The sequence below is a fragment of the Paracoccus sanguinis genome, from assembly GCF_012689545.1.
In the GTDB taxonomy this organism is placed as follows: domain Bacteria; phylum Pseudomonadota; class Alphaproteobacteria; order Rhodobacterales; family Rhodobacteraceae; genus Paracoccus; species Paracoccus panacisoli.
This window is the reverse complement of sequence record NZ_CP051542.1, coordinates 955,812-1,011,934: the sequence shown is the minus strand read 5'-3', so window position 1 is coordinate 1,011,934 and position 56,123 is coordinate 955,812. Positions and strand designations below refer to the sequence as shown.

Below are 56,123 nucleotides of genomic sequence, written 5' to 3'. Positions count from 1 at the left end.
CACGCCGAAATCGGCGCCGAGCTTCTCGACCTGGTTGCGGTCGATCACCGTCGCAAAGCTCTGGGTGAGCTGATAGAGCAGCTCCGAGAAGGGCGACTTCAGCTTGTAGACCAGCGTCACCGGGTCGGTCGCAGTGATGCTCTCGACCTCGCCCGCGCGCCACTTCACCGGCGACTTCGTTTCGGGGTTGATCCAACGGTTGAGCGACCAGGCCACGTCCTCGGCGGTCATGGCGCGACCGTCGCAGAACTTCACGTCGTCGCGCAGATGGAAGGTGTAGGTCAGCCCGTCCGGCGACACCTCCCAGCTTTTCGCCAGCCCCGGGGTCAGGGTCTTCATGTCCGGCTCGATCGACACCAGCGTGTCGCCCAGCATGAAAAGGATCTCGGCCGCGGCGAGCGCGGTGGTCTTGTGCGGGTCGTAGTTGTTGGCGTCGATCTCGCGCAGCAGCGTGATCTCGGCCGCCTGCGCGAGCGGCGCGGCAAGGACAAGCGCGGCGAGCGCCGCCGCGGTCACGCGGGTGGGGGTCGTCATTCGGTGGTCCTCCTGCTGGTTATGGTTGGTCGTTATGGTTGGTCTGTGCGGTCGTTCGTCAGCTTCGCAGCCTCGGGTCCAGCACGTCGCGCAGCGCGTCGCCCACGACATTGGCGGTCAGCACGATCACGAAGATCAGCACCGAGGGGATGATCGCGATATGCGGCGCAAACAGCATGAAGTCGCGCCCCTGCGAGGCCATCATGCCCAGCTCCGCCGCCGGCGGCCGGGCGCCGAGCCCCAGGAACGACAGCGCCGCCCCGAGCAGGATCACCTGCCCGAACCTGAGCGACATGAAGATCATGATCGACGAGATGCAGTTCTTGAGCAGATAGCGGGTGAAGAGCGCCGCATCCGACAGGCCCACGGCGCGCCCCGCCTCGATGAACTCCTGCTTCATCACGCCGACGCCGACCGAGCGGGCGATGCGCGCGGTGTCGGGAACGGTGGCGATGGCCAGGGCGAGGATCACCGGCCCCAGCCCCGCCCCCATCACCGCGACGAGCGCGAGGCCCAGCAGGATCGCCGGAAACGACAGCATCACGTCCACGCCGCGCATCACCCACGGGTCAAGCCGCGGATAGAACGCCGCGAGCAGGCCCAGCAGCGCGCCGACCCCGCCGCCGAGGATCACCGCGGCAAGGCCCATGAGCAGCGTGAGCCGCGTCCCCCACAGAAGTCGGCTCAGGATGTCGCGGCCCTGCCCGTCGGTGCCGAGCCAGAACTCGGTCGTGCCGCGCTCGGCCCAGACGGGGGGCTGCATGATGCTGCGGCTGCTCTCGGCCGGGTCATGGGGCGCGATCCACGGCGCGAGCACCGCGGCGAGCGCGATGGCCAGGAACACCGCGATGGCGATCGCCGCCGCCGGGTCGCGCAGAAGCTGCGCATACCACGCGCGGCGCTGCGGGGCTGCGGCCTCGGCGGTCGGGGCGGTGGCGGTGGGTGCGGGGGCGGGTGCGGGTGCGGCGCTCATGACTTCTGCGCCCGCGGGTCGAGCACGGCGTAGAGCATGTCCACGATCATGTTGATGACGATGAAGCCGAGCGCGAGGACGAGGATCGTCCCCTGCGCCAGCGGGAAATCCGACGACAGGATCGCGCCGACGGCCAGTCGCCCGATGCCGGGATAGGAGAAGATCGTCTCGGTCACCACCGCGCCCCCCAGCAGATAGCCGGCCTGCAGCCCGATCAGCGTCACCACCGGGATCAGCGCGTTTCTGAGCGCGTGGCGCAGGATCACCCGCGTCTCGCGCAGCCCCTTGGCGCGCGCGGTCCGCACATGGTCGAGCCGCAGCACCTCGAGCACGCTCGAGCGCGTCATCCGCGCCACCGGCCCGACGAAGATCAGACCCAGCGACAGCGCCGGGATGACGATGTGGCGCAAGCCGTCCAGCGTCCACAGCGGCCCGCCCCGGCCCATGAACGGGAACCACTGCAGTGTGACGCCCAGGAACTGCATCAGCACCAGCGCGATGAAGAAGATCGGCAGCGACACGCCCGCCACCGACAGCGCCATGATGATCCGGTCGATCACCGAGCCGCGCTTGACCGCCGCCAGCGTGCCCATCCCGATCCCCAAGGGCACCGCCCAGATCAGCGAGGCGACCATCAGCTCGACCGTCGGCACGATGGCCGCGCCGAGCTCGCTCACCACCGTCTTGTTGGAAATCAGCGACCGCCCGAGGTCGCCCTGCACCAGCCGCCCCGCATAGGCGCCGAGCTGCGCGATCAGCGAGCGGTCGAGCCCCATCTCTTCGCGGATCTGGGCGACGATCTCGGGCGTCGCGGCAGGGCCGGCCATGATCTGCGCCGGATCGCCGGGAGCGAGCTTGATGAGCAGGAACCCGAAGATCACCACCCCGATCAGCACCGGGATCGACAACAGCAGGCGGTTGAGCAGCGCGTTGATCATGCGGGCGCCTCGCGCTCATGGACCACCTTGCCGCCGAGCAGCGTCATCTCGCACACCGCGCCGAGGATTTCTTCGGGGTCGATGCGCCGCAGGTCGCGGTCGAAGACGGCGATGTCGGCCAGCTGGCCCGGGACCAGCCGGCCCTTCTCGGCCTCGTCGTGCGAGGCATGGGCCGAGCCCACGGTATAGGCGTGCAGCGTCTCCTCGACGCTCAACCGCTGCTCGGGACCGAAGACCGTGCCGCCCTGCGTCTTGCGCGTCACCATGTTGTAGATCACCGGGCGCGGGTCGATCTCGGTCACCGGGCAGTCGGTCGAGGCCGAGGGATTCACCCCCCGATCCACCCAGTCCCGGAACGGGTGCGAGGCCGCGATCCGGTCGGCCTCGGCCACGGTCGCGTAGTTGTCCCCGAACCAGTAGAGGAACGAGGCCTGCGCCACCGGCAGCACGCCCAGCCGCACCAGCCGGTCCATCTGGTCGGGCCGCAGCCAGCCGCAATGCTCGATCCGGTGCCGCCGGTCGGGCGCGGGCGTGGCCTGAAGCGCCGCCTCGATGGCGTTCAGCACCTCCTCGATCGCCGCGTCGCCGATGGCGTGGATGCCCATCTGCCAGCCCGCGTCATGGGCGGTGCGCACCATCGCGTCGAGTTCTGCCTGATCAGGGATGCAGAGCAGCCCCTTGTTGCCGGGATCGCCCTTGTAGTCCCAGGTCATCGCCGCGGTCTTCGACCCAGCGCTGCCATCGGTGAAGATCTTGACCGGCCCGATGCGGAACATCGCATCGCCCTTGCCCGTGACCAGTCCCTCGGCCATCGCCTGATCGAGGATCGAGCGGGTCTTGTCGCCCATCACGCAGCCGTAGGTGCGCACCGGCAGACGCCCCTCGGCGTGGGCGCGGCGATAGGCGAGCATGTCGTTCCACCCGTCGAGCAGCCCGATCGCCGCCTCCATGCACGAGGTGATGCCGTGGCTGAGCAGCACCCGCCCGGCGCGCTCGATCCCGTCCACGAGTTCGTCGATGGAATATTCGGGCAGCACCGCCAGCAGCGGCTCGCGCCCCGTCTCGGCCAGCATCCCGGTCAGCCGCCCGGCGTCGTCGCGCTCGATCAGCCCGCCCTCGGGCGACGGCGTGGCCTCGCTGATCCCGGCCAGCGCCAGCGCCCGGCTGTTGGCCACGCCCGAGTGGCCGTCGGTGCGCACGATATAGACCGGGTGATCGGGGCAGGCGGCGTCGAGTTCGTCGCGGTGCGGAAAGCGCTTCACGTCGAGCAGGAAGTGGTTGAAGCCGCGCCCCAGCACCCAACCGCCCTCAGGCGTCACCGCCGCCCGGTCGCGCAGCGCCGCCAGCAGCCCGTCGAGCGTGCCGACGACCGACGGCCGCAGATCGACGTGCGACATCCACACCCCCAAGGGCAGCAGATGCATATGCGCGTCGTAAAGCCCCGGCATGGCGAACCGGCCCCTCAGGTCGATGCGCCGCGTCGTCGGCCCGGCGAGCGCGCGCATCTCCTCGGCGGTGCCGGTGGCCAGCACACGGTCGCCCGCCACGGCCAGCGCCTCGACCGCCGGCAGCCCGGCGCCGCACCAGATCGTCCCGCCCTCAAGCACCAGATCGGCCTGCGCCATCTCTGTCCCCTCCCGCGAACTGGAATGCGTCGATTTGGCGCGGCGGCCGGGCCGCGAGTCAATGCAACAAACCGGCCGGCATCACCTGAGGCAATGACGACATTCAACCACCCTATGGATCTAGGCGCCCCCGCGTCGGGCTGGCGCCGCCCCCGGTTTCGCCGTAAGCGAGCCGCACCACCGCAAGAGGGGATGCGCCCGGATGTACACCGTCAGCCTCATGGCCGCGCCGGCGCGCGCCGACCTCGACGACGACACCATCGTCGCGCTGCAGCGCCGCTGGGGCGGGGGCAGCGCCCTCTGGCTCGACCAGGGCACCGCGGTCGAGTTCGCCATCCCCGCCTGGCCCGAGGACTTCGACGCCGCCTGGGCCGAGGCCGACGCGCAGGGCTTCGACCTCGCCGTGCAGCCCACCGCCAACCGGCGCAAGGCGGTGCTGCTGGCCGACATGGATTCGACCATGATCGAGCAGGAGTGCCTGGACGAGCTGGCCGACATGGCCGGCGTCGGCCCCCGCGTCGCGGCCATCACCGCCCGGGCGATGAACGGCGAGCTGAACTTCCACGAGGCGCTGATCGAGCGCGTCGGTCTCCTCGCCGGCCTGCCCGTCTCGGTCATCGCGGAGGTGCTGGCCGAGCGCATCACCCTCGCCCCCGGCGGTCGCACGCTGGTCGCGACGATGAAGGCGAACGGCGCCTGGACGGCGCTCGCCTCGGGCGGCTTCACCGATTTCACCGGCCCGGTCGCCGATCAGCTCGGCTTCGACGAGCAGCGCGCCAACGTGCTGCTGGACGACGGGGCGGGACGGCTGAGCGGCCGCGTCGGCCTGCCGATCCTCGGGCGCGAGGCCAAGGTCGACGCGCTGGTCGAGATCACCGCCACCCGCGGCCTCACCCCCGCCGACGCGATGGCGGTGGGCGACGGCGCCAACGACCTCGGGATGCTGCAGCTGGCGGGAACCGGGGTGGCGATGCACGCCAAACCGGTGGTGGCCGCGCAGGCGCGGGTGCGCGTAAACCACGGCGACCTGACCGCGCTGCTCTATCTGCAGGGCTACGGGCGGGACGAATTCGTGGTGTGAGCCAGGTGGGGCGGGGCGAGGTGGCCCGGCCCGCCTTGAGGCGCGGAAGCTGGGTGTGAGGCCAGGCGCAGGCACAGGCGGTGCACGGTTCAAGCCGCCGCAGCGCGCAAAATCTGGCCAACCCGAAAAGCAGGCGTCGGCACGGGCGCGGGTAGGGCGCAAGCGTTCCCGAGGTATCAACGCGCGCCAGTGCTCACGCCGCGATGCGTGCCCGAAGGGGCGGCACCGCCCAAGGCCCGGTGCTGATCACCTCCGGCAATCCGACAACCCGGCTCATTCTGCAAGGTGACGGGCAACGCTGACTCCGTTGGAAGCGCATATTGAGGATGCTCCAGGTGGCCGCACTGCGCCGGTGCGGGGTTCCGCGCAGCGTGCGAATGGCGCGGATGGACCCCGTGGCTCACGAGGCGCCTGTATGCGCCAGCAGCCACGGCACATCTAGTTCAGCATCGAGACAACCGCAATCGAACTCCCGGCGCCTTCGGGCCGCTTCGCTTCGGTGCGGGTGCGGCGGAAACCGCTCCGCTGCACGGACCCAGCCTCAACGCCCGACGCGTCGTTTTGGTCGGTCGGCACCTGGCTGACCTACCGATCGTGCTTGCTGACCGGAGGGCCTCATCGGGCGATGGCTGACGGACTGGCCACGACTGCACATTCCGCTCCGCCGCACAGCAAACTCGCCGAAGCCGCTCCCCCATTGCGTCACCAGTGCCGCAGACGCAGCGCGCTTCCGCCGGCTTGTTCTGCCTTCCTGATCCTGTGGTCGAGCAGGAGCGGTAACCATACCAGCGTGTCGCAGCACAATGCACCCAATTCAGGGAAGTGGTCGCCATTTGCCTAGTCGTGCGCGGAGCGGCGCCCTCCTCAATCGCCTTTGCAAAGGACTTTCTGGGAGCTTGCTCCTCCTCGGTCGGCACCTCTTAAGCCAAATTCCTTGACCGGGAATTGCTCCGGTGACTGAAGCGGCTTCGAAGCGCGTCACAAGAGCAATGAAACCCCGCATTTGTCAGCCCGTATGCCGCGCTCTTTCAGACCAATCACCACCGCCCAGGCTACTCCCGACGCGAGCCCCGCGAGCCCTGATCCGCTGCCGCACCCCCACCCCTCACGGCGCCAGCGCCGCCAGCGTCTCCGCCGCGGGCCGCGCGACGGTTCGCGCGCAGCCGGTGCCCGCCCACTGGGCGCCGTACCCCGTCTCCCCCGCCGCCAGCGCCGCAGCATTGAGCGCCTTGCCCGCGTCGTAAGTCATCGGATAGCCGGGCGTCGCGTCGTCCGGGATCGCGGTGAACCGGTTCGCGCAACACCGCGCCGGACGGCCCGAGATCGCCGCCGTCATCACCGTCGCGCCCCCGGACAGCGCCGCGCGGTGGGCCGCAGGCGTGGCGGCCTCGGGCGCGGCGAGGAACGCCGTCCCGCACTGCACCGCGACGGCCCCTGCGGCCAGCGCCGCCCGACTGTCCCGCCGGTCCATGATCCCGCCCGCAGCGATCACCGGCAGCCCCAGCGGCACCAGCGCCGCGACCAGATCGAGCGTGCCGAGACGCGCGTCCGGCCCGGACGGGTCGAAGATCCCGCGGTGGCCCCCGGCCTCCCACCCCTGGGCGATCACCGCGTCCAGCCCGGCCTTGTGGATCGCCTCTGCCTCGGCCGGCGACGTGGCCGTCGCCGCGAGCACCGCCCCGGTCGCCCTGAGCGCCGCGATCTGATCGGGGCGGGGCAGGCCGAAGTGAAAGCTGACCAGCGCCGGCCCGGCGGCGACGACAGCTGCAAGCAGCGCGTCGTTCCGGGTGAAACTGGGATAGATGTCGCGCAGCGTCGCGGGCGGCGTGGCGCCGAACTGGTCAAAATGCGGCGCGAGCCGGGCAAGCCATGCGGCCTGGCGCGCGGGGTCGCTGGACTCCGGCCTGTGGCAGAACAGGTTGACACCGAAGGGCCGCGCGGTGAGGGCGCGCGTCTCGGCCATCGCGGCGGCCGCCTCCTCCGCCCGCATCGCGCCGAGCCCGAGGCAGCCAAGGCCCCCCGCCTCGGACACCGCGGCGGAGAGCGCCGGGGTCGAGGTCCCCGCCATCGGCGCCTGGATCACCGCAACCCGCATCCCGAGACGGTCGATCAGCGACATGGCAACGGTCCTCTCGAGCGGCGGCTTCGGCGAAGCTAAAGGCGGTGCGGTGGCCTGTCCATGCTGTCTACGGGCGGGCGCGCGGCGGGGTCGCAGGGGGCTCTGGACAGTTCAATCGAGCGCTGAGAGCCGGGTCGGTACCCGCGGCCTAGAAGCCGATTCACCGCTCCGGACCGCTTAATACGTCAGTGCGGATCGATCGGCAGGTAACCCAAGTTGGCGGTCTTTAAGTTCAGGGTCGTCAAGTCGGTGTCCGACAGAGCCATCCGGGCACCGTGGGTCGAGTGGAATTACTTGAGCAAGATCGGACCCTACTTAAGGTTCGAAATTATCGGAGACGCATCGCCCGCGGCCCTGACCCCTTTTGAGTGGAGTCACCGAGCCCCCGCCAATGAGTTGAGCCACCGCGTCCCACGCTCATGCGTGGAACGCCAGCGACCCCGCTGATGCGTGGAGCCGCGCGATCCCCTACCAATGCCGCAGCCGCTCGACAACGTGTCGGCGCAGGTCGAGGTCTCATGCCGCGGCTGCCCGCCACGCCGAACCCCTGCGCCATACCGGGCACGGACCAACTCCAGCGACACTGCCTCACCCCGCCCAAACCCTTCACACCCCGCCAGCCCTACAACAACCCCGTCCCCCGAAAGCTCAGCTCGCGGCTCTTGCCGACGATGATGTGGTCGTGGACCGTGATGCCCATCGTCTCGGCAGCGGCGACGATCTGGCGGGTCATGGTGATGTCGGACGCGCTGGGCGTCGGGTCGCCCGAGGGGTGGTTGTGGACGAGGATCATCGCGCTCGCATTCAACTCGAGCGCCCGGCGGACGACCTCGCGCGGATAGACCGGGACGTGATCGACGGTGCCCCGGGCCTGCTCGTCGTCGGCGATCAGCACGTTCTTGCGGTCGAGATAGAGCACCCGGAACTGCTCGATCGGGGCGTGCGCCATCGCCGTGTGGCAATAGTCGATCAGCGCCGCCCAGCTGGTCAGCACCGGCCGGTTCATCACCTTCGAGCGCGCCAGCCGCTGGGCCGACGCCTCGACGATCTTCAGCTCGGCGATGATCGCCGGACCCACGCCCTCGACCTGCCCGAGCTGGGCGGGCTCGGCCGAGATCACCCGGTTGAAGTCCCCGAACCGCTCGAGCAACCGGCGCGCCAGCGGCTTCATGTCCTGCCGCGGCACGGCGCGGAACAGGATCAGCTCGAGCAGTTCGTAATCCGGCATCGCCGCCGCGCCGCCCGCGAGAAAACGCTCGCGCAGCCGCGCGCGGTGGTCGGCGAGGTAGCTCGGAGGCCGTGCGACCGTGCGCGCGGCCATCCGTCCCGCCGAGGCGGTGGGCAGGGCAATGCACTCATCCTCGGCGCCGATCAGGCCGAAGAGCGGGGCGGGGGCTTCGTGAAAGGCGTGATTCGTGCTCATGCGCCGACGCTGGCACAGGACTCCTTAAGCCCCCGTTAACGCCGGCACGCCCCCCCTCGGGCTGGACGCAAATATCCTCGGGGGAAGCACGCGGCACGCGTGCGTGGGGGCAGACAGCCCCCACGACACCCGCGACGCCAGCCCGACGTCTCCGGTCAGGCCGACAGCCCGTCCCAGAAGCTCTTGATCTTCGAGAAGAAACTTTCCGTCTGCGGATGGTTGTCGGCGGCGATCTCGTCGAACTCGCGCATCAGCTCGCGCTGCCGCGCGGTCAAGTTGACGGGGGTCTCGACGACCAGCTCGATCACCATGTCGCCGGGCTCGCCGCCCATCCCCGCGCCGTGGCGCAAGGGCGGCATCCCCTTGCCGCGCAGCCGCATCTGCCGGCCGGTCTGGCTGCCGGCGGGCACCTTGACCCGGCTGCGGCCGCCGTCGATCGTCGGCACCTCGACCTCGCCGCCAAGCGCGGCCTTGGCCATCCCCACCGGCACCTGGCAGGCGAGCGTCCGGCCGTCGCGCACGAAGATCGGGTGCTCGCGCACCTCGACGAAGATATAGAGGTCGCCCGCCGGCCCGCCGCGCATCCCGGCCTCGCCCTCGCCGGCCAGCCGGATGCGGGTGCCCGTCTCGACCCCCGCGGGGATCGTCACCGACAGCGTCCGGTCCTCGGCCACGCGGCCGGCGCCGGCGCAGGACTTGCACGGGTTCTTCACGATCTGGCCGTTGCCGTTGCAGGTCGGGCAGCTGCGCTCGACGGTGAAGAACCCCTGGCTCGCGCGCACCTTGCCCATGCCGGCGCAGGTCGGGCAGGTCGCGGGCTCGACGGCCCCCTCGGCCCCGGTGCCGTTGCAGGCCGAACACGCCACCGCGCCCGGTACGGTGATGGTCTTGTCGAGGCCGCGATACGCCTCTTCCAGCGTCACGCGCAGGTTGTAGCGCAGGTCCGCGCCGCGCGCCGCCCGCGCCCGCCCGCCACCGCCCTGACGGGCGTTGACGAACTCGCCGAAGAGATCCTCGAACACGTCGGCGAAGGCCGCGCCGAAGTCGCCCTGCGGGCCGCGCCCGCCGAAGCCGCCGAAACCGCCGCCGCCGTTCTCGAACGCGGCATGGCCGAAGCGGTCATAGGCCGCCTTGCGCTGCGGGTCCTTGAGGCAGTCATAGGCCTCGTTCACGGCCTTGAAGTCGGCCTCGGAAACCTTGCAGTCGGGGTTGAGGTCCGGGTGCAGCGCCTTGGCCTTGTTGCGGTAGGCCCGCTTGATCTCGTCGCCGCTCGCGCTGCGCGAGACCCCCAGAACGTCGTAAAAGTCGCGCTTTGCCATCTCTGTCCGTGCCATTGCGGCCTGCCAAAGGCCGCCCCTTCACGAAAAGACCGGCCCGCGTGTGGTGCGCGGGCCGGTCCGGTCATCCCTCGCGCTTACTTGCGCTTGTTCTCGCCCAGATCCTCGAAGTCGGCGTCCACGATGTCGTCATCGACATCGCGCGGCCCGTCCTCGCGCTCGCCCGAGTCCTCGCTGGTCTGGCCGGCCTTGTAGATGGCCTCGCCCAGCTTCATCGACGCATCCATCAGGTTCTGGATGCCGCCCTTGATCTTGCCGGCATCCTCGGACTTCAGCGCCTCTTCCAGCGCGCCCGAGGCCAGTTCGATCGCCTCGACGGTCGAGCTGTCGACCTTGTCGCCATGCTCATCGAGCGATTTCTTGGTCGAGTGCAGCAGGCTTTCGGCCTGGTTGCGGGTTTCGACCAGCTCGCGGCGGCCCTTGTCGGCCTCGGCATTGGCCTCGGCGTCCTTGACCATCTTCTCGATGTCCTCGTCGCTGAGGCCACCCGACGCCTGGATGGTGATGTTCTGCGACTTGCCGGTGCCCTTGTCCTTGGCCGAGACCGAGACGATGCCGTTGGCGTCGATGTCGAAGGTCACCTCGATCTGCGGCATCCCGCGCGGGGCCGGCGGAATGTCCTCGAGGTTGAACTGGCCCAGCATCTTGTTGTCGGCCGCCATCTCGCGCTCGCCCTGGAAGACGCGGATGGTCACCGCGTTCTGGTTGTCCTCGGCGGTCGAGAAGGTCTGCGACTTCTTGGTCGGGATGGTGGTGTTGCGGTCGATCAGCCGGGTGAACACGCCGCCCAGCGTCTCGATCCCCAGCGACAGCGGGGTCACGTCCAAGAGCACCACGTCCTTGACGTCGCCCTGCAGCACGCCGCCCTGGATCGCCGCGCCCAGCGCCACGACCTCGTCGGGGTTGACGCCCTTGTGGGGCTCTTTCCCGAAGAACGCGGTCACTTCCTCGACCACCTTCGGCATCCGGGTCTGGCCGCCGACGAGGATCACCTCGTCGATGTCGCCCTTCGACAGGCCGGCATCCTTCAGCGCCGCCTTGCAGGGGTCCATGGTCTTCTTGATCAGGTCGCCGACCAGGCTTTCCAGCTTGGCGCGGGTCAGCTTGACGACCATGTGCAGCGGCACGCCGCTCTGCTTGTCCATCGAGATGAACGGCTGGTTGATCTCGGTCTGGCTCGAGGAGCTGAGCTCGATCTTGGCCTTCTCGGCGGCTTCCTTGAGCCGCTGCAGCGCCATCTTGTCCTTGGTCAGGTCGACGCCGTGCTCTTTCTTGAACTCGTCGGCCAGGAACTGGACGATCCGCATGTCGAAGTCCTCGCCGCCGAGGAACGTGTCCCCGTTGGTCGATTTCACCTCGAACAGGCCGTCGTCGATTTCCAGGATGGTGATGTCGAAGGTGCCGCCGCCGAGGTCATAGACCGCGATCGTCTTGCTGTCCTTCTTGTCGAGGCCGTAGGCCAGCGCCGCCGCCGTCGGCTCATTGATGATGCGCAGCACGTCGAGGCCGGCGATCTTGCCGGCGTCCTTGGTCGCCTGCCGCTGGGCGTCGTTGAAGTAGGCCGGGACGGTGATGACCGCCTGCTCGACCTTCTCGCCGAGGTAGCTCTCGGCGGTTTCCTTCATCTTCTGCAGGATCATGGCGCTGATCTGCGCGGGCGAGTATTTCTCGCCGCGGGATTCAACCCACGCATCGCCGTTGCCGCCGTCGACGATCGAATAGGGGACCAGCTTGCGGTCCTTCTCGACGGCCGGGTCGTTCACGCGACGGCCGATCAGGCGCTTGACGGCGAAGATGGTATTTTCCGGGTTGGTGACGGCCTGGCGCTTGGCCGGCTGGCCGACGAGCCGCTCGCTCTCGGTGAAGGCGACGATGGACGGCGTGGTGCGCGCGCCCTCTGCGTTCTCGATGACGCGGGGCTGGCTGCCGTCCATGATGGCGACGCAGCTGTTGGTGGTCCCGAGGTCGATGCCGATGACTTTGGTCATGCGATATACCTTTCTTGCGGCGATGGTGCGGGATGCGGGTCCGTCCGCGGCCCCCGCGCCCCAATCCCGAGTGTCATGCTTGGCCGCGGGGCTGCCCCCGCAGGCTTCGCAACGCTATATAGGAGGCGGTTTCGGCCGTGCAAGCCGCGCAGCCCCCCCTTGCCGAGAGGATTTTACCCGTGAAATCCGCTGCTCCGCAGCCCCCCTCCGCCCCGGCCGCGCGCCCTGCGGCCCCGCTCGATCTGGGCGGGGTGGGGGTCTGGCCTGGGCGGCTCGACGCGGGTGAGCAGGCGGCGCTGATGGGCGAGGTCGCGGCGATCTGGGACGCGGCACCCCCGGTGCGGCCGATGACGCGGTGGGGCAAGCCGCTGAGCGTGGCGATGACCTCGGCCGGCGCGCTCGGCTGGACCAGCGACCGGCGCGGCTACCGCTACGAGCCGCGCCAGCCGGACGGGCGGGCGTGGCCGCCGATCCCGGCGCGGCTGCTGGCGCTGTGGGCCAAGGTGACGGGGGCGGCGGTGGCGCCCGACTCGTGCCTCGTGAACCTCTACCGCGAAGGCGCGCGGATGGGGCTGCACCAGGACCGCGACGAGGCCGAGCTTGGCTGGCCGGTGGTCTCGGTCAGCCTCGGCGACTCGGCGCTGTTCCGGGTCGGCGGGGTCGAGCGTGGCGGCCCGACGCAGAGCCTGTGGCTCAACTCGGGCGACCTGGTGGTGCTGGCCGGGGCAGGGCGGCTCGTCCACCACGGCATCGACCGCATCCGCGCGGGCAGCTCGGACCTCGTGCCGGGCGGCGGGCGGGTGAACCTCACGCTGCGGGTGGCGGGGCCGACCGGCGGCGCATGAGGTTTCGCATGATCGTTCGCATGAACTGTGCATGAACGCTGCATGAACGCTGCGCGAACATCGGACACTTCGTGCATCGCCCCACGCCGCCCGAGGGCGCGCCTGCTCAACGCCCCGCCGACCAGCTCAACGAGACGGAATTGCGCGTCACGAATTCCGCCATCAATCCGATCATCAGCATCGCCAGGGTGAAATAGAACGGATATTCCAGATTGGAATTGCGCGGCACGTAATTGATGAAAACGAAACCGCGGGTCTGGTCGATGATATGGAACAACGGATTCCAGTCGAACATCGACAACAGGAATGTCGGCATCGTGTTGGCCACGAACATCTTGCCCGAGGCGATCATGTTCACCCGCCGCGCCAGCTGGGTGATGATCTTCCCGGCGGTCGGAAACCAGGTGTTGATCGACAGGAAGATCAGCCCGAGGCTGCACCCCGAGAACCACGAAAAGATCAGCATCCCCAGCGTCGCCGGGATGTTCTCGATCGGCTCGGGGTTCATGAAGTTGTGGTAGAGCCCGTAGATCAGCGTGGCCGACAGCACGTTCGTGTAAAGCGCCGACAGCGCCGCCCCGCTCATGGCGATGGCGGTGTTCATCGGCCCGTGCTTGAGCATCGCGCTCTGCGAGTTGCCGGCACCCGCGACCTTCCCCATGGCCTGGTTGAAGGCCATGAACATGAAGATCCCCGACATGATGAACATCAGGAAATCGCCGCGGATCGGCGAGCGCCGGACGCCGAAGATCCAGTACATCGCCAGGAAGCCGATGATCATCACCAGCGATTGCAGCACCGTCATGGCGATGCTCATCAGCGCGTTGGAGTGACCCTGGCGCAGGTTGTGCACCGTCTGGTGATAGATCAGCGCGCCGGTGGTGAACACGGCCTCGAACAGGTTGCGGGTGCGGCGCTGGACGAACATGGCGGGCGGGTCTCGGGGCTGGATGAAGGACGCCGGAACGGTCGGGGAATCGGGCCGGACGCGGGGGCGCGCTTGCTCATCGGCCCGGGGACGATCATATGTGAGGGCAGGGGATCATTCAATCTCGCCCACCCGGCCAAGGCCGCTCCGGGGGCGCTGCCGGCAGGGGATTATCCATGCAATTCGATACACTCGCCTCCGAGATGCGCCGTCTCGCGCTCGCCGCCGGGGCGCGGATCATGCAGGTCTATGACAGCCCCGAGTTCGAGGTCCGCGCCAAGTCCGACGCCTCGCCCGTGACCGAGGCCGACGAGGCCGCCGACGCGCTGATCTCGGAGGGGCTGCGCGCCGCGTTCCCGCACATCCCGCTGGTGACCGAGGAACAGGCCGCGACCCACGCCCAGACCCACGCGAGTTTCCTGATCGTCGACCCGCTCGACGGCACCAAGGAGTTCGTGCAGCGCCGCGGCGACTTCACCGTGAACATCGCCTATGTGCAGGACGGCGTCCCGGTCCGCGGCGTGGTCTATGCCCCGGCCAAGGGGAGGCTCTTCTACACCACCGCCGACGGCCGCTCGGTCGAGGAGACCGGCCCCTTCGGCCCCGAGATCGGCGCGATCCACGCGATCGGCGTCAACCCGATGCCAGACAACCGCGGGCTGATGGTCGTCGCCTCCAAGTCGCACCGCGACCAGGCGACCGACGACTACATCGGCCGCTACGGGGTGCGCGACATGACCTCGGCGGGCTCCTCGCTCAAGTTCTGCCTCGTGGCGACGGGCGAGGCGGACCTCTACCCCCGCCTCGGCCGGACGATGGAGTGGGACACGGCGGCCGGCGACGCGATCCTGCGCGGCGCGGGGGGCGAGGTGGTGCGCTTCGACGACCACACACCGCTGACCTATGGCAAGCCGGGGTTCGAGAACCCGTTCTTCATCGCCTACGCCCCCGGCGTGCTGCTGCACCCGCAGGGCTGAGGCGATGTCGGTCGTCATCGTCATCCCGGCGCGGTTCGCCTCGACCCGCTACCCCGGCAAGCCGCTGGTCGAGCTACGCGGCGCGGGGGGCGAGGCCCGCAGCCTGATCCGCCGCAGCTGGGACGCCGCCCGCGAGGTCGCCGGGGTCGAGCGCGTGATCGTCGCCACCGACGACGCCCGCATCGCCGATCATGCGGCGGGCTTCGGCGCCGAGGTCGCCATGACCAGCCCCGACTGCCGCAACGGCACGGAGCGATGTGCCGAGGTGCTGGGCCAGCTCTCCACGCGGCCCGAGATCGTCGTGAACCTGCAGGGCGACGCGCCGCTGACCCCCGCCTGGTTCGTCGAGGAGCTGGTCGCCGGCCTGCGCGCCGCCCCGGGGGCCGAGGTTGCCACGCCGGTGCTGAACGCCACCGGCGCGATGCGCGCCGACCTGCTCGCCGACCGCGCCGCGGGGCGGGTGGGCGGCACCACGGCGGTCTTTGGCGCCGACCGCTCGGCGCTCTATTTCTCGAAGGAAGTCATCCCCTACGTGGGACACGAGCTGGCGCCCGACGCCGCGAGCCCGGTCTATCACCACGTCGGCGTCTACGCCTATCGCCCGGACGCGCTCGCCGCCTATCCCGGCTGGCCCGAGGGGGTGCTGGAACGGCTCGAGGGGCTCGAGCAGCTGCGCTTCCTCGAGCAGGGGCGGCGGGTGCTCTGCGTCGAGGTCGAGGCCCGCGGCCGCGCCTTCTGGGAGCTGAACAATCCTTCGGACGTCTCCCGCATCGAATCGATGCTGGCCGAGATGGGAGTGGCCTGACCGCCACCGGTTGGTCGGCCTCAGGACCGGACAAAAGGTCGCGGCAGGCCCTGCCCGCCCCGTCTCAGCCAGATCGTTTTATGGGGCTGGTCAGCGGTTTGCCTGCCCGCTGACCGATTTAATGCTGCTTTGCGGCATTAATTTGATGACCTCCGCTGCGTCCGCCTTGCCGGTGGGAACGGAGAGGCCGATAATGTGTTCACCGGCACGGCTCGCATGCGGAGGTTCGTTGATGCAGCGCAAGGTTACCAAGGCAATCTTTCCCGTGGCCGGTCTCGGAACCCGCTTCCTGCCCGCCACCAAGTCCATTCCCAAGGAAATCATGACGCTCGTGGACCGTCCGTTGATCCAGTATGCGATCGACGAGGCGCGCGCGGCCGGCATCAAGGAATTCATCTTCGTCACCTCGCGCGGCAAGGGCGCGCTCGAGGATTACTTCGACCACGCGCATGAGCTGGAAAACACCCTGCGCAAGGCGGGCAAGGACGACCTGCTGGAACTGCTGCGGCAGACCAACATGGAATCGGGCGCCATCGCCTATATCCGCCAGCACAAGGCGATGGGCCTGGGCCACGCGGTGTGGTGCGCCCGCCGCCTGATCGGGGACGAGCCCTTCGCGGTGCTGCTGACCGACGACGTGATCGCCGGCGACCCGCCCTGCCTGCAGCAGATGATCGAGGCGCACCGCGAAACCGGCGGCAGCATGGTCGCAACGATGGAAGTCCCGCGCGAGAAGACCAAGTCCTACGGCGTGCTCGACGTGGCCGAAGACATGGGCGCCATCGTCCGGGCCCGGGGCATGGTCGAAAAGCCCAAGGATAACCCGCCCTCGAACCTCGCGGTGATCGGGCGCTACATCCTGGCGCCGACGGTCATGGACAACCTCAACAAGCTCAAGCAGGGCGCGGGTGGAGAGATCCAGCTGACCGACGCCATCGCCGACGAGATCGAGGAAGGCCGCCCCGTGTTCGGCCTGCGCTTCCGCGGCCAGCGCTACGACTGCGGCTCGAAGGCCGGGTTCCTGCAGGCGACGGTGGCCTTTGGCCTCGCCCGCGAAGAGCTGCGCGACGAGTTCGCCGACTACCTCGCCGACGTCATGGCGATGCGCAAGGCTGCCGAGTAAGGCATGGCCGACCGGGTTCTCGTGACCGGCGGCGCCGGCTACATCGGCTCGCACGCCTGCAAGGCGCTCGCGGCGGCGGGGTTCATCCCCGTCACCTACGACAACTTCTGCACCGGCTGGCGCGAGGCGGTGAAGTTCGGCCCCTGCGTCGAGGGCGACCTCGCCGACCGCGAGCGGCTCGATGCGGCGTTCCGTGAGCATTCGCCGGTGGCGGTGATGCACTTCGCCGCGCTGAGCCAGGTCGGCGAGGCGATGCGCGAGCCGGGCAAATACTGGCGCGGCAACGTCGCCGCCTCGTTGACCCTGATCGAGGCGACCGTCGCCGCGGGCGTGCGGGACTTCGTCTTCAGCTCGACCTGCGCCACCTACGGCGACCACGACGGGGTGGTTCTGGACGAGGACACGCCGCAGTACCCGCTCAACGCCTATGGCGCGAGCAAGCGGGCGATCGAGGACATGCTCGCCGACTTCGGCGCCTCGGACGGGCTGCGCTCGGTGATCTTCCGCTACTTCAACGTGGCGGGCGCCGATCCCGACGCCGAGGTGGGCGAGTTCCACCAGCCCGAGACCCATCTCGTGCCGCTGATCCTCGACGCCATCGACGGCAAGCGTCCGGCGCTGACCATCCACGGCACCGACTATCCGACCCCGGACGGCACCTGCATCCGCGACTACGTGCACGTGGTCGATCTGGTGGCGGCGCATGTGCTGGGGCTCGACTGGCTGCGCCGCTCCGATGCCTTCCCGCAGGGCGGGACCGAGGTCTTCTGCCTCGGCACCGGCAACGGGTTTTCGGTGCGCGAGGTGGTCGACCAGTCGCGCTGCGTGACCAACCGCGAGGTGCCGATGGTGGATGGTCCGCGGCGCGCGGGCGATGCGGTCAAGCTCGTCTCGGGCAGCGAAAAGGCAGGGCGGGTGCTCGGCTGGCGGCCGGAACGCTCGACCCTGCCGCTGATGATCGCCGACGCGTGGCGCTGGCACCAGACGGGGCACTACGCGGCCTGAGATGGGGGCCGCGCCGTCCGCTCCGCCCACCGCTGATCCCGGCAGACGCCGCCCCGGCGCGGCGCTGCGGCTCGACCTGCGGCGCCGACGCATCCTGTGGGCGGCATTCCGCAGCCGCCGCGACCTGACCCATGTTGCAGGCCCCGTCCCGCCGCCGCGCGGCAGGGTGCTGGCCGTCGCCGTGGTGCGCAACGAGATGGGGCGGCTGCCGCACTGGCTCGACCACCACCGCCGGCTCGGGGTGCGGCATTTCCTGATCGTGGACAACGCCAGCGACGATGGCGGGGCGGCCTGGCTGGGGGCGCAGCCGGACGTGACGCTGTGGACGACCGCGGCCAGCTATCGCGGGTCCCGGTTCGGGCGCGACTGGACGAACTGGCTGCTCTCGCGGCACGGCGCGGGACGCTGGTGCCTGACGCTCGACGCCGACGAGCTGTTCGGCTTTCCCCACGACGACCGGGCGACGCTCGACGACCTGACCGCCGAGCTGGACCGGCGCCGGGTGCCGGCGCTGGGGGCGTTGATGGTCGAGCTGTTCCCGCAGGGGCGGCTCGACCCCGGCGGGCTGGGGTCCGAGGCGGCGCTGGCGCGGCTCAAGTGGTTCGACGCCGGCCCCTATCGCTGCCGGGTGCAGGCGCCGCTCGGCAATCTCTGGGTGCAGGGCGGGGTGCGCGACCGGGTGTTCTTCGCCGACCGCCCGCACCGGGCGCCGACGCTGAACAAGCTGCCGCTGGTGCGCTGGCGGCGCGGCTACGCCTATGTCAACTCGACCCACTCGATGCTGCCGGCGCGGCTCAATGCCTTCTGGAACGGGCCGGGCGATCCGCGCCTGTCGGGCGCGCTGCTGCACACCAAGTTCCTGCCCGAGATCGTCGCGAAATCCGCCATCGAGCGGACCCGCCGCCAGCATTTCCACGACCCCGACGCCTTCGACGACTACTACGCCGCCCTGGGCGCCAACCCCGACCTGTGGCACCCCGGCGCGGCCCGGCTGGCGGGCTGGCAGAGCCTCGTTGCCGCAGGGCTGATGGCGACCGGGGGATGGGGGGGCGGGTAGCCGGCCCGCGGGGGCGCGTGCCGCAACCCAAGCGGGCAATATCAACGACTTTTGCAATTTACCTGACGTTATCGACAGGTGTTTATACTGCCGAGTTGGCGTATAGCTCAGGCTAAGGCCAACCGGGGTTTCCTTGGTTACGTTTTGAAGTCGGGATATTGTTTTGTCTGGTGTTCTCGATCGTCTGGTTGGCCTTTTCAGACTTCGTGTCGCGCGGCAGTACTATGTTGCGCGGGGGATGCGCCGGGCCCGCCGGCTCTCTTCCGTAACCGATCGCACGCGGCTGATCGGCCCGCGCAGCATCCTCTGCTTCGTCACCCTGCGGAACGAACAGCCGCGGCTGCCGTATTTCCTCGACTACTACCGGCGCATGGGCGTCGGGCATTTCCTCGTGGTGGACAACGCGAGCACCGACGGCGGGCGCGACTATCTGGCCGCGCAGCCCGACGTGTCGCTGTGGACCACCTCTGAAAGCTACAAGGGCGCGCGATTCGGCGTCGACTGGATGAACGGCCTGCTGCGCCGCTACGGGTCCGGTCACTGGTGCCTGACCGTCGATCCCGACGAGTTCCTCGTCTATCCCCACGCCAACACCCGCCCGCTCGGGGCGCTGACCGACTGGCTCGAATCGTCGGGGCACCGCGCCTTTTCGGCGATGCTGCTGGACATGTATCCCAAGGGCTCGGTCGCCGATCAGCCCTACGCCGAAGGCCAGGACCCGTTCGAGATCGCCGCCTGGTTCGATCCCGCCAACTACGCGATCCGCAAGAACCGTCGCTTCCGCAACCTGTGGATCCAGGGCGGGCCGCGGGCGCGGGTGTTCTTCGCTGACCGCCCGGCCGCGGCGCCTGCGCTGAACAAGATCCCCCTCGTGCGGTGGGAGCGGCGGTTCGCCTATGTCAGCTCGACCCACATGCTGCTGCCGCGCTCGCTGAATGTGGTCTATGACGAGGACGGGGGCGAGATGGCCTCGGGCGCGCTGCTGCACGCCAAGTTCCTGTCCACCTTCGCGGTGAAGTCCGCCGAAGAGCTGGACCGCCGCCAGCATTACGCCGACAGCCAGGAATACCGCGCCTATCACCAGGGGTTGCAGGCGGCGGTCGATTTCTGGTCGCCGCACTCGCGCCGCTACCGCGACTGGCGGCAGCTCGAGGATCTGGGGCTGATCTCGCGCGGGAACTGGGCATGAGCGGGCCGGTCCGCGCCGGGTCCGCGCTCATCCCACGACCGTCGCGCGGGGCGACGGTGTCGGCGCTGCCCGTCCGCGACGGCTGGGTGGGCGCGCCTGCCAACGCCGCCGTGCGGCTGGGCGTCGTCATGCTGTGCCACGACCGGCTGCCGCTCGCCGCGCGGATGGCGCGGATCTGGGCCGAGGGCGGGGCCTGCGTGGCGATGCACGTCGACGCCAAGGCGCCCGAGGCCGAGCTGGCCGGGATGCAGGCCGAACTCGCCGACCTGCCCATCACCTTCGCCCCGCGCCGGGGGTGCAGCTGGGGTACCTTCAGCCTCGTCGCCGCGACCCAGGATGCGGTGGCGGCGCTGCTGGCGGCGCACCCCGACCTGACCCACGTCCTCCTCGTCTCGGGGGCCTGCCTGCCGCTCAGGCCGGTGCATGAGCTGCGGCTGTTCCTCGCCCGCGATCCCGACGCCGACCACATCGAAAGCGTCAACGTCCGGGACGTGGACTGGACCGTGGGCGGGCTGAGCGAGGAACGCTTCACCCTGCATTTCCCGCTCGCCTTCCGGCAGAACCGCAAGCTCTTCGACCGGATGGTGGCGTGGCAGCGCCGGCTGGGGCTGCGCCGCAGCCTGCCGCAGGGCGTCGCGCCGCACATCGGCTCGCAATGGTGGTGCCTGACGGCGCGGACCCTGCGGGCGATCCTGTCGGACCCGCGCCGGGCCGAGTTCGACCGCTATTTCCGCCACGTCTGGATCCCGGACGAGAGCTATTTCCAGACCCTCGCCCGCCGCCATTCGGTGACCATCGAAAGCCGGTCGCTGACGCTGGCCAAGTTCGACAGCAACGGCAAGCCCTACGTCTTCTACGACGACCATCAGGCGCTGCTCGAGAACTCGCGCATCTTCGTCGCCCGCAAGATCTGGCCCGGCGCGCACGGGCTCTACGCGGCCTTTCCGATGGCCGCCGAGGGCGAGGCCCAGCACGACGAGCCCGACACCGAGCGGATCGAGGCGCTGCTCGACCGGGCCGCGCAGCGCCGCCGGACGGGGCGGCCGGGGCTCTACATGCAGAGCCGCTTTCCCCGCAAGGACGCCGAGAACGGCAAGACCTCGCAGCCCTATGCGGTGGTCTATGGATTGGGCGACGTCTTCGTCGGCCTGCGCGGCTGGCTCGCGGCGGCCTCGCGCCGCGAGGTCCACGGGCACCTGCTGTCGAACGACGAGATCGAGTTCGCCTCGGGCGAGGCGGTCGGGCCCGGCGCGCTGTCGGCCAATCCGCGGCTGCGCAACATCGACCCGCAGGGGTTCCTGACCTCGCTCATCCGCTCGTCGGGGCCGATGCCGACGTTCCTTTACGCGCCGCGCGACCACCAGGGGCTCAACTGGTTCATGGCGACCGATCCGAACGCGCGGATGTTCGTGCTGACCGGGGCCTGGCTGGTGCCGCTGCTGCAGTCGGGGATGCCGTTCGACGACATCCGCCGCATCGCGGCGCGGTTGCAGCGGGCCGAGGCGGAGTATCTGAAGATCCTCGATTCGGTCTGGGTCAAGGCGCAGGTGCGGCGCTGGGTGCTGACCGACATGATCTCGGCCCCCGACGAGCCGCTGGCCGAGCTGATCCAGACCCTGAGGCCCGAGTGGGGCGACCGCCTGCCGCCGCCGCCGGGCGTGCAGGACCTGACCGGGGCGGCCGACCTGTTGACGCGGCTGCGCAATGCCGGGCTGAAGCCGCGCGGCATGGGCAATGCCCGGCTGCTGCGCGGACTGGGCGAGACCGCGCCCCCCGCGCCCGACCCGCGCGCCGCGCGCGAGCGGTGGCGGGGGTTGGCGAGCTGAACCCTCCGCCCCGTCCCGCGCGTTGCCGTGCGGATTTCACGCACCCGCCCGGTTGACCTTGCGCGCGCGGCGTCCGACCGTGCGCCCGCCCCGCACCCGCCGCGGCAGCAGACCGCCAGGACCGCCCCATGCCCCAGTTCACCAGCTTCGTCATCTTCGCCGGGATGCGGACCGGGTCGAACCTGCTCGAGGCGACGCTGAACGCCCACGACCTCGCCTGCTTCGGCGAGGCCTATAATCCCTACTTCATGGGCTGGCCGGACCAGGCGACGCTCTACGACATGACGCTCGCTGATCGTGAGGCCGATCCGCTGGCGCTCTGGCAGCACATGGCGCGGGCGCGCAAGGTCAAGGGCTTCCGCTATTTCCACGACCACGACCCGCGGGTGTTCGAGCCGGTGATGGACGACCCGGCCTGCGCCAAGATCGTCCTGACCCGCAACCCGGTGGACAGCTTCGTGTCGACCCAGCTCGCCTATGCGACCGACCAGTGGAAGCTGAACGAGACCGAGGTGCCGATCCCGGCCCGCATCGCCTTTGACGCGGCGGCGTTCCGCGAGCATCTGGCCGCGACGCAGGGCTTCCTTGAGCGCATCCAGCACGGGTTGCAGCGGCGCGGGCAGACGGCGTTCTGGCTCAGCTACGACGACCTGCGCGACGCGGGCGTGATGACCGGGCTCGCGCACTGGCTGGGGCGGACCGACCTCGCCCATGTCGAGCCGGCCCAGGACCAGGTGCCGCAGAACCCGCGCGAGATGGCCGACAAGGTCGAGAACTTCGCCGACCTGCAGGCCGAGATCGCCGCCGCCGACCCGTTCCAGCTCTTCCGCATCCCGGGGTTCGAGCCGACGCGGGGACCGGCGGTGCCCTCTTTCCAGACGCTCGAGGCGGGGCAGGGGCTGCTGTTCATGCCGGTGCGCGGCGGGCCGTCGGCGCAGGTGGAGGCATGGCTCGGCGCTCTCGGCCCGGTCGCGGGCGAGCTGACGCAGAACGCGCTGCGCCAGTGGAAGCGCGCCCACCCCGGCCACCGCAGTGTGACGGTGCTGCGCCACCCGCTGCCGCGCGCATGGGCGGCGTTTCACGCCATGCTCTCGGGCCGCAAGCCCGAGCTGCGGGCGGTGTTGCGCGACGTGCACCGGGTGCCGCTGCCGCCCGACGACGCGCTGGGCGCGCTGGACGAGGCCGCGCTGGTGCCGCTCTTCGCGGCCTTCCTCGATTTCCTGCGCCGCAACCTGAACGGCCAGACCGGCATCCCGACCCATCCCGGCTGGGCCAGCCAGTCCGAGGTGCTGGCCGGGTTCGCCCGCTTCGGCGCCCCCGATCTGGTGGCGCGCGAGGCGCGGATGCAGGATGAGCTGGGCTTTCTCGCCCGCAGCGCCGGGATCGACCGCGACGGCCCGGCGCCCGAGCCGGTGCCGGCGGTGCTGGATGATCCGGCGCTGCGCAAGGCGGCGCGGGCCGCCTATCTGCGCGACTACGTGGCCTTCGGGTTCGACGACAGGCCCTGATCGATCCGCTCGCCCAGCAGCGGCGCGGCGCGGTCCAGCGCCAGCGCGCTGCGCGAGAAGACCAGCGGCGAGCGCAGCCCGGCGATCCCCTCGGGCGCAATCTGCATCCCGCGCGCCACCACCTGCGGCTCGGCCAGCGCGTCGGCGACGGTGTTGATCGGGCCGACCGGCACGCCGGCGCCTTCGAGCGCGGCGATGACCTCGGCCCGGGTCCGCGCGCCGGTCGCCGCCGCGATGATCGGCGTCAGCGCGGCGCGGTGCGCCACGCGGGCGGGGTTCGTCGCATAGGCCGGATCGGTGTCGAGCGCCCCAAGCCCCAACGCCCGGCACAGCCCGGCGAACTGCCGGTCGTTGCCGCAGGCGATGATGACGTGCCCGTCGGCCGCCGGAAACACCTGATAGGGCACGATGTTCGGATGCGCGTTCCCGAGCCGCGAGGGCGCCGTCCCGCTGTGCAGGTAGTTCATCGCCTGGTTGGCCAGCACCGCCACGCCCACGTCCAGCAGCGACAGGTCCACCCGCTGCCCGCGGCCGGAACGCGCCCGCTCGGCCAGCGCCGCCTGGATGCCGATCACGCCGTAAAGCCCGGTGAAGATGTCGATCCAGGCCACCCCCACCTTCTGCGGCTCGCCCCCCGGCTCGCCGGTCAGGTCCATGATCCCGCACATCCCCTGGATCAGGAAGTCATAGCCCGGCTGGCTCGCCCGCGGCCCGTCCTGGCCGAAGCCGGTGACCGAGGCATAGACCAGCCGCGGGTTCGCCGCCGCCAGGCTCTCGTAGTCGAGGCCGAAGCGCTTGAGCCCGCCTACCTTGAAGTTCTCGACCACCACGTCGGCGGTGGCGATCAGCTCTTTCAGCCGGGCGAGGTCGTCGGGGTTGCCGAAGTCGCAGGTGATCGAGGTCTTTCCGCGGTTGGCGGCGTGGAAATAGGCCGCCACCCGCTCGGTTCCCCCGTCCGGGCGCGGCCGGTCAAGGAAGGGCGGGCCCCAGCGGCGGGTGTCGTCGCCCTCGGGCGCCTCGATCTTGATGACCTCGGCGCCCAGATCGGCCAGCGTCTGGCCGATCCACGGGCCGGCGAGGATGCGCGCCAGCTCGACGACGCGCAGCCCTTTCAGCGGGCCGTCCCTCGCCACCGCGGCTGGCCCGTCGCTCACGCGAAGGCCTGCAGGCCGGTGATGGCGCGGCCGAGGATCAACGCGTGGACGTCATGCGTGCCCTCATAGGTGTTCACCGTCTCGAGGTTCGCCGCGTGGCGCATCACCTGGAACTCTTCGGCGATGCCGTTGCCGCCGTGCATGTCCCGGGCGACCCGCGCGATGTCCAGCGCCTTGCCGCAGTTGTTGCGCTTGACGATGGAAATCATTTCCGGCGCCGCCTGCGCCGCGTCCATCAGCCGCCCGACCTGCAGCGAGGCCTGCAGCCCCAGCGTGATCTCGGTCATCATGTTGGCGAGCTTGAGCTGGTAAAGCTGGGTGTTCGCCAGCGGCCGGCGGAACTGCTGCCGGTCAAGCCCGTACTGCCGCGCGGCGTGGAAGCAGAACTCGGCCGCGCCGAGCACCCCCCACGAAATCCCGTAGCGGGCGCGGTTGAGGCAGCCGAACGGCCCCTTCAGCCCCTCGACGTTGGGCAGCAGCGCATCCTCGCCCACCTCGACATCCGACATCACGATCTCGCCGGTGATCGAGGCGCGCAAGCTCAGCTTGCCCTCGATCTTCGGCGCCGACAGGCCCTTCATACCCTTCTCGAGGACGAAGCCGCGGATCTTGCCGCCATGCGCCTCGGACTTGGCCCAGACCACGAACACATCCGCGATGGGCGAGTTCGAGATCCACATCTTCGACCCGTTCAGCACATAGCCGCTCGCGGTCTTCTTGGCCGTGGTCTTCATGCCGCCGGGGTCCGAGCCCGCGTCCGGCTCGGTCAGGCCGAAGCAGCCGATCCACTCGCCCGAGGCGAGCTTGGGCAGGTATTTCTGCCGCTGCTCTTCCGAGCCGTAGGCGTAGATCGGATACATCACCAGCGAGGACTGCACCGACATCATCGAGCGATAGCCCGAATCCACCCGCTCGACCTCGCGCGCGACCAGCCCGTAGCTGACGTAGGAGGCGCCGAGCCCGCCGTATTCCTCGGGGATGGTCACGCCCAGAAGGCCCATCTCACCCATCTCGGCGAAGATCGCGGGGTCGGTCTTTTCCTCGCGGTAGGCGGCGATGACGCGGGGGGCGAGCTTTTCCTGCGCATAGGCGCGGGCCGAATCGCGCATCATCCGCTCGTCCTCGGACAGCTGCCCGTCGAGGCGGAAGGGGTCCTGCCAGTCAAAGGCGGTGAGGTCCGGGGCGTCCTTGGGTTTCAGCGTGGCCATGCGACTCTCCTGATCGGGTGAGGGGAACCGGGGCGCGCGTGCGCCGCCCGGTTGCGACATTGGGCTTGTCATAGCCCACCGTCCCCCCGCAAAACAGCGCCATCTGATCGCCGGTTGTTGAGTTTTCCGCATGAACCGTGCCCGCCACACCCCCACCGTCGCCGAGCTGTCGGCGCTCGTCGCCTGCGCCCGGCTGGGGACGGCGGCGGCGGCGGCCGAGACGCTGGGGCTGACGCCGAGCGCGGTCAGCCGCTCGATCCGCGGGCTCGAGGACCGGCTGGGGGTGGCGCTCTTCGCGCGGCGCCGGCAGCGGCTGGTGCTGTCGGACGCGGGCCGCGCGCTGGTCCGCGATGCTGAGGCGATCCTGGGCCAGATCGACGCCTCGGCGCGGATGGTCATGGCCTTCGGCGGCTCGGGCGCGGTGCTGCGGCTCGCGGTGCTGCCGACCTTCACCGCCGCATGGCTGATCCCGCGGCTGGCCGATTTCGCCCGCATCGCGCCCGAGGTCTCGCTGGACCTGACGGCCGAGCTCGGGCCGGTGGATTTCGACGCCGGCCCCTTCGACGCGGCGATCCAGCGTGCCGACCTCGCCCGGCCGGGGACGGTGGTGACGCCCTTGGCCGCCGAGCGGCTGGTGGTCGTGGCGGCGCCCGCGCTGGCCGGGGCGGGGCTTCTCGACCCCGCGGCCGTGGCGCGCCTGCCTCTGATCCAGCAATCCACCCGGCCGCGGCTCTGGGCCGACTGGTTCGCGGCCGCGGGCGCGGGGCCGGAACCCGCTCACCCGCGCGGGCCGCGCTTTGCCCAGTTCGGCATGATCCTCGCCGCCGCGCGGGCCGGGATGGGGGCGGCGATCCTGCCCGACATCTTCGTGGCCGAGGCGCTGGCCGACGGCAGCCTTGCCCTTTTGTCGCAGACGGCGCTGCCCGGCCCCTCGCCCTATGCGTTGATCCGCCCCGACCGCGAGCCCGGCCCGGCGCTCGCGCGGCTGGCCGCCTGGCTCGAGACCGGCGCGCCGGGCTGAGGCCCCGGCCTTGCGGGCGGCCGCGAAGGCGCAGAGACTGCCCGCAGCCATCCGAAACCGGAGCGCCATGCCGTGACCGACCTCGCCCCCCCACGCCCGACCCGCCTCGACGCCGCCAATGCGGCGCCCGATCCCGCCCCCGAGGACGCCCCCGAGGACGCGCTGGCCGACGAGCGCCGCGATACCATCCTGAGCGCGATCACCGTCGCGGGCATGGCGCTCGCGGCGCTGGCCACCTGGGTGGTGCCGCAGCCGGCGCTGGCGTGGACAGGGATCGTGCTGGTCTATCTCGCCGGCGGCATCCCGCCCGCGGTCGAGTCGCTGACCCGGCTGGTCCGCGAGCGCGAGATCGACATCGACCTGCTCATGGTCATCGCGGCGCTGGCCGCGGCGGCGGTGGGCGGGGCGCTGGAAGGCGGGGTGCTGCTCACGCTCTTCAGCATCTCGGGCACGCTCGAGACCCGCGCGATGGGCAAGGCCCGCCGCGCGGTCGAGGCGCTGATGGCGCTGCGCCCCGACACCGCGCTGCGGCTCGGCCCCGGCGGCGAGGTCACCGAGGTCGCGGTCGGCACGCTGGTCGCGGGCGACCGGGTGGTGCTGCGCCCCGGCGCGCGGGTGCCGGTCGACGGCGTGCTGCGCGAGGGCACGGCGAGCGTCGACGAATCCACCATCACCGGCGAATCGATGCCGGTCGCCAAGGAACCCGGCGCGCGGATGCACGAGGCGACGGTGAACCTCGACGGGGTGCTGACGGTCGAGGTGCTGCGGCCGCTCTCGGAAAGCACGGTCGCGCGGATGATCCAGATGGTGACCGAGGCGCAGGCGGCCAAGGCCCCGGCCGAGCGCTTCTCGGCCTGGTTCGGGCAGCGTTACACCATCGCCGTGCTGCTGGGCGCGGTGGTGGCGCTGCTGGCGTTCCGGGCGCTCGGCCACGGCTGGGACAGCGCGCTCTATCGCGCGGCGACGCTGCTGGTCGCGGCGAGCCCCTGCGCGGTGGTGATCTCGGTCCCCGCGGCGATCCTGTCGGCGCTGTCGGCGGCGGCGCATGGCGGGGTGCTGTTCAAGGGCGGGGCGCCGCTCGAGGCGCTGGCCAAGGTGGACAGCTTCGCCTTCGACAAGACCGGCACGCTGACCACGGGTCGGGCCGAACTGACCGGCCTCTGGGCCGCGGACGGGGACGAGGACGGGCTGCTGTCCCGCCTTGCCGGGATCGAGGCGCAGTCCGAGCACCCAATCGCCGCCGCGATCCGCCGCGCCGCCGCCGCCCGCGGCCTGACCCCGCCGGCGGTCAACGACCTGAAGAACAGCGCCAGCGAAGGGATCGAGGGGCAGGACGCCGAGGGCCCGCTCTGGGCCGGCAACCTGCGGATGGTGGCGCGGCACGGCGCGGTGCTGCCGCCGGCGGCCGAGGCCTTTGCTGCGGGCGATGCGACGACGGTCTATCTGGGCCGCGGCGACCGGCTGCTCGGGGCCGCGACGGTGGCCGACCGGCCGCGGGAGACCTCGGCCCCGGCGCTCGCTCAGCTGCGCGCGCAGGGGGCGGGGCTGGCGCTGATGACGGGCGACCGCCGCGCGGTGGCGCTGCGGGTCGGCCGGGCGCTCGGGTTCCGCGACGACGAAATCCACGCCGACCTTCTGCCCGAGGACAAGGTCGAGCTGGTGGCGGCGCTGGCCGCCCGGGGCCCGGTGGCGTTCGTCGGCGACGGGGTGAACGACGCGGCGGCGCTGGCGCGGGCCGACGTGGGCATCGCCATGGGGGCGGCGGGGTCCGACATCGCGCTCGCCACCGCCGACGTGGCGCTTTTGGCCGAGGACATGACCCGGCTGGTCGCGGCCCGGGCGCTCGCCCGGCGCACCGACCGGATCATCCGCCAGAACCTGACCTTCGCGCTCGGCGCGATGGTGGTGCTGGTGCTCGCGGGCGCGTTCCTCGCCCTGCCGCTGCCGCTTGCCGTGATCGGGCACGAGGGCGGCACGCTGCTCGTGGTGCTGAACGGGATGCGGCTGCTGGCCGACCCGATCCGGCGGCCGGGCAGGGCGGCCGGGGTGTCCGGCGCACCCCGCCCGGGGGGAGCGCCGGCCGCGGCTCAGCCGGCGCGGCGGTAGAGGCGATAGTCGCGGCTGCGCAGCGGCAGCGTCTCGCGCAGCGCCCAGCCCGCGCCCGGCGACTTGGCGCCCGGCACGATCAGCGTGCCCTCCGGGTGCGCCCCCCCCCATGCTGCCGCCGCCGCCGCGTCGGGCAGCAGGGTCACCGGCGCGGTGAGGCGGGCGGCGAAGTTGAACTCTCCGGCATAGTCGGCGGCCATGAGGGCGAGGCCGTCGCCCTCGCGCCCCGCCAGACGCGCCGCGATGGGGGCCGTGTCGTAGCGCGCGAACAGCACCGGGGCGGCGGCGAAATGCAGCCCCAGCACCGCGCCGAGCGCCAGCGCCGGAACGCCCGTCGCGGGCGGCAGGCGCCAGAGCCCCAGCACCCCGGCCATGAGGCTGACCCCGGCCAGAACTAGCGCCGCGGGCGGCAGCGGCGGCAGCGCCCCCAGCCGCCCCGCCGCCGCCACGATCGGCAGCGCCACGACTCCGATGAGCGGCAGGGCCAGCAGCGCCCTCCGCCACGGCGAGAGCGCCCGCCCCGGCACCGTCGCCGCCAGCAGCGCCAGCGCCGGCATCTCGGGCAGCAGGTAGTGCAGCTGCTTGCCGCTGATGAGCGAGAAGGCCGCCAGCGCCGCCGCCATCCACAGCCCGAGCATCCGCCCCGCCGCGCGCCCCGGCTGCGGCCGCCCCGGCAGCCAGCCGAAGGGCCAGACCATCAGCGGCAGCAGCGCGAGGTAGAACCACACCGGCCGCCCGTGGTCGAAGGCCGAGACGACGCGCCCGGCGCTCTGCCGCCACAGCACCTCGACCCCGTAGGCCTCGCCGCCCGTAAGCAGCGCCGGGACCAGCCACAGCGCCGCGATCCCGGCCCCGAGCACCAGCCCGCGCGCCGCCATCCCGGCCGTCGCGCGCCAGCCGGTCCCGCGCCACCACGGCTGCGCCAGCAGCACCGGCAGGACGTGGATCAGCACCACCGGCCCCTTCGCCAGCGCCCCGAGCCCGAGGCCCAGGCCCACGAGCCGCCAGTCGCCGCGCAGCACCCCGATCAGCGCCGTCAGCACCGTCGCGGTCAGAAGCGCGTCGAACATTGTGGCCGAGCCGAAGGTCAGAAACAGCGGCAGGGTGGCGAGGATCAGCATCGCCCGCGGCGCCCGCCCCGGCTCGCCGGGCCAGAGCTGCCGCGCCATGACCCCGGTCAGCGCCACGCTGAGCACCGCGGCCGCCGGGCCGACCAGCCGGGCGGCGAACCCGCTGACCCCGGTCACCGCCCACACCGCATCCATGAGCCAGAACAGCAGCGGCGGCTTGTGGCCATAGACCGCGCCGTTCAGATGCGGGACGAGGTGCTCGCCGCGGGTCACCATCTCCCACGCGACGGCGAGGTAGCGGGTCTCGTCCACCGGCGTCGCCGGGCGCAGCAGGATCAGCGTCAGGGCGGACAGGGCAAAGAGGGCGACCGGCAGGGCCAGCGCCGCGCGGCGGCTGAGGGGCATCGGGGGTTCTCGCAACGGACTGGCGCCCCTGCTGGCAGCGGATGCTGACAGCCAGCTTTCAGCCGAGCGCGCAGGCGAGGGCGAACCACGCGGCGGTCTCGGCCACCACCTGGGTGGCGCCCAGCACGTCTCCGGTCTGCCCGCCCAGCCGCCGCTGCGCCAGCACCCCGGTCCAGAGCGCGGCGGCGGCCGCAGCGACGAGCATCGCGGCCCCGGCGAGGCCGCCGAACCCCGGCACCGCCAGCGCCAGCGCCGCCAGCACGGCGCGCGCCGCCCGGCTGCGCCCGGCGGCGAGGCGGCCGAGCCCGTCGGGGCGGGCGGGGGGCAGCGCCTCCTGCACCGCGACGATGGCCGCCCGGCTCAGCGCGCCGGCAGCGGCGAAGCCCCATGGCCCGACGAGGGGGCCTGCGGCGGCCAGCGCCGCAAGCCACAGCGCCACGGTGAGGATCAGGGTCAGCGCGCCGTAGCTGCCGATGCGGCTGTCGCGCATGATCCGCAGCCGATCCTCGCGGGTGCGGCCACCGCCGATGCCGTCGGCCATGTCGGCGAGCCCGTCGAAATGCAGCCCCCCCGTCGCCAGCGCCATTGCGCCGAGGCTCGCGCCCGCGGCCATCGCCGGGGTCGCCCCCAGCGCCAGCGCCGCGGCGAAGCCCGCCCAGCCGATCAGCCCGACGCAGGCGCCCACCAGCGGAAACGCCCAGCGGGCCGCGCCGAGCGTCGGCGCGGGGTCGAGCCGCCCCATCGGCAGCCGCGTCAGCAGCATCGCCGCAAGCCGCAGCTCGGCCAGACGGGCGCCGAGCACGCTCACCCCGCCGCGACCCCGGCCTCGGCAAAGGTGGCCATGCCGTCGTGACATTCGAGCGCCGCGCGCAGCACGCCCAGCGCCAGCGCCGCGCCCGAGCCCTCGCCCAGGGCCATGTCGAGCGCCAGCACCGGCGCCTGCCCCATCGCCGCGATGAGGCGGGCGTGGCCCGGCTCGCGGCTGACATGGCCGATCAGGCAGTGGTCGAGCCAGCGCGGATCGGCGGCGAACAGCGGCGCGGTCGCGGCGGTGCAGATGAAGCCGTCGAGGATCACCGGCAGGCGCTGGTGGCGCGCCTGCACCACCGCGCCGCAGATCGCCGCCAGCTCGCGCCCACCGAGCGCGGCCATCAGCCCGAGGCCGCGCGCGTCCCGGTGCCGCGCGACCGCCGCCTGCACGGCGGCGATCTTGCGGGCCATGATGTCGCCCTCGGCCCCCGTGCCGCGGCCGACCCAGTCCTCGGCCGTCCCGCCGAACGCGGCCGCCGCCAGCGCCGCGGCGACCGTCGAGTTGCCGATCCCCATCTCGCCCAGGATCAGCACGTCGGCATCGGGCGCCACCGCCCCGGCCCCGCGGCGCATCGCGTCGAGCGTCTCGGCCTCGGTCATCGCGGGCCCCTGGGTGATGTCGCCGGTCGGCCGGTCGAGGTCGAGCGCCACCACCGCGAGATCCGCCCCCGCCACCCGGCAGAGCTGATTGATCGCCGCGCCGCCGGCCTCGAAATTCGCCACCATCTGCGCCGTCACGGCCTGCGGGAACGGGTTCACCCCCTGCGCGCAGACCCCGTGGTTGCCGGCAAAGACCAGCGCCTGCGCCCGCCCGATCCGCGGCCGCGCGCGCCCCTGCCAGCCGGCCATGAACAGCGCCAGCCCCTCGAGCCGGCCGAGCGAGCCGGGGGGCTTGGTCAGCACCGCCTGCCGGGCCGCGGCGTCGGCGATGGCGGCCTCGTCCGGGCGGGGCAGGGTGGGGACGAGCGCCTCGAGGGCGGCGAGCGAGGGGGTGTCAGAGAGCATGGTCATTCGGCTTGATCCTCAGCGGGTGGCCCGCGACGCAGAGCCACAGCTCGTCGCAGGCATGGGCGATGGTCTGGTTGAGCCAGCCGGCGTGGTCGCGGAAGGCCCGGGCGAGCGCGTTGTCGGGCACGATCCCGGCGCCGACCTCGTTGGTGACGAGGATCACCGGCGCCTGCGCGCGGGCCAGCGCCGCGGACAGGGCGGCGCCCTCGGCCCGCGTGTCGCGGCCGTCGAGCATGAGGTTCGAGACCCAGAGCGTCAGGCAATCGACCAGCCGCGGCGGCCCGCCCGCGCCCTGGTCGGTGGCGTCGAGCGCGGCGGCGAGGTCGAGGGGGGCGTGAACGCTCTCCCACTCCGGCCCGCGGCGGGCGCGGTGGGCGGCGATGCGGTCGGCCATCTCGGCGTCGTCGGGGTCAAGGCGCGCGGTGGCGATGTGGATCGCCCGGCCCGTGGGGCGCAGCGCAAGCCGTTCGGCCAGCGAGGATTTTCCCGAGCGCGCGCCGCCGGTGATGAGAAGGTTTCGTGCCATGACGGGGGGAAACCACGTTCGGCGCGCGGGGGGAAGGGGGCAGGGCGCGAGCCGAGGGCGACAGGGCTGCGCGCGCCTCTTAAGGCTGCCGGGTGAGAGCGCGGCGTATGCTGTGCTGAATCGCGGCCCGCTCCTTGCGCTGCGTCCGAATGGTGAGCGGTCGCGGCGGGGGCCGGCGCCGTCCCCCACCATCCCGGCGGTTCCCGCCCGCCGCGCCTCAGTGCTTGCTCAGATACGGCGCGTAGCGCTCCTTGATCCCGGCGATGTCCGCCGCGGTCAGGGTTTCCGTGTGGCCGCCCCATTGCTGCCGCATGTAGTTCACCAGGTCGGCCATCTGCGCGTCGGTCAGCCAGTCGCGGTAGGCGGGCATCTTCTGCATCCGCAGCCCCTCGGCGAGCGGACGCTCGACGATCCCCTGGTCGATCACCCGCACGAGGTTGATCGGGTCGGCGAACATCGCGGTGGTGTTGCTGTCCAGCCGGACCGACGAGGCCGGCTGCCCCTCGCCCTGCGCCCCGTGACACCCGGCGCAGAGGCCGAGGTAGAGCGTCCGCCCCGCGGCCGGCGGATCGACCTGCCGCGGCCGCGGACCGGGGCCCTGACCCGCCGCGCCCTGCATCAGATAGGCGCTGATGACTGCCAGCTCCTCGGGGGCGAGGTGGCGGGTCGAGTGGCGCAGCACCGGATACATCGTCAGCGTCGGCACGCCCTGCGCCGACAGTCCCTGCCCGAGGAACGCCTTGAGGTCGCCGTCCGTCCAGCCCTTCGCGGCCAGCGTCTGCGGCCGCAGGTCGGGGGCATAGGCCCCTTCGAGCGTGAAGCCGGCCAGGTGGTCGTCGGTCATGGCAAAGGCGAGGTTGCGGGGCGTGTGACACTCGCCGCAATGGCCCAGCACGTTGACGAGATAGTGGCCGTCCACCGTATAGGTCGCGGCCCCGGCGACCGGCGCATAGGGGCGCGCGGTCGGACGGAACAGGGCGTTCCAGAAACTGACCGCCGGGCGCAGGTTGAAGGGGAACATCAGGTCCGGCGTCCGGTCGGGCGTCTCGACCGGCGGCTGGGCCATCAGCCAGGCATAGAGCGCGTCGGAATCCTCGCGGCTGATCTGGTGGTAGCTGGCATAGGGCATCGCCGGGTAGAGGTTGCGGTTGCCGGGTGCCACACCCCAGGCGACGGCGCGGTAGAGGTCATCGGCGTTCCACGTCCCGATGCCGTGGTCGCGCGAGGGCGTGATGTTGGTGCCGTAGATGGTCCCGACCGGGGTCATCATCGGATACCCGCCGCCGAGCTCCGAGACGCCCGAGGGGTCGAGGTGGCAGGCCACGCAGTCACCCGCGCGGGCAACGCGGGCGCCGCGCTCGACCAGCGCCTGCCGCTGGGTGTCGTCCAGCCGGGCGAAGTCCACCGAGGCCGGCGGGATCTTCCCCGCCCCGTGGCCGAGCCAGAACAGGAACACCGCGGCGACGAGGCCGAGGAAGACGACGGCGGCGATTATGCGCAGGACCCGGACCATCAGCCCTGCCTCGCGTCCGTGGCGACCACGTCGATGACGAGGCCGGGGGTGGCGAGGATCACCGCACGCACCGCCTCGAGATAGCGGATGTAGCCGGTGCAGCGGCAGATGTTCTCGTTCAGCGCCGCGACGATCCGGTCCTCGAGCTGGGCGCGCGGGATCGGCGCCCGGCCGAGTTCCTCGATCAGCGCGGTCGCGGCCATGACGAAGCCGGGGGTGCAGAAGCTGCACTGGAACGAGAAATGATCGAGATAGGCCTGCTGGATGGCCGAGGGGACCACGCGCCCCTCGGGGTCGCGGCCGGCGATTCCCTCGATCGTGCGCAGGGTGCGGCCGTTGGCCCAGGCCGCGCCGGTGACGCAGGCGGGAGCCGTCCGCGCGCCGCCCGCCGCGTCGTCGAAGATCACCGTGCAGGCCCGGCACACGCCCTGCCCGCAGGCGGCGCGGGTGCCGGTCAGGTTGAGGTATTCGTGCAGCAGCTCGGTCAGCATGAGGTCGGCGGGGATGTCGAGCGGCCCCACCGCCTGCCCGTTGATCGTCGCCGAGAAAGAGATGCGCTCGGCCATCACAGCACCGCCCGGATGCGCTCGGCGGTGACCGGCGTGCGGTAGAAGCGGTGGCCCGTCGCGTGGGAGATGGCGTTGGCGCAGGCCGCGACGACCGGGATCATCGTGACCTCGGCCATGCCCTTGGGCGGGTCGAACTCAGAGAGCGGCGGCAGGACGTGGCCGGTCTGGGTCCAGACGGCGACCTCGGCCGCGCGGGGCACGCGGTAGCGGCTCCACCCCCAGGTGCCGTTGCCGGGGCCGTCGGGGCCGAGCGGCAGCTCTTCGTAAAGCGCATGGCCGATGCCCATGGCGACGCCTCCCTGTAGCTGGCCCGAGACGAGCTCGGGGACGATCTGCGTGCCGCATTCGAGCCAGGTCTTGTGCGACAGCAGCCGCACCTCGCCCGTGCCGCGAGCCACGCTGAGGTCGAGCAGCGTGGCGCAGGGGGCGTAATAGACCGGCCCCCCGTCGTTGCGCGCCACCGGCGGATAGCGCACCGCGCTGCGCGGGATGAAGGCATAGCCGCCCGCCGTCATCCGCGCCCGGCGCTCGGCGCTGGCGCCCTGGCCCCATTGCACCGACAGCGCGTCGATGGGGGCGCTGACCAGCTCGCCCTCGACGTCGAAATCGGCCTCGGCCCAGCTCCACCGGTTGAAGGTGTGGATGCAGACGCCGGTCACCAGCCCGTCGCGGTGCGCCCGCTCGGCCAGCCGCGCATGGCTGAGCGGTTCGAGCGAGCGGGCGGTCAGCATCCCGCCGGTCCAGCGCGCCTCGGCCAGCGCCACCGGCTCAGGGCCGGTCTGGCCGCCGCCCGCGCCCTCGGACCAGATCGAGAGCGCCGCCGGCCACAGACCTAGCCGCAGCAGCATCTGCGCCGCCTGCTGGGTCGCATGGGTGAAGTAATAGGCCGAGTTCGACGCCGAGCGCGGCGAGGTGATCCGCGGCACCCAGGTCGGGTCGCGGGCGAGGGCGTCCTCCTCGTCCTGCGAGATTTCGTAGGGGTTGTCCTCGGTGTGGACCGGCATCTGCGGCCAGTGCTGGACCGAGAACTCGACCTCGTCCACCGGCCGGCCGAGCTGCGGCTGGACCACCAGCATCTGCGAGGTGGTGGCACCGGCGCCGATCTCGGACGCGATGTGGCGCATCCGGGTGCGCCCCTCGGGCGTGATCTCGAGCTGCACGATCGCCGCCTCGGCGCCGGTGCCGAAGTTCTTCTGCGACGAGGCGAAGCCCACGCCGTAGAGCATCCCCGGGTTCTCGGCCTCGAACCGCGCCTTGCGCTCGGCCCGCTCGATCCACAGCGGCTCCTGCTCGGCCAGGGCGAGAAGCTCGTCCATCCGCAGGTGCCCGGCGGGGACCAGCCCCTGGGTGTTCTTCATCCCCGACTTGAGGACGTTGAGCCGGCGCAGCGCGATGGCGTCGCGCCCGGTCTCGGCGGCGAGTTCGTCGACCAGCATCTCGGTCGCGGCCATCGACTGCACGGTGCCATAGCCGCGCATCGACCCCGCGGTGACGTTGATCGTCGCCCGGACGTCGGCCGACAGGTCGCTGGTCGGGAAGTAATAGGCCGACTGCGCCGCGGTCACCGCGACGGTGCCCACCGAGGGGCTGAAGTTCTGCACCCCGCCGCCGTCGCCCACCATGTCGCAGATGAAGGTCTGGAACCGCCCCTCGGCGTCGCAGGCGATGGTCAGGTCGGTCTCGAACGGGTGGCGCTTGAGCGCGAACTGGAAGTGCTGCCAGCGGTCGAGCGCCAGCCGCACCGGCCGTCCCTCGGCGTAGAGCCCGGCCACGGCGACGTAGTTGGGGAACGAGTGGTGCTCTTTCTGGCCGTAGCCGACCGTGTAGCCCGTCACGAAATCCAGCGTGCCGACCTGGAAGCTGCTGCGGTCGAGCATGTGCAGGATGTGCCCGGCGGCGGTATAGGGCGACTGGGTGGCGCCGATCACGTGAAGCGTGCCGTTGGCGGTGTCGTGCCAGGCGAGGCCGTTCTCCATCTCCATCGCCGCCGGCTCGACGCTCTGGCTGCTGAAGTGGCGCGAGATGACGTGCCAGCCCTGCGGCGGCGCGGTGGTGCGGGCGCGCAGCTCGGCCGACAGGCGGCGGGCCTCGCCGAAGGCCGCGTGGTCGGGGCCGGGCCAGACGACGCCCTCGGGCGTCAGGTCGGGCCAGATCGTGCCGTTCTCGAACGGCGAGAAGCGGTCGGGGCCGCGGGGGTCGTCGCCGCCGATCCGCACGAACTGCGCCGCGCCATAGGACGGCCGCGCCGGCGGCGCACCGGCCGCCCCGAAGCGGAAGATCGCCGGGTTGAAGCGAAGCAGCTTCTGCGCCGCGCGGAAGCGTTCGTAATCGTGCCAGATCCCCATCGCCACCGGCTGGCCCAGCATCGGCGAGACCTGACCGGGGGCGAGCATCAGCTCGCCGTAGAACTCGGGGTCGGACATCGTGACGCCGTCGGCGCTGAGGCGGGCGTGATCGACCAGCACGTCGGGTTGCAGCCCGTCGCCCAGCACCGAGAGGTCCAGCCCCTCGAACACCGCATCGGCGCGGGGGATCATGATGAGCAGCGCGTGCGACTGCTGGTCGGGCCAGCCATCGAGGTCGCGCGCCCGCAGGTCGAGGGCAAAGACCTTGGACCCCGTGACCTTCGCCATCCCGTCGCGGCGATAGCGCAGCTTGCCGTCGCGGAACCAGCCGGTGTCCTGCCCGACCGGCGAGGGCATCATCGCCGCCCGCGCCTGGTCGAGCGGCCGCACCATCGCCACCATCCCCAGCGCCGCCGCCGAGGCGAGCAACTGCCGCCGGGTCAGATCGAATCTCGGCATGGCGCGGCTCCTCCATTCGCTTCGCCGCAGCGGGGGAGGCGGGCGCATCGTCCGCGCCGGCCGCGACGGTGTAAACTCAGGGTTGCACGGGTTCGGCCGTCGGGCAACCCGGCAGGCCGGGATCGACGCCGATTGCCGCGACCGGGGGAACCGTCAGGGCGCCGTCGCGCCTGCGGGGGCAATCGCCTGCGCGGCGGCGATGAACCGCCGGACGAGCGGCGGCTGGTGCCGGCGCCGCCACACGAGGATCGTCTGGCTGCGAAAGGACGGGTGGGCGATCGGGCGGGCATCGACGTGCCGGCCCAAAAACCCGAGCAGGCTTTCGGGAAAGATCGTCAGCCCCAGCCCCGCCGCCACCAGCCCGACCAGCGCCAGCGTGTTCGACGCCTCGAGCGCCGGGCGCAGCGCCACCCCCTCGGCGTTGAAGAGGTCGCTCAACCGCCAGCGGAACTCGGCCCACTCGCGCGCGTCGCCGAGGATCAGGGGCGCGTCGCGCAGGTCCTCGGGGGCGAGGGCCGGCTTCTCGAGCAGCGGATGCCCCAGCGGGGTCACGGCATAGAGCGCCTCGGTGGCGAGCAGCGTCGAATCGAACTCGGGATGGTCGAAGGGGCCGATCATGAAGCCGAGGTCGATCTCGCCGCGGGCGAGCGCCAGCTTCTGGCCCTGGGTGCGGATGTACTGCAACTGCACCTCGACATGGGGCAGGTCGTCGCGGAACCGCGCCACCGTGCGCGGCATCAGCTCGGTCGCGGCGAAGGCCATATAGGCGACCCGCAACGCCCCGGCCTTGCCCTCGGCCACCCGGCGCGCGGTCTCGACCGTGGCGTGGTAGCGGCTCATCAGATGGGCGTTGTCGTGGTAGAAGGACCGCCCGGCCGGGGTCAGCACCACCTCGCGCGTCGAGCGCTCGAGCAGGCGGAAGCCAAGCTGATGCTCAAGCCGCTGGATCCGGCGGGTCAGGGCCGACTGATCGAGGTTCAGCCGCTCGGCACTGCGGCGGAAATTGAGCTGCTCGGCGACGACGAGGAACGACTCCACGAGGTCGATTCCGGGTGTGGTGCCACTCATTTAGGCGGTTCCGTCCCGTTCCGCTGCGGCCTGATCGGGCGCCACGGTGCCCGCCCGAAAACGCTGATGCATTTCGTGCAATAATAAACGCCCAATCTGCAATTCACCAGCCGCCGGACGCGGGCTCATACCTGAGGACGGGCGACGCGCGCTGGCCCGGATGCCGGCCCTCGCAACCCCAAGACCCGTTCCCTGGCCCGTCCCGGCCAGACGACCCGAGAGGAGACCCGACATGAGCGAAGTGGACACCAAGGAACTCGACCGGCTGCTGCAGCAGGCCTTCGACGCCGCGAGCCGGCTTTACCAGGAACGCGGCTTCCAGCGCCGCGTGGGCTTCGGCAACCGCCCGGCGCTGGTCAGCGTCGATCTGGCCAACGCCTGGACCCGCCCCGGCAACCCCTTCACCTGCGATCAGGAGAAGATGGACAACGAGATCATCCCGGGGATGCAGAAGCTGCTCAAGGCGTTCCGCGCCCAGAACCTGCCGGTCGTCCACGTGACCACCGCCTACGAGATCACCGACCGCAACGCCCCGTTCACCGACATGGGGCTTTGGCACAACAAGATCCCGGTGGATGTCGTGGACCTGGCCGACACCGAGCTGTGGGCGATCGATTCCCGCATCGCCCCGGTGCCGGGCGAATACACGCTGCTGAAGAAGCGCGCCTCGTCCTTCCATGGGACCGAGTTGGCCGGGATCCTGCGCGCGAACGGGGTGGACACGATCCTCGTGACCGGCGTCACGGCCTGCGCCTGCGTGCGCCAGACGATCTGCGACGGCATCGCCGACGGCTTCCGCACCATCGCGGTGAAGGAGGCGATCGGCGACCGGGTGCCGGGGGCGGTGGCGTGGAACCTCTTCGACATCGACGCGAAGTTCGGGGACGTGAAGACGGTGGACGAATGCGTCGCCTACATCGACAGTCTGGCCGATCGGAAGATCGCGGCAGAGTGAAAACTGGCAGGGCCGCGGAACCAACCGCGGCCCTTTTCGCAACAGGGGGTAACAGGATGACAACGATGCAGACGACCCGGGCCGCCGCCGCACTGTTCGCCACGGCGCTGCTGGCCGCGGGCCCCGCGGCGGCCGAGATGGCCGCGCACCAGTTCAAGGTGATCGGCACATGGGGCAACCTCGCCTCGTGGCAGGATCTCGAAAAGCCCTTCTGGGACAAGACCCTGCCCGAGGCGACCGGGGGCAAGCTGACGGCCAGCGCGATCCCGATCACCGAGGCCGGGCTCAAGGGCACCGAGGTGATGCGACTGCTGAACCAGGGCGTGTTCGAGGTCGCGCACGGGCTGGGCAGCTATGTCGCGGCCGAGAACCCGGCCATCGAGGGCATGGACCTGTCCTCGATCGCGCAGGACTTCGCGACGATGCGCGCCGTGACCGACGCCTATCGCCCGATCATGGACGAGACGTTCCGCAAGACCTACGGCGCGACAATCCTGTCGCTGCACCCGTGGGCCGCGTCGATGATCTATTGCCGCGACCCGATCACCAGCCTCGCCGACCTCAAGGGCCGCAAGGTGCGCGTGCACTCGGCCACGCTGGGCGACTTCATCGAGGGCGCCGGCGGGACCGTGGTCACGCTGCCCTTCGCCGAGGTCGTCCCGGCGCTCGAGCGCGGGGTTGCGGACTGCGCGGTGACGGACCCGGTCTCGGCCTACAAGGCCAGCTGGCACGAGGTCATCAACCACGTCTTCCCGCTGCCGATCGGCTATTCGATCACCTTCACGGCGGTCAACCAGCGGCTCTGGGACAGCCTCGACGCCGACACGCAGGCCGAGATGAAGAAGGAGCTCGCCGCCTTCGAGAACCGCGGGTGGGAGCTTGCGGCCCAGCAGGAGGCGCAGGGGATCGCCTGCCTGACCGGCACCGGCGACTGCCCCTTCGGCGAGCCCGGCAAGGCCGAGCGGCACCCGCCGACCGAGGCCGATGCGGCCGAGCGCACCCGCATCCTCAACGACTTCGTGCTCAAGCGCTGGGGCGAACGCTGCGGTGCGGCCTGCGAGACGGCCGGCAAGGCTGCCCGGCTGAGCGTCCCCGCCAACTGAACCTCAAGCCCGGGGCGCGCCGCCCCCCCGAGGGGTCGCGCCCGCACCAAGGACAGGAGTGAACGATGCTGGATCGCCTGATCTTCCGCGCGGACCGCATGGCCCTGCTGGGCGTGCGACTGGGTGGCGCGATGATCCTGTTTGCCGCGCTGATGGTCAGCGCGGATGTGCTGACGCGCCGGCTGTTCGGCGTCACGATCGGGGGCTCGGACGAGATTTCCGGCTACCTGTTCGCGATCGCGACGGCCATGGCGCTGCCCTACACCGTCCTCAGCCGCTCGAACGTGCGGATCGACGCCCTCTACGGGCGGCTGACCCCGCGGCTGCGCGCCGGGCTCGACCTCGTGGCGCTTCTGGCGCTTGGGGCCTTTGCGCTGCTCGTGGTGTGGCGGGCGGGGGCGACCGTGGGGATCACCTGGACCAACGGCTCGCGCGCGATCACCCCGCTGCAGACGCCGCTGATCGTGCCGCAGCTGCTGTGGTACGCCGGCTGGCTGGCCTTTGCCGCGACGGTTCTGCTGATGATCGCCGCGGTGGTGCGGGCGCTGGCGCGGGGCGACCTCGCGGCAGTGCAGAAGATGGCCGGAGCCATGACCCAGGACGAGGAGGTTGCGGGCGAGACCGGCGACCTGCTGCCGCTGATGCAGACGGAGGCGCACTGACATGCTGCTGACGACGACCGGTCTTCTCTTCGGACTGATCGCGCTGGCGATCCCGATTGCCGCCGTGCTGGCGCTGCTGGCGGTGACGCTGGGCGCGATCTACTCGCCCATGCCGCTGCACCTCGCGATGGGCGACATCCTGTGGACGAACAGCATCGACTTCATCCTCATCGCGGTGCCGCTGTTCATCCTGATGGGCGAGCTGCTCTTGCGCGCCGGGATCGCGGCGCGGATGTACCGGGCGCTGGCGCTGTGGATGGGGTGGCTGCCCGGCGGGCTGATGCACTCGAACATCGGGGCCTGCACGCTTTTCGCGGCCACCTCGGGCTCGTCGATCGCCACGGCCGCCACGGTCGGGACAGTCGCCATCCCCGAGGCGAAGCGCGACGGCTACAACGAGTCGCTGTTCATGGGGACGCTGGCGGCGGGGGGCACGCTTGGCATCCTGATCCCGCCCTCGATCAACATGATCGTCTACGGGCTGCTGACCAACACCTCGGTGCCCAAGCTCTATCTGGCCGGTTTCGTGCCCGGGTTGATGCTGGCGGGGCTGTTCGGCCTGACCGTGGTGCTGGCCTGCTGGATCCGGCCCGACCTCGACGGGCGCCGCACCCCCTCGACCTGGTCCGAGAAGCTGCGCGCGCTGCCGGACCTGATCCCGCCGCTGGGCATCTTCCTCGTCGTCGTCGGCTCGATCTATGCCGGGCTTGCCACGCCGACCGAGGCTGCCTCGCTCGGCGTGGTCGCGGCGCTGGCGCTGGCCGCCTGGCACCGCAGGCTGAACCGCGAGATGCTTCTGCACGCGCTGGAAAGCACGATGCGGACGACCGGCATGGTGATGATGATCGTGCTGGCTGCGATCTTCCTCAACTTCGTGCTGTCGGTGATCGGGCTGACGCAGTACCTCGCCGGCGCCATCGAGGGGCTGGGCCTGTCGCCGATGCAGACGATGATCGTGATCGTGCTGGGCTTCCTCGTGCTCGGCTGCGTGATGGAGGCGTTCTCGCTCTTGCTCATCGCCACGCCGCTGGTGGCGCCGATCGTCGCCGGGCTGGGCTACGATTTGGTGTGGTTCGGCATCCTGATGATGCTGCTGCTCGAGACGGCGCTGGTGACGCCGCCGATCGGCGTAAACCTCTACGTGATCCAGAGCGTGCGGGGCGAGGGGTCGATGTCCGACGTGATCCGCGGCGCGGTTCCGTTCATCGGGGCGATGCTGGTGATGATCGCGCTGCTGCTGATCTTCCCGCAGATCGCGTTGTGGCTGCCGCAGACGTTCTCTTGAGCGGCTGACAGGAGGCGAACGGCGGCGCCCGGGTTCCGGGCGCCGCTTGCCGTTGGGCGGGTGCGCTTAGCCTCGCCGGTGTGGGTGAGGGCGAGCGCGGGTGAGGTGGTGAATTCGGGGAAAAATGGTCGGAGCGAGAGGATTCGAACCTCCGACCCCCTGCTCCCGAAGCAGGTGCGCTACCAGGCTGCGCTACGCTCCGACCGTGACGGGGCAGGTAGCGGGTGGCGGGGGGGATTGCAAGCGGTTAGCGGCGCGACGGCGGGGAAAAATCGCCGTGCCGGGTTCGGCGACGGCGGGGCGGAGGAGGCGCGTCGTGACCCGAGGCCGCGCGGCCCTGCGCTGAGGTGGCAGCCTCAGACGCTGACCCGCCCGGCGACCCGGCGGGCACCCCCGCGATGTTGACCCACCCGGCCGAACGACCGGGCGGCCCCCTCGTGCGGTAACCCGCCCGGCGCAATCACCGGGCGGGTGCGTCGTCGTCAGGCGGCTGCCAGCGCCGCTACGATCCGGTCGCCCATCTCGGCGGTCGAGACGGGGGTGCCGCCCTCGAGGCCCATCAGGTCGGCGGTGCGCACGCCATCGGCCAGCACTTTCTCGACCGCGGCCTCGAGCGCGTCGGCGGCGGCGCCCTCGTTGAAGGAATAGCGCAGCGCCATTGCGAAGCTCAGGATGCAGGCGATGGGGTTGGCCTTGCCCTGGCCCGCGATGTCGGGGGCCGAGCCGTGCACCGGCTCGTACATCGCCTTGGGCCGGCCGTTCTCCATCGGCGCGCCGAGCGACGCCGAGGGCAGCATCCCGAGGCTGCCGGTCAGCATCGCCGCCGCGTCCGACAGGATGTCGCCGAACAGGTTGTCGGTCACGATCACGTCGAACTGCTGCGGCCGGCGGACCAGCTGCATGGCGCCGTTGTCGGCGTACATGTGGGTCAGCTCGACGTCCGGGTACTCGTTGTCGTGGACCCACTGCACCTCCTCGCGCCAGAGGATGCCCGATTCCATGACGTTGGCCTTCTCCATCGAGCAGACCCGGTTGGCGCGCTTGCGGGCCAACTCGAAGGCGGCGCGGGCGACGCGGCGGATCTCTCCGCTGGTGTAGCGCTGGGTGTTGATGCCGACGCGGCCGCCCTCGTTGTCGGCGTTGTCATGGGCGTGGATGCCGCGCGGCTCGCCGAAATAGACGCCCGAGGTCAGCTCGCGCACGATCAGGATGTCGAGACCTGCGACGATCTCGCGCTTGAGGCTGCTGAAGTCGGCCAGCGCGTCGAAGCACTGGGCCGGGCGCAGGTTGGCGAACAGGTCCATCTCCTTGCGCAGGCGCAACAGGCCGCGCTCGGGCTTGACCGAGAAATCGAGGTTGTCATAGGCCGGCCCGCCCACGGCGCCCAGCAGCACGGCATCGACCGCCTGGGCCTTGTCCATCGTCGCGTCGGCCAGCGGCACGCCGTGCTTGTCATAGGCGGCGCCGCCGACCAGATCCTCGGACACCTCGAAGCGCATCCCGCGGTTGGCCTGGAACCAGTCGATGACCTTGCGGACCTCGGCCATGACCTCGGGGCCGATGCCGTCGCCGGGCAGGATGAGCAGGGAATAGGGCTGGGATGCGCTGGGGGACGGGATGGGGGACATGGGGCCTCCGGGGCTGGCGGATTGGGGGTGTCGGATGTCGGACCTCGCGTAGCCGTGCCCCGACGCTGGGTCAAGTTCACGGCCATTTGGCTTGCGGTCCGCCGGCCCATGCGTCGGTATGGCGGCGCCACGAGGGCGGCACGCCGCCCGTTCCATCACCCCCGACGACGCGCCCGCGACCCCGGACGCCGCAGACCGCCACGCGCCGCACGACCGGCACGAGCCAAGGAGACCCGACCATGAAACCCACGCACACCGCCCTGATCGCGATGCTGCTCATGTCGGGGCCCGCGCTGGCCGATGGCGGGGTCAGCGTGCCGCTGCCCGACACCTCGGGGATGCCCGCGGCCGAGGCCAAGGCGCTGATGTCGGAACTCGCGCAGGTGAACGTCATCACCTCGAACTGCCCGGCCTATGCGCTCGACGACGAGGACTGGACGCTGATCACCGGGACCGGCGATCAGCTGGCCGCGCAGCTCGGGCTGGATGCGGCGGCCTATGACAAGCAGGTCTATGGCCCGGCGTTCAAGCTGCTGGACGACCCGCAGGCCTGCGACCGGATCGGCCCGACCGCCGCGCCGCTGGTCGCGCGGCTCAAGGGCATGGGCGCGGGCGGCGCGGCGGCGAGCCAGTAGGCCCGCGGCCGCGGCCCGGCCGCTCAGCCCATCCCGCGGCTGCCGTCGGGGCCCCACTTGGCGTGGTCCACGCGCCAGGACCAGACCGCGACCGCCACCCACATCCCGTTGTAGAGCAGCCCGGCGATCAGCACGGCCACCCCGGGGATCGGGCCGATCGCTGCCCGCCCGATCAGGTCGTGGATGTCCTGCGCCGGGAACGGGTGGATGGCGATCTTGCCCCAGTAGGCGGTGGACTGGATGGCGAGGATCCAGATGAAGTTGCGCCTCAGCCGCCGCCCCAGCGCCTGCGCCATGCTGATGTGGTGGACCGGTTCCTCGTAATCCGCCGCCAGCACGTCGCGCCAGCCGGGATCGACGTGATCGCCGCGCAGCATCGGCGCATAGAGGTGCTTCTCGATCCAGCGCGCCCGCGCCCGCCAGACGTTGAAATAGCGGTAGCGGCGCGCCTCGAAGACGAGGAACACCAGCAGCAGCATCCCCACTACCAGGAGCGGCAGGGCCGAGGCCGACGGGCTCGAGAAGGTCGAGGTCAGCGCCACGCCCATCATCACGATCGACCAGTTCGTCGTGTTGTCGAGGCGGGTGCGCCAGACCGTCGAGCGATAGACCTCGCCGCGGTAGAGATGCGCGATGGCGCCGAGCTGCGCCGAGTCGAACTCGGTCAGCCGGGTGGCGAGCGGCGGGGCGACGGCCACCGCCGGAGACGCCGCGGGCAGGTTCTGGTCGAGCGGGTGGGCCGCGCCGTCCGCGGGCGGCGGGTGCGCCGGCTCATCGGGCGGCAGCGCGGCCGAGGGGGCGCAGTCGGAAAGGTCGGGCGGCTCGGCCGGTGGGGCGACCGGCGCCCCCGGCCCCTCGCGCATCACCGCCTCGGCCGGATCGGGCCGGGACGGGGCGCCGGAAGGCGCGCTTGCGGGCGGGCGCTCGGTCGGCGGGGGGGCGTCGGGCGGGCGAGACGTCATGGCGCAACCTCCACATCCACCCAGACCAGCCGGTGGCGCGAGGCGGCGGCAACCGCCTCGGCCAGCGGCACGCCCGGCGCGGGCCACAGCACGCCCGAAGCGCGCACGGTCAGGTCGCGCGAGGGCAGGACCAGGTCCACCCGCAGGTTACCCGGCCCGTCCGCCTCGGGCCAGTCCGCGGTGTCGAGCGCCGGGTCGCCGCGCTGCCCCGCGTTGGCGCCGTCCCGCGCCGCCGCCGCGCCGCCCGCGCTCGCCGGACGCGGGTCCTGCGCCCGGGCGATCAGCGCCCGCAGCGCCTCGGGCCGGCCCTCGCCGTCCTCGGGGTCGAGGTTCGCGTCGCCCACCAGCACGAAGCGGGCGGGCGGCAGGCGGGTCAGCCAGAACGCGGCCTCGTCATGGTTGCGCCGTCCGTTGCGATCCTCGGGGCCGTCGAACACCGGCGGCGTGGCCGACCAGGCGAGCAGGCGCAGCGGCCCGCCCGGCGTCTCGACCGGCACCTCCCAATGCGCGGTCGAGGCGAGGCGCTGCACCGCCGCCACCTCTGGCGGGGCAGGGGGCATGAGGTTGCCCGGCAGGTCGCGCCACAGCCCGCCTGAGTGGTCCGTCACCGGCCCCAGCGGCAGGCGCGACAGCACCGCCATGCCGCCCTGCCCGGTGAAGAGCCCGAAGCCCTGCGCGTCGTCCGCCGTGCCGGTCCGCCCGTCGCCGTCGAGGTCGAGCGCCGTCGCCATGCCGCTGTTGGGCTGGCTGGCGTAGCGGTGCGGATAGGGCGCCCCCGCGGCCTCGAGCCGCGCGGCCAGCGCCGCGAGGGCCAGCCCATCGTGGTCCCAGTCGATCCCGGTCAGCAGCAGCACGTCGGCCCGCGCGGCGGCGATCACCTGAACCACCGCGGCGAACTGCGCGTCCTTGCCGTCGGTGATGTCCTTGAGCAGCAGCCCCGGCCCCTTGCGGATCAGCTCGGGCGAGAAGGAGGCGATCCGCAGCGTCCCGGGCGCGGGCGCGGGCAGCGCGCCGGCCTCAGCGCCCGCGGCCGGTGCGGGCGAACCGGGCGGCCGGGTTCTTTCTGGCGAAACTACCCCGGTGTCCGGGGCAGCGGCCCGCTCTGCGGCCGCGGGCGCAGCACCGCCGGGGTCGGACAGACCCATCTGGGGTCCCGCGGCGACCAGCGCCGCCGCGGCGAGTGTTGCAAGGCCGCGCCTCAGACCCACGGCTGGGACTGGGCGATCCGCGCCTCATAGGCGTCGATCGCGGGGGCCTTCTCCATCGTCAGGCCGATGTCGTCGAGCCCGTTGAGCAGGCAGTGCTTGCGGTGCGGGTCCATCTCGAACGGATAGGCCGTCCCGTCCGCGCCGGTCACCGTCTGCGCCTCGAGGTCCACGGTCAGCCGCGCGTTGGCCCCGTTCTCGGCGTCGCGCATCAGCGCCGCCACCGCCGGCTCGGGCAGCACGATCGGCAGGATGCCGTTCTTGAAGCAGTTGTTGTAGAAGATGTCGGCGAAGCTGGTCGAGATCACGCAGCGGATGCCATAGTCGAGCAGCGCCCACGGCGCGTGCTCGCGTGACGAGCCGCAGCCGAAGTTGTCGCCCGCGACGATGATCTGCGCCTCGCGCCAGGCCGGCTTGTTCAGCACGAAGTCGGGGTTCTCGGAGCCGTCCGCGGTGTAGCGCATCTCGTCGAACAGGTTCTTGCCCAGCCCCGAGCGATGGATCGTCTTCAGAAACTGCTTGGGGATGATCATGTCGGTGTCGATGTTGACCAGCGGCATGGGCGCCGCGATGCCGGTCAGGGTGGTGAAGGGGGTCATGGGTTCCTCGGATCAGGGGCGGGGCGCCGGCTTTGCAGGTGCGGGGCCGGGCGCCGTGAAAGCTGCGGAGACGTCGGCAGAGGCCGGGGGATGGATCATCCCCCGGGTCCTCAGGCCTCGACGCCCATCACCTCGCGGACGTCCACCAGGTGCCCGGCGATGCCCGCCGCGGCCGCCATCACCGGCGACATCAGGTGGGTGCGGCCGCCGCGGCCCATCCGGCCCTCGAAGTTGCGGTTCGAGGTCGCGGCGCAGCGCTCGCCCGGCGCGAGCTGGTCGGGGTTCATTCCGAGGCACATCGAGCATCCCGCGAGCCGCCACTCGAAGCCCGCGTCGGTGAAGACCTTGTCGAGCCCCTCTTCCTCGGCCTGCATCCGCACCAGTCCCGAGCCGGGCACCACCATGCCGCGCACGCCCTCGGCGAGGTGCCGGCCGCGCAGGATGCCGGCGGCGGCGCGCAGATCCTCGATCCGGCCGTTGGTGCACGAGCCGATGAACACCGCGTCCACCTTGATGTCGGTCAGCGCCATCCCCGGCGTCAGCCCCATGTAGTCGAGCGAGCGGCGCGCCGCCTCGACCTTGCCGCCCTCGAAATCCTCAGGCGCGGGGACCCGCGCGCCGATCGGCAGCACGTCCTCGGGCGAGGTGCCCCAGGTCACCACCGGCTCGATGTCCTCGGCGCGGATGGTGATGACCTTGTCCCAGTGCGCGTCCTCGTCGCTGGAAAGGGTCTTCCACCAGGCCAGCGCGGCTTCCCACGCGGCACCCTTGGGGGCGTGGGGGCGGCCCCTGACGTACTCGAAGGTCTTGGCGTCGGGCGCGATCAGCCCGGCGCGGGCGCCGCCCTCGATGGCCATGTTGCAGACCGTCATGCGGCCTTCCATGGACAGGTCGCGGATCGCCTCGCCGCAGTATTCGATCACGTAGCCGGTGCCGCCGGCGGTGCCGGTCTTGCCGATCACGGCGAGCGTGATGTCCTTGGCCGTCACGCCGGGACGCAGACGCCCGGTGATCTCGACCTTCATGTTCTTCGACTTCTTCTGGATCAGCGTCTGGGTGGCGAGCACGTGCTCGACCTCGGACGTGCCGATCCCGTGGGCGAGCGCGCCGAACGCACCGTGGGTGGCGGTGTGGCTGTCGCCGCAGACGACGGTCATGCCGGGCAGGGTCCAGCCCTGCTCGGGGCCGACGATGTGGACGATGCCCTGGCGGACGTCGTTCATCGGATAGTAGTTCAGCCCGAAGTCGCGGGCGTTCTTGTCCAGCTCGGCGACCTGCACGCGGCCCTCGGGGTTCTCGATCCCCATCACCCGGTCGGGGGTGGTGGGCACGTTATGATCCGGCACGGCGATGGTCTGGTCGGGGCGGCGCACGCGGCGGCCGCTCATCCGCAGGCCCTCGAAGGCCTGCGGGCTCGTCACCTCGTGGACGAGATGGCGGTCGATGTAGAGCAGGCAGGTGCCGTCGGGCTGGCGATCGACGACATGGGCGTCGAAGATCTTGTCATAGAGCGTACGGGGACCGGGGGTGGCGTCAGCGCCGTGGGTCTGGCCGGGCATGGCTGTCACTTTCATCAAGGATGGCGGGCGAAGCAGGGGGATGGACCCGGCCGCGAGAGGGGGGACCGGTCCGGCGCGCGGGGCGGCGGCCCCCGAACGGGGCGCGCGGCCGTGGCCGCCGGCTCAAAGTCGCGCGGTGACGGTCCGGCTGACGCCGTAGAAGCGGCCGGGCAGGCGGACGCGATCGTGAATGTCGAAATACCGGAACATCTGGACGCAGATTAGGCACCTCGGCGCCGGGCTTCAAGCGCCGAGCGCAGGGTCCAATGGCCCGTTTCCGGCGATTCCACCCTCCGGGCGTTGAGATGAGCGCGAAACGTGCTATCTTTGTCCCATCCCGGCGCCGGGGCATTGCGGCGCGCTGACCGGAGGAAGTCCCCTGTCCACCACCGTCCCGTCGCCGCAACCGGCGACCGCGACCACCGCGGGCCCGAGCGAATCGCTGCTCGACCGCATCCTGTCCTCGCTCGAAGACGACAAGGCCGAGGACATCGTCACCATCGACCTGCGCGGTCGCTCGGCCATGGCGGACCACATGGTGATCGCCTCGGGCCGCAACGCCCGGCAGGTCGCGGCCATCGCCGAGCACCTGATCGACAAGCTCAAGCAGGACCTGGGCCTGATCGCCCGGATCGAGGGCAAGGACACCGGCGACTGGGTGCTGATCGACACCGACGACGTGATCGTTCACATCTTCCGCCCCGAGGTGCGCGAGTTCTACCAGCTCGAGAAGATGTGGATGCCGGCCGACGCGCTGGGCGCGCTGCGCGCCGACGCCGCGCGGGACGCGGGGCGCGAGGCGGCCGAGTTCCGGGCGCCGAACTGACCGCCCGGCCGGGCGGGCTGACAGCCGACGGGGTGGCCGCGCCATGATGCGCCTGCGGATCGCGGCGGTCGGCCGCCTCGGCGCGCGTACGCCCGAGGCGGCGCTCATCGACGACTACCTCACCCGCTTCACCCAGACGGGACGGGTGCTGGGCCTCGGCCCGGCGACCATCGCCGAGGTGGAGGACCGCAAGGGCGGCGGCAAGGCGGCCGAGGCCGCGCTGCTCTCCCGCCAGATCCCCGAGGGCGCGGCGCTCATCGCGCTGGACGAGCGCGGGCGCCTCATCTCCTCACCCGACTTCGCCGCTGCACTGGCGCGCTTCCGCGATCAGGGCCGCCCCGAGGCGGTGTGCCTGATCGGCGGCGCCGACGGGCTGGACCCGGCGCTGCGGGACCGGGCCGATCTGGTGCTGTCGTTCGGGGCGATGGTCTGGCCGCACATGCTGGTGCGGGTGATGCTGGCCGAACAGCTCTACCGCGCGGCCACCATCCTCGCCGGCGGCCCCTACCACCGGGCCTGAGCGCGGCGCGCGCCTTCTTTCTTGCCCAAATATCGCGGGGTCCGGGGCAGCGCCCCGGTCCGGCGCTTACAGCATCCCCGGCAGCACCAGATCCGGCGGCCGGTGGCCATCGGCGAAGGTCTTGATGTTGATGATGACCTTCTCGCCCATCTCAAGCCGCCCCTCGACCGTGGCCGAGCCCATGTGCGGCAGCATCACCACGTTCGGCGCCTCGCGCAGCCGCGGGTTGATCTCGTGCCCGTGCTCGAACACGTCGAGCCCGGCGCCCGCCAGCTCCCCCGCCCGCAGCATCCGGGTCAGGGCGTTCTCGTCGATCACCTCGCCGCGCGAGGTGTTCACGATCACTGCCGAGGGCTTCATCAGCTTCAGCCGCCGCGCGTTCAGCAGGTGGAACGTCGAGGGCGTGTGCGGCGCGTTGATCGACAGGATGTCCACACGGGCAAGCATCTGGTCGAGGCTCTCCCACCACGTCGCCTTCAGGTCCTCCTCGACCTCGGGGCGCAGGCGGCGGCGGTTGTGGTAATGGACCTGCATCCCGAAGACGTTGGCGCGCCGGGCAATGGCCTGGCCGATCCGCCCCATCCCGAGGATGCCGAGACGCCGCCCGCCGATCCGCCCGCCCAGATGCGAGGTCGGTGCCCAGCCCTCCCAGCGGCCGGCCTGCATCTCGGCCAGGCCTTCGGGAATGCGGCGGGTCACGGCCAGCATCAGCGCGATCGCCATGTCGGCGGTGTCCTCGGTCGCCGCGCCGGGGGTGTTCGAGACGAGGATGCCGCGGCGGCGCGCCGTCTCCACGTCGATGTGATCGACGCCGGCGCCGTAGTTCGCGATCAGCCGCAGCCGCTCGCCGGCCCCGGCCAGCAGGTTGGCGTCGATGTGGTCGGTCACGGTCGGCACCAGCACGTCGGTGTCGCGCATCGCGGCGGCGAGTTCCTCGCGCGTCATGCGCACGTCCACGTCGCGCAGCTGCACGTCGAACAGCTCGGCCATCCGCGCCTCGACGGGCTGCGGCAGTCGCCGCGTCACCGTCACCTTGATCCGATCACGAGGAGATGCGGTGTCCGTCATGCGACTTCTCTTTCAATGCCCAACCAGCTTTGGCAAACTGCCCGCAAGGCGGGGCCGGCACAAGACCCCGAAGGGACAGCACCCATCGGCCGCAGTGACGCAGGGCGCGCGTCGGCGGCGGGATGCAGCGACGAGTCGAGGAAGGCAATTCATGGCACGGGCACTCTTTTCGGCACCGTTCGCGCGGCGCAGAGCGGGACGCATCGCGGCAACGGCGGTGCTGCTGGGCGGGGTGGCGCTGGCCGTCGTCGGGGCGGGCTCCGGCGAAGCGGCCTCCCAAACCGGGATGCCGGGCGCCACCGCGGCGCAGCCGAAGTCCGCCCCCGCGGGGCAGGGCGGCAAGCTTTCGGCCGGGGCGGTGGCCGACGGGGGCGCGGCGGGCGACGGGGCGGCCGTGGCCGAGGGGGCGGGCGAGGGCGCCCCGGCGGCCATCGACGTCAACCCCACCGACATCACGGCGGATTCGCTGATCTCGCGCCATCAGGACGCGCCCCGCGACCCGCACCGCGGGCCGGTGACGAACCTGCCGCTGCCGCGCTACGTCAGCCTCAAGGGCGGCGAGGGCAACGCCCGGCGCGGCCCCAGCCTCTCGCACCGCATCGACTGGGTGTTCCGCCATCCGGGGATGCCGCTGAGGGTCGTGGCCGAGTTCGGCCACTGGCGCCGGGTCGAGGATCAGGACGGCGCCGGCGGCTGGGTGCACTACTCGCTGCTCTCAGGCGTGCGGACCGCGATCATCACCACCGACATGGCCGAGCTGCGCGCCCGCCCCGACACCAACGGCACGGTCATCGCACGGGCCGAGGCCGGGGCCATCGTCCGGCTGCACGAGTGCAACCGCGACTGGTGCCGCGTCTCGGGGGGCGGCGAGAAGGGGTGGGTGATCAAGACCTCGCTCTGGGGCGTGGACGCGGCCGAGACCCGCGACTGACGCGCAACAGCCTCGCCAGAATGACGAACGCCCCGAGGATGACCCTCGGGGCGTCGTCGTGTCAGGACACTCGTCCCGGCCGATCAGGCCGAGATTACATGCACTTATTACATGCACTTGTAGTAGGTCAGCGTGGTGGTGTCCTCGGTCACGCGCATCACGCCGGGACGCAGCGAGATGTTCAGCTGGCGGTTCGCGGCGCCCGAGCAGCCCAGCGAGACGCTGGTGAAGTTCGTCTCGACCTTCGACGAGGTCGCGGTGCAGTTCGCGGCCGGGAAGGTGAAGTTCCGGCCCTGGATCGTCAGGCGGCCCTTCGACGCCGGGTCGTTGCACTGCGAGGCGACGAGGTTCCAGGTCCCGTCGAGCGAGTCCGGGGCGTTGATGGCGCCCGAGGTCGCGGTCGGGGCAGCCGGGGCGACCGCCGGGCCGTCCACGACGACGACGGGCTCGGCACCGGGGGTGGTGACGGTGGTCGTGGTCTGGCCGGGCAGACAGGCCGACAGCGACAAGGCGGCCACCAGGGCCAGGGCGGGCTTCAGATAGGTCATTTTCAGGTTACTCCCTCTTGAAAATGAAATGCGACGGGGCGCTGAGGTCACAACGCGCCAAGCATCCGGTTTCGTTCCCGAAATATCGTTGACCTGCGCAGAAACCTGCAAGCCCGTCGCAACGTCGCGCCACGCGTCGCGCGGAAGGTGTGGCCGGGCCGCTGCGGTCGCTTCATCCGCCGAGATCACGGATGATCACGCGCCCGTGATCGGCTGTGGCTCAGGCGCTGGCGCCGGGCCCGACGGCCCCGCGGCCGCCACACACCCGGCAGCCCGGCCGGGCCGCGATTCCGAGCCGGCGGGTGTCACCCCACAGCCCGTCAAACAGCACCATCTGCCCGCGCAGCCCCGCCCCGCTGGCCGCCCCCGGCGAGCCCGCGACGCCGATCCCCGCGATCAGCTTGACCGCCTCGAGCGCCATGAGGCTGCCCACCACGCCCGGCAGCGCCCCGACGACGCCGGCCTCGGCGCAGGACGGGGCGAGGCCCGGGGCGGGCGCCTCGGGGAAGAGGCAGGCGAGGCAGGGGCCGCCGCGGGCGGGATCGTAGAGGGCGACCTGCCCCTCCCACTGGGCGATGGCGCCGGCGATCAGCGGCACGCCCGCCGCGACGCAGGCGGCGTTGACGGCCTGCCGGCTGGCGAAGCTGTCAGTGCCGTCGAGCACGAGGTCATGCCCGGCGACCAGCGCGCTGTCATCGGCGGTGATGCGGCGCAGCAGCGGCGTGACGGCGACGTGCGGGTTCAGCCGAGCCAGCGCCGCGGCGGCGGCCTCGGCCTTCGGGGCGCCGAGGTCGTCGGTGGTGAAGATCACCTGCCGCTGCAGGTTCGACAGCCCCACGTCGTCGTCGTCGGCCACCGTGATCCGCCCGACCCCGGCCGCGGCGAGGTACAGAAGCACCGGCGCCCCCAGCCCGCCCGCCCCCACGACCAGCACCCGCGCCGCCCGCAGCCGCCGCTGCCCCGCGCCGCCCAGCTCGCGCAGGACGATGTGGCGGGCGTAGCGGTCGAGTTCCGGGTCGGTCAGCGGCCCGTGCGGATCGTCGGGCGGCGTGGCCGCGGCGCTCGCCTGCGGAAGGGGCGGGGAGGGGGCCGCCTCGACCCCGGCGCGCGGCGCGGCGGTGGTCGTCCCCGGCCTTGCCTCGACCGTCGCCCCGGCGCGCCCGCGCAACAGCCGCAGCAGCGCCGCGTAGCCCAACCCGAGCAGCAGCGCCGCCCCCGCCACGGTCCACCAGGCGAAGCGGGCGAGGCCCTCGGGGCCGGGCGCGCCCCGCAGCCCCAGCCAGACCATCCCGGCCAGCCAGACCGCCGCCACCGCCGCGATCAGCCCGCGCAGCCCCCAGCGCCAGCCGACCAGCCCGGCACCGATCGCGCCTGCGACGACCCAGATCATGTGGCCCCCGTCGAGCCGAAGCCGCCCTGCCGCCCCGTCGAAGCCGAGAACGCCTCGACCTCGGCCAGCACCGGGCGGACGACGGGGACGAACAGCATCTGCGCGATCCGCTCGCCCGGCGCGATCGGGATCGGCGGCGCGCCGGGAGGGTTGCGGTTCCAGGCGCTGACCATGATCTCGTGTGTATAGTCGGCGTCGATCAGCCCGACGGCATTGCCCATCACCAGCCCCTTGCCGTGCCCGAGCCCCGAGCGCGGCAGGATCAGCGCGGCCAGATGCGGGTCTGCCATGTGCAGCGCGATCCCGGTCGGGATCAGCACCGCCGCCGCCCCCGCGGCGATCTCGACCGGGGCGTCGAGGCAGGCCCGCAGGTCGAGCGCCGCGGCGCCCGTCGTCTGCCAGTCGGGCAGGCCCCAGTCGCGCAGGCGCGCATCGAGCACCCGGATCTCGACCCGCGGGGTGGTGGCGAAACTCATCGGCCTCTCCTTCGATTCTCGGCCCCGCCGGGGCGGGGTCGCTCGCGCCCTCCCATAGGCCAAGCGCCCCGCGCCGTCACCGCCCGCGCGAAACCGCGCGCCCGCGGCACTCATTCTTCCTTGCCCCAAATATCCCGGGGGGCCGCCCCGCAGGGGTGGCGGGGGCAGCGCCCCCTCGGCGGGTGACACCCTCCCCCCCCGCCTCGCCCCCCGCCTTGCCCCCGCTCGCCCCGGCCCTTAGAACCGCGGCCTGAAACAGGGAACTGCCATGAGCCAGCCGAACCACCCCCCGCGTCCCGTGGTCCTCTGCATCCTCGACGGCTGGGGCATCTCGGACCGTCCCGAACAGAGCGCCCCGGACCAGGCCGCCACGCCGAACTATGACCGGCTGCGGGCCGAATGCCCGAACGCCACGCTCGTCACCTTCGGCCCTGACGTTGGGCTGCCGCGGGGGCAGATGGGCAACTCAGAGGTCGGGCACACCAACATCGGCGCGGGCCGGGTGGTGGCGATGGACCTGGGCCAGATCGACCTCGCCATCGAGGACGGCAGCTTCTTCGCCAACAGCGGCATCGGCGCCTTCGTCGCCCGCCTGCGCGAGACGGGGGGGACGGCGCATCTCATCGGCGTCGTCTCGAACGGCGGCGTGCACGGGCACCTGACCCATATCGCGGCGGCCGCCCGGGCGGTGGCCGAGGCCGGCGTGCCGGTCGTCATCCACGCCGTCACCGACGGCCGCGACGTGCCGCCGCAGTCGGCGCAGGGCTTCATCACCGAGCTGGCCGGCAGCCTGCCCGAGGATGCCCGCATCGGCACCGTGATCGGCCGCTACTACGCCATGGACCGCGACAACCGGTGGGAGCGGGTGGAGAAGGCCTATGCCGCCATCACCCGCGCCGAGGGCCTGCCGGCGCTGACCGCCGACGCCGCCGTCGTCGAAAGCTACGCCCGCGGCGAGACCGACGAGTTCATCCTGCCCCATGTCGTCGCAGGCTACGCCGGGGCGCGGGACGGGGACGGGATCTTCTGCCTCAACTTCCGCGCCGACCGGGCGCGCGAGATCATGGCGGCGCTGGCCCAGCCCGATTTCGCGGCCTTCGACGTGACCGGCCGCCCGGCCTGGGGGGCGGTGCTGGGGATGGTGGATTATTCGGCGCTCCACGACGGCTTCATGACCGCGGCCTACCCCAAGCGGCAGGTGGTCAACACGCTGGGCGCCTGGGTCGCG

The 56,123-nt window shown here is 71.6% G+C and carries 49 protein-coding genes and 1 tRNA gene (2 of these 50 cut by a window edge); 21 read left to right on the top strand and 29 right to left on the bottom strand.

All coding sequences use genetic code 11. The annotated features are described in order from the left end of the window. The 4 genes in view from HGN31_RS04850 to HGN31_RS04835 are tightly spaced (at most 58 nt apart) and all read right to left on the bottom strand, a layout consistent with a single transcriptional unit that may run on beyond the window. On the bottom strand, window positions 1-534 hold the beginning of the coding sequence (locus tag HGN31_RS04850) for an ABC transporter substrate-binding protein (protein WP_168782502.1). Its footprint begins 1,050 nt before the window's first position; the window shows 534 of its 1,584 coding nt (coding positions 1-534); it begins with the start codon at window positions 532-534; its stop codon lies off the left edge, out of view. 58 nt (window positions 535-592) lie between these two features. Beyond that, window positions 593-1,507, bottom strand: a complete 915-nt coding sequence (locus HGN31_RS04845; RefSeq protein ID WP_168782501.1) for an ABC transporter permease — start codon at window positions 1,505-1,507, stop codon at window positions 593-595. Continuing rightward, the gene (locus tag HGN31_RS04840; RefSeq protein WP_168782500.1) at window positions 1,504-2,445 is read right to left on the bottom strand and encodes an ABC transporter permease; all 942 of its coding nucleotides are present in this window, start codon (window positions 2,443-2,445) and stop codon (window positions 1,504-1,506) included. The genes HGN31_RS04845 and HGN31_RS04840 overlap by 4 nt, the downstream gene beginning before the upstream one ends. Beyond that, entirely contained in the window at window positions 2,442-4,070 is a 1,629-nt protein-coding gene (locus HGN31_RS04835; RefSeq protein WP_168782499.1) for an amidohydrolase, read from the bottom strand. The genes HGN31_RS04840 and HGN31_RS04835 overlap by 4 nt, the downstream gene beginning before the upstream one ends. Window positions 4,071-4,272: 202 nt before the next feature. On the opposite strand from HGN31_RS04835, the gene serB reads away from it, so the two are divergent. Then, entirely contained in the window at window positions 4,273-5,151 is an 879-nt protein-coding gene (gene serB / locus HGN31_RS04830; protein ID WP_168782498.1) for a phosphoserine phosphatase SerB, read from the top strand. 1,105 nt (window positions 5,152-6,256) lie between these two features. On the opposite strand, the gene HGN31_RS04825 is transcribed toward serB, so the two are convergent. The 4 genes from HGN31_RS04825 to dnaK form a co-directional block, all read right to left on the bottom strand. Then, window positions 6,257-7,270: an NAD(P)H-dependent flavin oxidoreductase gene (locus HGN31_RS04825; RefSeq protein ID WP_036707589.1), complete on the bottom strand. Its 1,014-nt coding sequence runs from the start codon at window positions 7,268-7,270 to the stop codon at window positions 6,257-6,259. A 622-nt stretch (window positions 7,271-7,892) separates the two neighbouring features. Beyond that, window positions 7,893-8,693: a RadC family protein gene (radC, locus tag HGN31_RS04820; protein WP_168782497.1), complete on the bottom strand. Its 801-nt coding sequence runs from the start codon at window positions 8,691-8,693 to the stop codon at window positions 7,893-7,895. 155 nt (window positions 8,694-8,848) lie between these two features. After that, on the bottom strand, window positions 8,849-10,012 hold the full coding sequence (gene dnaJ, locus HGN31_RS04815; protein WP_036701028.1) for a molecular chaperone DnaJ: 1,164 nt from the start codon (window positions 10,010-10,012) through the stop codon (window positions 8,849-8,851). 95 nt (window positions 10,013-10,107) lie between these two features. Next, on the bottom strand, window positions 10,108-12,018 hold the full coding sequence (gene dnaK, locus HGN31_RS04810; protein WP_036730829.1) for a molecular chaperone DnaK: 1,911 nt from the start codon (window positions 12,016-12,018) through the stop codon (window positions 10,108-10,110). A gap of 179 nt (window positions 12,019-12,197) precedes the next feature. Between dnaK and HGN31_RS04805 the strand changes: the two genes are divergently transcribed. Further along, a complete protein-coding gene (locus HGN31_RS04805) occupies window positions 12,198-12,863 on the top strand; it encodes an alpha-ketoglutarate-dependent dioxygenase AlkB family protein (protein ID WP_168782496.1) in 666 nt (221 codons plus the stop codon). 106 nt (window positions 12,864-12,969) lie between these two features. On the opposite strand, the gene HGN31_RS04800 is transcribed toward HGN31_RS04805, so the two are convergent. Further along, a complete protein-coding gene (locus HGN31_RS04800) occupies window positions 12,970-13,791 on the bottom strand; it encodes an ABC transporter permease (RefSeq protein ID WP_168782495.1) in 822 nt (273 codons plus the stop codon). 176 nt (window positions 13,792-13,967) lie between these two features. Here HGN31_RS04800 and cysQ point away from each other — a divergent pair, with 176 nt between their 5' ends. From cysQ to HGN31_RS04760, 8 genes are all read left to right on the top strand, one after another. Beyond that, window positions 13,968-14,768 carry a 3'(2'),5'-bisphosphate nucleotidase CysQ gene (cysQ, locus tag HGN31_RS04795; protein ID WP_168782494.1) on the top strand — a complete coding sequence of 267 codons (801 nt, stop codon included), beginning with the start codon at window positions 13,968-13,970 and terminating at the stop codon, window positions 14,766-14,768. 4 nt (window positions 14,769-14,772) lie between these two features. Next, window positions 14,773-15,573, top strand: a complete 801-nt coding sequence (locus HGN31_RS04790; protein ID WP_168782493.1) for a 3-deoxy-manno-octulosonate cytidylyltransferase — start codon at window positions 14,773-14,775, stop codon at window positions 15,571-15,573. Between the two features lie 232 nt (window positions 15,574-15,805). Then, window positions 15,806-16,696, top strand: a complete 891-nt coding sequence (locus tag HGN31_RS04785; RefSeq protein ID WP_036701039.1) for a UTP--glucose-1-phosphate uridylyltransferase — start codon at window positions 15,806-15,808, stop codon at window positions 16,694-16,696. Window positions 16,697-16,699: 3 nt separating this feature from the next. Further along, window positions 16,700-17,701, top strand: coding sequence for a UDP-glucose 4-epimerase GalE (gene galE, locus HGN31_RS04780; protein ID WP_036707580.1), 1,002 nt, complete (start codon window positions 16,700-16,702; stop codon window positions 17,699-17,701). Window position 17,702: 1 nt separating this feature from the next. Continuing rightward, a complete protein-coding gene (locus HGN31_RS04775; protein ID WP_168782492.1) occupies window positions 17,703-18,758 on the top strand; it encodes a glycosyltransferase family 2 protein in 1,056 nt (351 codons plus the stop codon). Window positions 18,759-18,996: 238 nt separating this feature from the next. Continuing rightward, the gene (locus tag HGN31_RS04770; RefSeq protein ID WP_168782491.1) at window positions 18,997-19,947 is read left to right on the top strand and encodes a glycosyltransferase family 2 protein; all 951 of its coding nucleotides are present in this window, start codon (window positions 18,997-18,999) and stop codon (window positions 19,945-19,947) included. Continuing rightward, a complete protein-coding gene (locus HGN31_RS04765; RefSeq protein WP_168782490.1) occupies window positions 19,944-21,773 on the top strand; it encodes a beta-1,6-N-acetylglucosaminyltransferase in 1,830 nt (609 codons plus the stop codon). Before HGN31_RS04770 ends, HGN31_RS04765 begins: the two co-directional genes overlap by 4 nt. 128 nt (window positions 21,774-21,901) lie before the next feature. After that, the gene (locus HGN31_RS04760) at window positions 21,902-23,281 is read left to right on the top strand and encodes a hypothetical protein (protein WP_168782489.1); all 1,380 of its coding nucleotides are present in this window, start codon (window positions 21,902-21,904) and stop codon (window positions 23,279-23,281) included. Here HGN31_RS04760 and HGN31_RS04755 read toward each other — a convergent pair. Together HGN31_RS04755 and HGN31_RS04750 are read right to left on the bottom strand one after the other, a co-directional pair. Continuing rightward, window positions 23,248-24,414, bottom strand: a complete 1,167-nt coding sequence (locus HGN31_RS04755; RefSeq protein ID WP_168783810.1) for a CaiB/BaiF CoA transferase family protein — start codon at window positions 24,412-24,414, stop codon at window positions 23,248-23,250. The genes HGN31_RS04760 and HGN31_RS04755 overlap by 34 nt on opposite strands. Window positions 24,415-24,431: 17 nt before the next feature. Continuing rightward, window positions 24,432-25,643 carry an acyl-CoA dehydrogenase gene (locus tag HGN31_RS04750; protein WP_043132280.1) on the bottom strand — a complete coding sequence of 404 codons (1,212 nt, stop codon included), beginning with the start codon at window positions 25,641-25,643 and terminating at the stop codon, window positions 24,432-24,434. A gap of 130 nt (window positions 25,644-25,773) precedes the next feature. Between HGN31_RS04750 and HGN31_RS04745 the strand changes: the two genes are divergently transcribed. Further along, entirely contained in the window at window positions 25,774-26,664 is an 891-nt protein-coding gene (locus HGN31_RS04745) for a LysR substrate-binding domain-containing protein (protein ID WP_168782487.1), read from the top strand. Between the two features lie 213 nt (window positions 26,665-26,877). Next, window positions 26,878-28,770 (top strand): heavy metal translocating P-type ATPase, encoded by a 1,893-nt coding sequence (locus HGN31_RS04740; protein WP_168783809.1) that lies wholly within the window; start codon window positions 26,878-26,880, stop codon window positions 28,768-28,770. On the opposite strand, the gene HGN31_RS04735 is transcribed toward HGN31_RS04740, so the two are convergent. From HGN31_RS04735 to HGN31_RS04700, 8 genes are all read right to left on the bottom strand, one after another. Further along, window positions 28,752-30,245 (bottom strand): ArnT family glycosyltransferase, encoded by a 1,494-nt coding sequence (locus HGN31_RS04735; RefSeq protein WP_168782486.1) that lies wholly within the window; start codon window positions 30,243-30,245, stop codon window positions 28,752-28,754. The genes HGN31_RS04740 and HGN31_RS04735 overlap by 19 nt on opposite strands. Window positions 30,246-30,303: 58 nt before the next feature. Then, window positions 30,304-31,053 (bottom strand): adenosylcobinamide-GDP ribazoletransferase, encoded by a 750-nt coding sequence (locus HGN31_RS04730; RefSeq protein WP_342355795.1) that lies wholly within the window; start codon window positions 31,051-31,053, stop codon window positions 30,304-30,306. After that, window positions 31,050-32,066 (bottom strand): nicotinate-nucleotide--dimethylbenzimidazole phosphoribosyltransferase, encoded by a 1,017-nt coding sequence (gene cobT / locus HGN31_RS04725; protein ID WP_168782484.1) that lies wholly within the window; start codon window positions 32,064-32,066, stop codon window positions 31,050-31,052. Before cobT ends, HGN31_RS04730 begins: the two co-directional genes overlap by 4 nt. Beyond that, window positions 32,050-32,589, bottom strand: coding sequence for a bifunctional adenosylcobinamide kinase/adenosylcobinamide-phosphate guanylyltransferase (gene cobU / locus HGN31_RS04720; protein WP_168782483.1), 540 nt, complete (start codon window positions 32,587-32,589; stop codon window positions 32,050-32,052). The genes cobT and cobU overlap by 17 nt, the downstream gene beginning before the upstream one ends. 217 nt (window positions 32,590-32,806) lie before the next feature. Next, a complete protein-coding gene (locus HGN31_RS04715) occupies window positions 32,807-34,102 on the bottom strand; it encodes a cytochrome c (RefSeq protein WP_168782482.1) in 1,296 nt (431 codons plus the stop codon). After that, entirely contained in the window at window positions 34,102-34,668 is a 567-nt protein-coding gene (locus HGN31_RS04710; protein ID WP_168782481.1) for a (2Fe-2S)-binding protein, read from the bottom strand. The genes HGN31_RS04715 and HGN31_RS04710 overlap by 1 nt, the downstream gene beginning before the upstream one ends. Next, window positions 34,668-37,475, bottom strand: coding sequence for a xanthine dehydrogenase family protein molybdopterin-binding subunit (locus HGN31_RS04705; RefSeq protein ID WP_168782480.1), 2,808 nt, complete (start codon window positions 37,473-37,475; stop codon window positions 34,668-34,670). Before HGN31_RS04705 ends, HGN31_RS04710 begins: the two co-directional genes overlap by 1 nt. Window positions 37,476-37,628: 153 nt before the next feature. Continuing rightward, entirely contained in the window at window positions 37,629-38,543 is a 915-nt protein-coding gene (locus tag HGN31_RS04700) for a LysR family transcriptional regulator (protein ID WP_036701610.1), read from the bottom strand. Between the two features lie 232 nt (window positions 38,544-38,775). Here HGN31_RS04700 and HGN31_RS04695 point away from each other — a divergent pair, with 232 nt between their 5' ends. The 4 genes from HGN31_RS04695 (at window position 38,776) to HGN31_RS04680 (ending at window position 42,548) form a co-directional block, all read left to right on the top strand. Beyond that, complete coding sequence (locus HGN31_RS04695; RefSeq protein ID WP_036701607.1) at window positions 38,776-39,498, top strand: isochorismatase family protein; 723 nt, start codon at window positions 38,776-38,778, stop codon at window positions 39,496-39,498. Between the two features lie 65 nt (window positions 39,499-39,563). Beyond that, window positions 39,564-40,601: a TRAP transporter substrate-binding protein gene (locus HGN31_RS04690; RefSeq protein ID WP_168782479.1), complete on the top strand. Its 1,038-nt coding sequence runs from the start codon at window positions 39,564-39,566 to the stop codon at window positions 40,599-40,601. A 65-nt stretch (window positions 40,602-40,666) separates the two neighbouring features. After that, window positions 40,667-41,263 (top strand): TRAP transporter small permease subunit, encoded by a 597-nt coding sequence (locus HGN31_RS04685; protein ID WP_036730803.1) that lies wholly within the window; start codon window positions 40,667-40,669, stop codon window positions 41,261-41,263. Between the two features lies 1 nt (window position 41,264). Next, window positions 41,265-42,548, top strand: coding sequence for a TRAP transporter large permease (locus HGN31_RS04680; RefSeq protein ID WP_074826494.1), 1,284 nt, complete (start codon window positions 41,265-41,267; stop codon window positions 42,546-42,548). Window positions 42,549-42,673: 125 nt separating this feature from the next. Here HGN31_RS04680 and HGN31_RS04675 read toward each other — a convergent pair. Together HGN31_RS04675 and leuB are read right to left on the bottom strand one after the other, a co-directional pair. Then, window positions 42,674-42,750, bottom strand: a tRNA-Pro gene (locus HGN31_RS04675). A 280-nt stretch (window positions 42,751-43,030) separates the two neighbouring features. Beyond that, window positions 43,031-44,176 (bottom strand): 3-isopropylmalate dehydrogenase, encoded by a 1,146-nt coding sequence (gene leuB, locus HGN31_RS04670; RefSeq protein ID WP_168782478.1) that lies wholly within the window; start codon window positions 44,174-44,176, stop codon window positions 43,031-43,033. Window positions 44,177-44,415: 239 nt separating this feature from the next. Between leuB and HGN31_RS04665 the strand changes: the two genes are divergently transcribed. Further along, on the top strand, window positions 44,416-44,811 hold the full coding sequence (locus tag HGN31_RS04665) for a hypothetical protein (protein WP_168782477.1): 396 nt from the start codon (window positions 44,416-44,418) through the stop codon (window positions 44,809-44,811). A gap of 23 nt (window positions 44,812-44,834) precedes the next feature. Here HGN31_RS04665 and HGN31_RS04660 read toward each other — a convergent pair whose 3' ends face one another. The 4 genes from HGN31_RS04660 to leuC form a co-directional block, all read right to left on the bottom strand. Next, a complete protein-coding gene (locus tag HGN31_RS04660; protein WP_244961137.1) occupies window positions 44,835-45,773 on the bottom strand; it encodes a DUF2270 domain-containing protein in 939 nt (312 codons plus the stop codon). After that, window positions 45,770-46,918: an endonuclease/exonuclease/phosphatase family protein gene (locus HGN31_RS04655; RefSeq protein ID WP_168782476.1), complete on the bottom strand. Its 1,149-nt coding sequence runs from the start codon at window positions 46,916-46,918 to the stop codon at window positions 45,770-45,772. Before HGN31_RS04655 ends, HGN31_RS04660 begins: the two co-directional genes overlap by 4 nt. 53 nt (window positions 46,919-46,971) lie before the next feature. Beyond that, a complete protein-coding gene (gene leuD, locus HGN31_RS04650) occupies window positions 46,972-47,577 on the bottom strand; it encodes a 3-isopropylmalate dehydratase small subunit (RefSeq protein WP_036735874.1) in 606 nt (201 codons plus the stop codon). Window positions 47,578-47,687: 110 nt separating this feature from the next. Continuing rightward, entirely contained in the window at window positions 47,688-49,136 is a 1,449-nt protein-coding gene (gene leuC / locus HGN31_RS04645) for a 3-isopropylmalate dehydratase large subunit (protein ID WP_168782475.1), read from the bottom strand. A gap of 442 nt (window positions 49,137-49,578) precedes the next feature. Between leuC and rsfS the strand changes: the two genes are divergently transcribed. Beyond that, the gene (gene rsfS / locus HGN31_RS04640) at window positions 49,579-49,962 is read left to right on the top strand and encodes a ribosome silencing factor (protein WP_231555409.1); all 384 of its coding nucleotides are present in this window, start codon (window positions 49,579-49,581) and stop codon (window positions 49,960-49,962) included. Window positions 49,963-50,008: 46 nt separating this feature from the next. Beyond that, a complete protein-coding gene (gene rlmH, locus HGN31_RS04635) occupies window positions 50,009-50,482 on the top strand; it encodes a 23S rRNA (pseudouridine(1915)-N(3))-methyltransferase RlmH (protein WP_168783807.1) in 474 nt (157 codons plus the stop codon). Window positions 50,483-50,548: 66 nt separating this feature from the next. On the opposite strand, the gene HGN31_RS04630 is transcribed toward rlmH, so the two are convergent. Beyond that, complete coding sequence (locus HGN31_RS04630) at window positions 50,549-51,550, bottom strand: 2-hydroxyacid dehydrogenase (RefSeq protein ID WP_036704831.1); 1,002 nt, start codon at window positions 51,548-51,550, stop codon at window positions 50,549-50,551. 286 nt (window positions 51,551-51,836) lie between these two features. Between HGN31_RS04630 and HGN31_RS04625 the strand changes: the two genes are divergently transcribed. Further along, window positions 51,837-52,481 (top strand): SH3 domain-containing protein, encoded by a 645-nt coding sequence (locus HGN31_RS04625; protein ID WP_425325333.1) that lies wholly within the window; start codon window positions 51,837-51,839, stop codon window positions 52,479-52,481. A gap of 107 nt (window positions 52,482-52,588) precedes the next feature. Here the strand turns inward: HGN31_RS04625 and HGN31_RS04620 are convergent, their stop codons facing one another. From HGN31_RS04620 to dut, 3 genes are all read right to left on the bottom strand, one after another. After that, window positions 52,589-53,029 carry a hypothetical protein gene (locus HGN31_RS04620; protein WP_168782474.1) on the bottom strand — a complete coding sequence of 147 codons (441 nt, stop codon included), beginning with the start codon at window positions 53,027-53,029 and terminating at the stop codon, window positions 52,589-52,591. A 220-nt stretch (window positions 53,030-53,249) separates the two neighbouring features. Next, entirely contained in the window at window positions 53,250-54,419 is a 1,170-nt protein-coding gene (locus HGN31_RS04615; protein ID WP_168782473.1) for a HesA/MoeB/ThiF family protein, read from the bottom strand. Beyond that, window positions 54,416-54,895 (bottom strand): dUTP diphosphatase, encoded by a 480-nt coding sequence (gene dut / locus HGN31_RS04610; protein WP_168782472.1) that lies wholly within the window; start codon window positions 54,893-54,895, stop codon window positions 54,416-54,418. Before dut ends, HGN31_RS04615 begins: the two co-directional genes overlap by 4 nt. A 268-nt stretch (window positions 54,896-55,163) precedes the next feature. Between dut and gpmI the strand changes: the two genes are divergently transcribed. Beyond that, window positions 55,164-56,123, top strand: partial view of a 2,3-bisphosphoglycerate-independent phosphoglycerate mutase gene (gpmI, locus tag HGN31_RS04605; protein WP_168782471.1) — the 5' portion only. It continues 585 nt past the right edge of the window; the window shows 960 of its 1,545 coding nt (coding positions 1-960); it begins with the start codon at window positions 55,164-55,166; its stop codon lies beyond the right edge, outside the window.

What these genes read in the sequence shown, in the direction of transcription:
- HGN31_RS04625 (WP_425325333.1), top strand. Translation starts at nt 51,837, where the DNA reads ATGCCGGGCGCCACCGCGGCGCAGCCGAAGTCCGCCCCCGCGGGGCAG.
- HGN31_RS04765 (WP_168782490.1), top strand. Translation starts at nt 19,944, where the DNA reads ATGAGCGGGCCGGTCCGCGCCGGGTCCGCGCTCATCCCACGACCGTCG.
- HGN31_RS04750 (WP_043132280.1), bottom strand. Translation starts at nt 25,643, where the DNA reads ATGGCCACGCTGAAACCCAAGGACGCCCCGGACCTCACCGCCTTTGAC.
- HGN31_RS04790 (WP_168782493.1), top strand. Translation starts at nt 14,773, where the DNA reads ATGTCGGTCGTCATCGTCATCCCGGCGCGGTTCGCCTCGACCCGCTAC.
- dnaK (WP_036730829.1), bottom strand. Translation starts at nt 12,018, where the DNA reads ATGACCAAAGTCATCGGCATCGACCTCGGGACCACCAACAGCTGCGTC.
- galE (WP_036707580.1), top strand. Translation starts at nt 16,700, where the DNA reads ATGGCCGACCGGGTTCTCGTGACCGGCGGCGCCGGCTACATCGGCTCG.
- HGN31_RS04615 (WP_168782473.1), bottom strand. Translation starts at nt 54,419, where the DNA reads ATGATCTGGGTCGTCGCAGGCGCGATCGGTGCCGGGCTGGTCGGCTGG.
- cysQ (WP_168782494.1), top strand. Translation starts at nt 13,968, where the DNA reads ATGCAATTCGATACACTCGCCTCCGAGATGCGCCGTCTCGCGCTCGCC.
- HGN31_RS04655 (WP_168782476.1), bottom strand. Translation starts at nt 46,918, where the DNA reads ATGGGTCTGTCCGACCCCGGCGGTGCTGCGCCCGCGGCCGCAGAGCGG.
- rlmH (WP_168783807.1), top strand. Translation starts at nt 50,009, where the DNA reads ATGCGCCTGCGGATCGCGGCGGTCGGCCGCCTCGGCGCGCGTACGCCC.
- leuB (WP_168782478.1), bottom strand. Translation starts at nt 44,176, where the DNA reads ATGTCCCCCATCCCGTCCCCCAGCGCATCCCAGCCCTATTCCCTGCTC.
- HGN31_RS04760 (WP_168782489.1), top strand. Translation starts at nt 21,902, where the DNA reads ATGCCCCAGTTCACCAGCTTCGTCATCTTCGCCGGGATGCGGACCGGG.
- HGN31_RS04695 (WP_036701607.1), top strand. Translation starts at nt 38,776, where the DNA reads ATGAGCGAAGTGGACACCAAGGAACTCGACCGGCTGCTGCAGCAGGCC.
- HGN31_RS04735 (WP_168782486.1), bottom strand. Translation starts at nt 30,245, where the DNA reads ATGCCCCTCAGCCGCCGCGCGGCGCTGGCCCTGCCGGTCGCCCTCTTT.
- HGN31_RS04800 (WP_168782495.1), bottom strand. Translation starts at nt 13,791, where the DNA reads ATGTTCGTCCAGCGCCGCACCCGCAACCTGTTCGAGGCCGTGTTCACC.
- cobU (WP_168782483.1), bottom strand. Translation starts at nt 32,589, where the DNA reads ATGGCACGAAACCTTCTCATCACCGGCGGCGCGCGCTCGGGAAAATCC.
- HGN31_RS04740 (WP_168783809.1), top strand. Translation starts at nt 26,878, where the DNA reads ATGGCGCTCGCGGCGCTGGCCACCTGGGTGGTGCCGCAGCCGGCGCTG.
- HGN31_RS04710 (WP_168782481.1), bottom strand. Translation starts at nt 34,668, where the DNA reads ATGGCCGAGCGCATCTCTTTCTCGGCGACGATCAACGGGCAGGCGGTG.
- HGN31_RS04835 (WP_168782499.1), bottom strand. Translation starts at nt 4,070, where the DNA reads ATGGCGCAGGCCGATCTGGTGCTTGAGGGCGGGACGATCTGGTGCGGC.
- HGN31_RS04700 (WP_036701610.1), bottom strand. Translation starts at nt 38,543, where the DNA reads ATGAGTGGCACCACACCCGGAATCGACCTCGTGGAGTCGTTCCTCGTC.
- HGN31_RS04685 (WP_036730803.1), top strand. Translation starts at nt 40,667, where the DNA reads ATGCTGGATCGCCTGATCTTCCGCGCGGACCGCATGGCCCTGCTGGGC.
- HGN31_RS04845 (WP_168782501.1), bottom strand. Translation starts at nt 1,507, where the DNA reads ATGAGCGCCGCACCCGCACCCGCCCCCGCACCCACCGCCACCGCCCCG.
- dnaJ (WP_036701028.1), bottom strand. Translation starts at nt 10,012, where the DNA reads ATGGCAAAGCGCGACTTTTACGACGTTCTGGGGGTCTCGCGCAGCGCG.
- HGN31_RS04690 (WP_168782479.1), top strand. Translation starts at nt 39,564, where the DNA reads ATGCAGACGACCCGGGCCGCCGCCGCACTGTTCGCCACGGCGCTGCTG.
- HGN31_RS04785 (WP_036701039.1), top strand. Translation starts at nt 15,806, where the DNA reads ATGCAGCGCAAGGTTACCAAGGCAATCTTTCCCGTGGCCGGTCTCGGA.
- dut (WP_168782472.1), bottom strand. Translation starts at nt 54,895, where the DNA reads ATGAGTTTCGCCACCACCCCGCGGGTCGAGATCCGGGTGCTCGATGCG.
- HGN31_RS04665 (WP_168782477.1), top strand. Translation starts at nt 44,416, where the DNA reads ATGAAACCCACGCACACCGCCCTGATCGCGATGCTGCTCATGTCGGGG.
- leuC (WP_168782475.1), bottom strand. Translation starts at nt 49,136, where the DNA reads ATGCCCGGCCAGACCCACGGCGCTGACGCCACCCCCGGTCCCCGTACG.
- HGN31_RS04620 (WP_168782474.1), bottom strand. Translation starts at nt 53,029, where the DNA reads ATGACCTATCTGAAGCCCGCCCTGGCCCTGGTGGCCGCCTTGTCGCTG.
- HGN31_RS04715 (WP_168782482.1), bottom strand. Translation starts at nt 34,102, where the DNA reads ATGGTCCGGGTCCTGCGCATAATCGCCGCCGTCGTCTTCCTCGGCCTC.
- HGN31_RS04775 (WP_168782492.1), top strand. Translation starts at nt 17,703, where the DNA reads ATGGGGGCCGCGCCGTCCGCTCCGCCCACCGCTGATCCCGGCAGACGC.
- leuD (WP_036735874.1), bottom strand. Translation starts at nt 47,577, where the DNA reads ATGACCCCCTTCACCACCCTGACCGGCATCGCGGCGCCCATGCCGCTG.
- HGN31_RS04680 (WP_074826494.1), top strand. Translation starts at nt 41,265, where the DNA reads ATGCTGCTGACGACGACCGGTCTTCTCTTCGGACTGATCGCGCTGGCG.
- HGN31_RS04705 (WP_168782480.1), bottom strand. Translation starts at nt 37,475, where the DNA reads ATGCCGAGATTCGATCTGACCCGGCGGCAGTTGCTCGCCTCGGCGGCG.
- HGN31_RS04660 (WP_244961137.1), bottom strand. Translation starts at nt 45,773, where the DNA reads ATGACGTCTCGCCCGCCCGACGCCCCCCCGCCGACCGAGCGCCCGCCC.
- HGN31_RS04745 (WP_168782487.1), top strand. Translation starts at nt 25,774, where the DNA reads ATGAACCGTGCCCGCCACACCCCCACCGTCGCCGAGCTGTCGGCGCTC.
- serB (WP_168782498.1), top strand. Translation starts at nt 4,273, where the DNA reads ATGTACACCGTCAGCCTCATGGCCGCGCCGGCGCGCGCCGACCTCGAC.
- HGN31_RS04825 (WP_036707589.1), bottom strand. Translation starts at nt 7,270, where the DNA reads ATGTCGCTGATCGACCGTCTCGGGATGCGGGTTGCGGTGATCCAGGCG.
- HGN31_RS04770 (WP_168782491.1), top strand. Translation starts at nt 18,997, where the DNA reads ATGCGCCGGGCCCGCCGGCTCTCTTCCGTAACCGATCGCACGCGGCTG.
- HGN31_RS04840 (WP_168782500.1), bottom strand. Translation starts at nt 2,445, where the DNA reads ATGATCAACGCGCTGCTCAACCGCCTGCTGTTGTCGATCCCGGTGCTG.
- cobT (WP_168782484.1), bottom strand. Translation starts at nt 32,066, where the DNA reads ATGACCATGCTCTCTGACACCCCCTCGCTCGCCGCCCTCGAGGCGCTC.
- radC (WP_168782497.1), bottom strand. Translation starts at nt 8,693, where the DNA reads ATGAGCACGAATCACGCCTTTCACGAAGCCCCCGCCCCGCTCTTCGGC.
- HGN31_RS04630 (WP_036704831.1), bottom strand. Translation starts at nt 51,550, where the DNA reads ATGACGGACACCGCATCTCCTCGTGATCGGATCAAGGTGACGGTGACG.